This window comes from Pseudomonas sp. GW821-FHT09C10 (genome assembly GCF_059418085.1).
Window position 1 is genome coordinate 1 of sequence record NZ_JBWKPE010000005.1, and the last position, 56697, is coordinate 56697.

Here is a 56697-nt window from a genome sequence, read left to right on the forward strand (position 1 = left end):
GGGTGATGACGGGATCGAACCGCCGACCCTCTGCTTGTAAGGCAGATGCTCTCCCAGCTGAGCTAATCACCCTTCGTCTCGGTGTGGCGCGCATTCTACGGAGCGACCTTATGTCTGGCAAGCACTTTCTTAAATCTTTTTTTTGAGGCCTTCCAATGGCTTAGGCAGGGTTGGCCTGGGGCGCTATCAAGAGAATAATGCCCCCCTTTGTATAAAGGAGAGACTCACCCCATGTGGTTCAAGAACCTGCTTATCTATCGCCTGACCCAAGATCTGCCTGTTGATGCCGAGGCGTTGGAAGCGGCCATGGCCACCAAACTGGCGCGACCTTGTGCGAGCCAGGAGTTGACCACCTACGGTTTCGTCGCGCCTTTCGGTAAAGGCGAGGACGCTCCCCTGGTTCACGTCAGCGGTGACTTCCTGCTGATCGCCGCCCGCAAGGAAGAACGCATCCTGCCGGGTAGCGTGGTGCGTGACGCACTGAAAGAGAAAGTCGAAGAGATCGAAGCCGAGCAAATGCGCAAGGTCTATAAAAAGGAACGCGACCAGATCAAGGATGAAATCATCCAGGCCTTTCTGCCCCGCGCCTTTATTCGTCGTTCGTCGACCTTTGCCGCCATCGCGCCGAAACAGGGCCTGATCCTGGTGAACTCGGCCAGCCCGAAACGCGCCGAAGACCTGCTCTCCACCCTGCGGGAAGTGATCGGCACCCTGCCGGTTCGCCCACTCACCGTGAAGACCGCGCCCACCGCCATCATGACCGACTGGGTCACCACCCAGAAACCGGCCGCTGACTTCTTCGTCCTCGATGAGTGCGAACTGCGCGACACCCACGAAGACGGCGGCATTGTGCGTTGCAAGCGCCAGGACCTGACCGGCGAAGAAATCCAGTTGCACCTGACCACCGGCAAGGTCGTGACCCAGCTGTCCCTGGCCTGGCAGGACAAGCTGTCCTTCATGCTCGACGACAAGATGACCGTCAAGCGCCTGAAGTTCGAAGACCTGCTGCAAGACCAGGCGGAACAGGACGGTGGTGAAGAGGCCCTGGGTCAACTGGACGCCAGCTTCACGCTGATGATGCTGACCTTCGGTGACTTCCTGCCGGCGTTGATCGAAGCCCTTGGCGGCGAAGAAACCCCGCAAGGCATCTAAGCCGTGTGAAGATCAAATTGTGGGAGGGGCCCCTCCCACAGTTGATCGCAGTTGCACTTCAAGCATCTAACAACAAGGACACCCCATGCGCGCACTCGCCGCCTTGAGCCGCTTCGTCGGCAATACCTTCGCCTACTGGGTGTTGATCTTCGCCGTCGTGGCTTTCCTCGAACCCAGCTGGTTCCTCGGCCTGAAAAGCGCCATCGTCCCGCTGCTGGGCCTGGTGATGTTCGGCATGGGGCTGACCCTCAAACTTGAAGACTTCGCCGAAGTCGCTCGCCACCCGTGGCGCGTGGCCCTGGGTGTAGTCGCGCACTTCGTGATCATGCCGGGGGTGGCGTGGCTGCTGTGCCAGGCCTTTCACCTGCCGCCGGAAATTGCCGTCGGCGTGATCCTGGTCGGTTGCTGCCCAAGCGGCACTTCCTCCAACGTGATGACCTGGCTGGCCCGTGGCGACCTGGCACTGTCGGTGGCCATCGCTGCCGTCACCACCCTCCTCGCCCCACTGCTCACCCCGGCGCTGATCTGGCTGCTGGCCTCGGCCTGGTTGCCGGTGTCGTTCATAGAGTTGTTCTGGTCGATCCTGCAAGTGGTGCTGCTGCCGATCGTGCTCGGCGTGGTCGCGCAACGCCTGCTCGGCGAGCGGGTCCGCCATGCGGTGGATGTGCTGCCCCTGGTGTCGGTGGTCAGCATTGTGATTATCGTTGCTGCAGTAGTGGCGGCCAGCCAGGCGAAAATAGCCGAATCGGGCCTGCTGATCATGGCTGTGGTGATGCTGCACAACAGCTTCGGTTACCTGCTGGGCTACTTCACCGGCCGTGTGTTCAAACTACCATTGGCCCAACGCAAGTCGTTGGCACTGGAAGTGGGCATGCAGAACTCAGGGCTGGGCGCCGCCTTGGCCAGTGCGCACTTTTCGCCGTTGGCGGCAGTGCCCAGTGCGTTGTTCAGTGTCTGGCACAATATTTCCGGGGCATTGCTGTCGACGTATTTCCGCCGCATGAGCGAGAAGGAAGACCGCCGCGTACTGGAGAACACGCCGCAAACTTGATCGCATGATCAATTTTCGGCACTCTACCGAGCTTCGCGGGGACGACCTCGCGACGCTGTCGAGGCGCACAATCCGGGGACGACCCCGCCTATGGAAGCGAGGTCATCATGTCCTGGATCATTCTGTTTTTTGCCGGTTTGTTCGAAGTCGGCTGGGCCGTCGGCCTGAAGTACACCGACGGTTTCAGCAAGCCACTGCCCACTGCCCTGACGATTGCCGCCATGGCCACCAGCCTCGGCCTGCTGGGGCTGGCCATGAAGGAACTGCCCCTGGGCACCGCCTACGCCATCTGGACCGGCGTGGGCGCGGTGGGCACCGTGATTGCCGGGATTGTCCTGTTCGGGGAGTCCATGGCGCTGTTCCGGTTGGCCAGTGTGGCGTTGATTATCTGCGGGCTTGTTGGGCTTAAGATCAGCGCTTAGGCCGCTACCGCCATCGGGGGCAAGCCCCCGATGAGTCCGGTACATCCAGCACAGAACTACCTGACACTCCCCCGCAAAACACCCACCACCGCCTGCAACTGCGCAGGCGTCGCCGCCTCCACGGCAATTGGCTCACCCGCCACCAACACCACCCGCGACCAGATTCGATGAAAGAAGCCCTTATTCGGATCGCGGCTGAAGAAACTCCCCCACAGCCCCTGCAACGCCATCGGAATCACCGGCACCGGTGTCTCTTCCAGGATGCGCGTCACCCCACCACGAAACTCATTCATCTCGCCATCCGCTGTCAATTTGCCTTCCGGGAAGATACACACCAACTCCCCGTCCTTCAGGTACTGGGCAATGCGCGTGAAGGCCTTTTCGTAGATCTGGATGTCTTCGTTACGCCCGGCAATCGGAATCGCCCCGGCGGTGCGGAAGATAAAGTTCAGCACCGGCAAACGGTAGATCTTGTAGTACATGACAAAGCGAATCGGACGACGCACCGCGCCACCGATCAACAACGCATCGACAAACGACACGTGATTGCACACCAGCAACGCCGCGCCTTCATCCGGGATAGCGTCAAGGTTGCGATGCTCCACGCGGTACATGGAGTGGCTGAGCAGCCAGATCATGAAGCGCATGGTGAACTCGGGGACGATCTTGAAGATGTAGGCGTTGACCGCGATGTTGAGCAGCGACACCACCAGGAACAACTCCGGGATCGACAGCTTGGCCACGCTCAGCAGCAGGATCGACACGATCGCCGATACCACCATGAACAGCGCATTGAGAATGTTGTTGGCGGCGATCACCCGCGCCCGCTCGTTCTCGGCGGTACGCGACTGGATCAGCGCGTACAGCGGCACGATATAGAAGCCGCCGAACACCCCCAGGCCAAGGATATCGAACAACACCCACCAGGCCTGGCCGTAGCTGAGCACCGCGAGCCAATCGTTGGCCTGGACGTTCTGCGGGAAACCGCCGGAATGCCACCAGAGCAGCAGGCCGAACACCGTCAGGCCGAATGAGCCAAACGGCACCAGGCCGATTTCCACCTTACGCCCGGAGAGTTTTTCGCAGAGCATCGAGCCCAGGGCTATGCCCACCGAGAACACCGTGAGGATCAGGGTGACCACGGTTTCATCGCCGTACAACCATTCCTTGGCGTAGGCCGGGATCTGCGTCAGGTAGATCGCGCCGACAAACCAGAACCACGAGTTACCGACAATCGAGCGCGACACCGCCGGCGTCTGCCCCAGGCCCATGCGCAGCGTGGCCCAGGACTGGGTGAAGATATTCCAATCCAGGCGCAGTTGCGGCGTGGATGCCGCCGCCCGTGGAATGCTGCGGCTGGCCAGGTAACCCAGCACCGCCACGCCGACAATCGCCACCGCCACGATCGGCGCGTAATGGGTGGACGACATCATGATCCCGGCGCCAATGGTGCCGGCCAGGATGGCCAGGAACGTCCCCATCTCCACCAGGCCGTTGCCACCTACCAGCTCATCTTCGTGCAGGGCCTGGGGCATGATCGAGTACTTCACCGGACCGAACAGCGCCGAGTGGGTACCCATGGCAAACAACGCCAGCAGCATCAATTCCAAATGGTTGAACAGGAAGCCTGTGGCACCGACGGCCATGATCACGATCTCGCCGATCTTGATCGCACGGATCAACGCATCCTTGTTGAATTTTTCGCCAAACTGCCCGGCCAGCGCCGAAAACAGGAAGAACGGCAGGATAAACAGCAAGGCGCACAGGTTGACCCAAATGCTGCGGTCACCGTCGATGGTGAGCTTGTAGAGAATCGCCAGGATCAGCGATTGCTTGAAGATGTTGTCGTTGAAAGCGCCCAGCAACTGGGTGATGAAAAACGGCAGGAAGCGCCGTGTGCGCAGCAAGGTGAATTGTGAGGGGTGGCTCATCGTCCGTGTTCCTGCGTGGCCTAATAGTTATCAGGCCACGACTTTACCTAACTCCGCTTACTTATTCCCTAGTCCTGCAATGCACGGCGAAACAAAAAGCTCGCCTTTATAGGCGCCCTGCACAGTGCGCTTGGCCACGATCAGCCACATCAGCGCCAACGCCGCCACCAGCAGGCTACCGAAGGCGCTGAAGAAGCCCAGGTGCAGCAGGTTCGCCAGCTTCAGCGTGGCCAGGGCGTACACCCCCAACGGGAAGGTAAAGCCCCACCAACCGAGGTTGAACGGGATACCGCCGCGCAGGTAACGCAGGGTGATCAATACTGCGATCAGCATCCACCACAAGCCGAAGCCCCACAGGGTGATGCCTGCGACCAGGCCGAGCCCATTGGCTATTTCACCCACGCCGGGCAAGCCATTGGCGGCAAAGATCGCCGGAGCATCGCCGCCCAGCAACAACATGCCCAGGGCACCGGTACCGATCGGGCCCAGCGCCAGCCAGCTCGACGCCGCCATGTTGGCGTGGGGCAGTTTGTGCAGGGCCATGCGCAACATCAGGATGGTCAGGATGCTGAACGCCACCGGCAGGGAAAACGCCCACAGCACATAGCTGGTCACCAGCATCACCAGTTGCGCATGAGCGTCCGCCAGGTGCGGCGCGAGCAAGCCGCCGCTGGCTGCAGCGACTTCGGCCGCCACCACCGGCAGCAGCCAGACGGCAGTCATCTGGTCGATGCTGTGTTCCTGGCGGGTGAACATCATGAAGGGAATCAGCACACCGCAGGCCAGGGCCATCGCCACATCCAGCCACCACAGGGCTTCGGCCAGCGCGATCACATCGGCGCCCCAACGCGGCAGGCCAAACAGCAGCAAGCCATTGAGAATGGTCGCCAGGCCCATGGGGATGGTGCCGAAGAACATCGAGACCGTGGAGTGCCCGAAAATCCGCCGTGCCTCGTGGAAAAACATCACCCAGCGCGCCGTATACAAGGCACTGAACAGAATGAACAGGCCAATGGTGAACCACCACAGTGCTTCGGCAATGGCCTGCACGCCTGGCAGGTTGACCGGCCATTGCGCCAGGGCCAGCGCCAGCACGCCGGTGCCCATGGTCGCGGCGAACCAGTTGGGGGTGAATTGGCGAATCACTTCCCGAGGCCGGGTCAGGTGACTGAAGGGTTTGTAGCTGATGGTCGTCGAGCAGGTCATGATGGCAATCCTCTTCCTCGCATGAGGTTGAGGCCATGGTAGAACCTGATCGAATATCTATATAACGGGTAATATCTCTAACTGTTATCTACTTTGCAGATATGCAGGCCGCCTTGGATTTTGCCGAATCCTGCAGCAGCAAGGCGACCAACGCCCCGAGGGCCAGCAGAATGAGGACTGCTCCGTAACCGTCGGTGGTGGCGATCAGGCCAAAGCGGCGAATCAGGTTGCCCGCCAGCAGCGAAGGCAAGCAAAACGCCAAGTAACTCAGCACATAGAATGCAGACATCAAGCCTGCCCGTTCATGGGGCAAGGCCAGTGGCACCACACTGCGCAATGCGCCGAGAAAGCCGGCGCCAAAGCCGCTGCCGGCGATCAATGTGGCGATAAAAAACAGCGGCAGGCTGGCGCTGTGCACCGCCGTAAGGATCAGCGCCACCCCCACCGCCAACAGCGTCGCGCCCAGGCGCAACACCTTGCTGGCCGGGCGATTGCGCAGGGTGAAGATCATCAGCGCACCGCTCAACGTCAGCACCGCCACCAGGCCGCCACCGATAAGGTTCGACGTAGAGCCCGTCGCCGCCCGTACCAGCGACGGCGCCAGGGACAAGTAAAAGCCCCCCATCGCCCACACCGCCACATCCACCGGCAATGACAGCCACAACGCGCGACGCGCCTGGGGCGGCACATGCAGCGTGGGGCGCAGCGAGGCCAGTGCACCGGGAATGCGTTCAACGGTTTCCGGCAGGCGCCACACATACAACGCCTGCATCAGCATCAGCGCCAGCAGCGTCCAGTAGATCAACTGCGTCGGCAGTGGCGCGAACTCCGCCAGCACGCTGCTGCCCATCGCACCGCACGCCATGCCGAGCAGCGGCGCCACGCTGTTGACCAGCGGGCCCTGCTGGCGATCGGTGTCGAGCAAGGCCGCGCCCAGCACCGCCGTGGCCATGCCGGTGGCAAACCCCTGTACGGTACGCGCGGCGATCAGCCAGGCCACACTGTCTTCATTGATAAACAGCAGCATCGCCAGCATATTCAGGACCAATGCCGTAAAAATCACGGGCCTGCGTCCCAGGTGGTCCGACAGCGAGCCCACGGTCAACAGCGCCGCCAACAGGCTCAAGGCGTACACGCCAAAGATCAGCGTGAGCGTGCCCGCCGAAAAATGCAGGCCCTCCTGATACAGGTGATACAACGGTGTCGGCGCACTGGAAGCGGCGAGAAACGTCAGCAACGTGACCGCGAGGAACACCAGGCTGGAACGATAAGAAGTGAGGCTGGACATGGGCATGCTCCGCTAAAGCTAATATTTTGCTTTTGCGGAGTGTGCTACCCGTCGGCGCTTAAAGCAAATTCTTTGTGTTAAGGTCACACGCATGGCGATAAAAGAAGGCCTCCGCCCGGGGGGCCGCAGTGCCCGGGTACAGGAATCGGTCCACTCGGCCGTGCGTGAATTGCTCGAAACCCACGAGCGCTCCAGTGTCACGGTGCCGATGATTGCCGCGCGCGCAGGCGTCACGCCGTCGACTATCTACCGGCGCTGGGGCGACCTCTCGGTGCTGCTCGCGGATGTGGCCCTGGCGCGCATGCGCCCCGACAGCGAGCCCGCCAACACCGGCAGCCTGCGTGGCGACTTGCGGGCGTGGGCCGAGCAATACCTGGATGAGATGAGTTCGGAGCCGGGCCGCAACATGATGCGCGACCTGCAATGCAGGGGGACGCCGGGCTACTGCGTAAGCATCTTGAGTGGGCAGCTTCAGGCGATTGTCGACCGTTATCCGCACCAGTCGCCACCGAGCGTGGACCACTTGATCAATCTGCTGGCAGCGCCGACGGTGTTTCGTATTCTGTTCTCAAACGCGCCGCTGACGGTTGAAGAACTGCACGCGCTGATCGAGCTGGCTCTGCAGACCTGAAGACCTGACACAAAACCAAATGTGGGAGGGGCAAGCCCCTTCCCACATTTTTTGACCGCGTTTTATCAGGTCCGCATCCCGCGCCCGCTCACCAGCAGCTTTGCGCAACCGATATACAACACCACAGTCGCCACCAGCATGAAGGTGATCGCCACGCTGATCTTGATATCCGACACGCCCAGGATGCCGTAGCGGAAGGCGTTGACCATGTGCAGCACCGGGTTGGCCAGCGACACGGTCTGCCAGAACGGCGGCAGCAAGGTGATGGAGTAGAACACCCCGCCCAGGTAGGTCAGCGGCGTCAGCACAAAGGTCGGGATGATCGAGATGTCATCGAAGTTGCGTGCGAACACGGCGTTGATAAACCCCAGCAGCGAGAAGATCGTCGCCGTCAGCACCACCACCAGAATGGTGACGCCGAGGTGATGCACCTGCAGGTGGGTGAAGAACAGTGACAGCAGCGTCACGATCACGCCCACCATCAAGCCGCGCAGTACGCCACCCAAGGTGTAGCCGATCAGGATGGTGTGGGGCGAAACCGGCGAGACCATCAGCTCTTCGATGGAGCGCTGGAACTTGCTGCCGAAGAAACTGGAGACCACGTTGCCATAGGAGTTGGTGATCACCGACATCATGATCAGGCCCGGCACGATGTACTCCATATAGGTGAAACCACCCATGTCGCCGATCTGCCGACCGATCAGGTTACCGAAGATCACAAAGTACAACACCATGGTGATCGCCGGCGGCAGCAGGGTCTGCGGCCAGATCCGGGTAAAGCGCTTCACTTCGCGGTAGACGATGGTCTGCAGTGCGACGAGGTTGGGTTGCAGCTCAGAACTCATACCGCCACCTTCGTCAGATTTTTCTCCACCAGGGACACGAACAACTCCTCAAGGCGATTGGTTTTATTACGCAGGCTCAGCACGTCGATGTTCTGCGCCGCCAACTGGGTGAACAACGCGGTGATGCCCATGGCTTTATCCACCTGGACTTCCAGGGTATGGCTGTCCAGCAGGCGGCTGGGGTAACCGAGCAGTTGCGGCGGTGCCGACAGGTTGTTCTTCAGGTCGAGCAGGAAGGTTTCCACATGCAGTTGGCCCAGCAGGTTACGCATGCTGGTGTTCTCGACGATGGTGCCGTGGTCGATGATGCCGATGTTGCGGCACAGCTGCTCAGCCTCTTCCAGGTAATGGGTGGTGAGGATGATGGTGATGCCCTTCTCGTTCAGCTCGGTGAGGAAGGTCCACATCGAGCGACGCAGTTCGATATCCACGCCGGCGGTGGGCTCATCGAGGATCAACAGGCGCGGTTCATGCACCAGCGCACGGGCGATCATCAGGCGACGCTTCATGCCACCGGACAGCGAACGGGACGGCACGTCGCGCTTGTCCCACAAGCCCAACTGGGTCAGGTATTGCTCGGCGCGCTCCTTGGCAACTTTCGCCGGGATGCCGTAGTAGCCAGCCTGGGTCACGACAATGTCGAAAGTCTTTTCGAACTGATTGAAGTTGAATTCCTGGGGCACCACGCCGATGGAGCGCTTGAGCGCCGCCGGGGATTTGTCCAGGTCGTGGCCGAAGATATTCACCGTGCCGCTGGTCTTGTTGACCAACGTGGAGAGGATACCGATGGTGGTGGATTTGCCGGCGCCGTTGGGGCCGAGCAAGGCGAAGAAGTCACCTTCGGCAACGTCCAGATCGATACCACTCAGGGCCTGGAAACCGTTGCCGTAGGTTTTGGTTAGCTGCCGGATGGACAGAGCGGAACTCATATCGGAATACGCACCAAAGAAGGGAATAGAAAGAGTAGATGAGGGCGCAGCGCACGTAGTTCAACGGCGGCGCATGACAGGCATGGTGCTTGCCCGCGCCGCACAAGTACAGTCACCTGTATTAATAGTCAGTATTAAGTCAACGCGGTCATGACCGCCTTGCGGTAGGCCGGGCGCTGTTGCAGGCGCTGGTACCAGGCCTCCAGATGGGGCATCGCCGGGCGTTCGATGGGCATCTCGAACCAGGCGTAGATAAAGCAGCCGAGGGGAATATCACCCATGCCGAAGGTCTCGCCCGACAGGTAAGGCTGCTCGGCCAATGCGTTGTCAACGGTGCTCAGTGCATCGATACAGGCCTGACGCCCGGCGTTGATGCTGTCCCAGTTCTGCTTCTGCGCCGGGGTACGCACGATGCCCCAGAACACGGCCTTGAACGGCTCGGCGAGGGTCGAGGTGGTCCAGTCCATCCATTTCTCGGCGCTGGCACGCGCCTGCAGGTCGCTCGGGTATAACCCCGACGCATGTTTGGCGCAGAGGTAGCGCACGATGGTGTTGGATTCCCACAGCACAAAGTCGCCATCCTCGATCATCGGCACCCGGCCATTCGGGTTCAATGCCCGGTATTGCGGCGTGTCCACCACGCCAAAAGCCCCGCCCGCATCAATTGCCTCATAGTCCAGGCCGAGTTCCTCGGCGCACCACAGTGCTTTCCTGACGTTTGATGAATTTTTACGACCCCAGATCTTCAGCATGACCGCGCCTTTTTGTTGATGAACATGGCTGGATGAACGCAGCAGCATACGCCGGTTCACCCGCGGCTCAAATCGCTCTGCATGTCGCCCAGCAAGGTCGGCATCTGTTCGGCAAACAGGTGCGGGTAACATTTCTCCAGATGGGCGAAGAAGAAATCCTCGGGCACATCGGGAAACTGCCCATGGTCCACCACGTACTCCATCGAGCGCTGCCCCTGGCGGTTGAATGCATGGAACACGCTGTCGTTGATCCCGTCGAAATCCAGCGGTGGTACGTCGAACACCTCACACAGTTGGCGGTTGAACGCCGGCGTCGCCTTGACCCAGCGGCCGTCCAGATAAAACTCGGTGTAGCCATGCATGGCGAACACATCGCTTTTGAGCAACGCGATCAGGCGCGGTGTCGACAGATGATTGCGCACATCCGCAAGACCGATGCGCGCCGGGATGCCGCAGTGGCGAGCGCAGGCGGCGAGCAAGGTGGCCTTGGGCACGCAATAGCTTTCGCCGGCGGCCAGGGCAAAGCTGGCGCTGAGGCTGCCGGGGTCGCGGCTGAAGGTGTAGGGGTTGTAGCGAATCGCCTCACGCACGGCGTAATAGAGACTGACCGCCTGGTCACGTAAATTCGCGCTGGCGCCGCGGTGTTTTTCGGCGAACTCCACCACCGCAGGGTGGTCACTATCGATGAAGCGGCTGGGACTCAGGTACGTATCCATGAGCTTGATCTCCGAAGGAAGCCTGGAGTTTAACGACAGGCCCGCCACGGAGATAACGACGATTCGGCCAAATGTCGGCGCCTGATGCCAGGTGTTCCCAGTACAACTTGTAACACCCTGATCACCCGCTTGTTCGGATGCCGACTAAGCTCCCTGGTGGTTTCGCCCCTGGTTTCACGGAGGATTGAATATGCTGTTGTTGTGGATACTGGTTCTGGTGGTCGGCATTGCCTACCTGGCACATCGCCGCGTCGCCCCCCTGCCCGCCCTGGGCGTGGTCGCCGTTTACCTGCTGGCGATGGGCGCCTGGAGCCATGCACCGGGTTGGCTGCTGCTGATTTTCTGGGTATTGATCGCTGTGGTGGCCGCGCCCTTGCTGCTGCCGGACCTGCGCCGTCAATACTTCACCAAGCCGCTGTTCAGCTGGTTCCAGAAAGTCTTGCCGCCGATGTCCGAGACCGAGCGCGACGCCATCGACGCCGGCACCGTGTGGTGGGACGGCGAACTGTTCAGCGGTCGCCCCGACTGGGACAAATTGCTGGCCTACCCCAAGGTCCAACTGACCGAGGAAGAACAGGCCTTTATCGACGGCCCCACCGAAGAACTCTGCGCCATGGTCAGCGACTGGGAAATCGGCCAGGCCATGGACCTGCCGCCGGCCGCGTGGGAGCACATCAAGACCCACGGTTTCTTCGCCCTGATCATTCCCAAGGAATATGGCGGCAAGGGCTTCTCCGCTTATGCCCACTCCCAGGTCGCGATGAAACTCGCCACCCGCAGCGGCGACCTGGCCTCCACCGTGATGGTGCCCAACTCCCTCGGCCCGGCCGAATTGCTGTTGCATTACGGCACCGACGAACAACGCAACCACTACCTGCCGCGCCTGGCGCGTGGCGATGACATCCCCTGCTTCGCCCTCACCGGCCCGCTAGCCGGTTCCGATGCCGGCGCCATGCCTGACACGGGCGTGATCTGCAAAGGCGAATGGGAAGGCAAGGAAACCCTCGGCCTGCGCCTGAACTGGGAAAAACGCTACATCACCCTTGGCCCGGTCGCGACCCTGCTGGGCCTGGCCTTCAAGGCCCATGACCCGGACCACCTGCTGGGTGAAGAAGAAGACCTGGGTATCAGCCTGGCGCTGATCCCTACCGACACCCCCGGTGTGGAAATCGGCCGTCGCCACCTGCCCCTCGGCGCCGCGTTCATGAACGGCCCCAACTCCGGCAAGGACGTGTTCATCCCCTTGGAATACCTCATCGGCGGCCAGGAAATGCTCGGCAAAGGCTGGATGATGCTGATGAACTGCCTGTCCGTCGGCCGTTCGATCTCCCTGCCCGCCGTGGGCACCGGCGCTGCCAAGTTCACCAGCCTGGTCACCGGCCAGTACGCTCAGGTGCGCGAGCAGTTCAACGTACCGCTGTCAGCCTTCGAAGGTATCCAGGAAGCCCTGGCGCGCATCGGCGGCAACGCCTGGCTGATGGACAGCGCACGCATGCTCACCGCCAATGCCGTGGACCTTGGGGAAAAACCCTCGGTGCTGTCGGCGATCCTCAAGTACCACCTGACCGAACGCGGCCGTGAGTGCATCAGCCACGCCATGGACGTACACGGCGGCAAGGGCATCATCATGGGCCCGAACAACTACCTGGGCCGCAGCTGGCAGGGCGCGCCGATCTTCATCACCGTGGAAGGCGCGAATATCCTCTCGCGCAACTTGATGATCTTCGGCCAGGGTGCCATCCGCTGCCACCCGTTCGTGCTCAAGGAAATGGCGTTGGCCGGTCGTGAGGACCACGATCAGGCGCTGAAGGAGTTCGACGGGCTGCTGATGCAACACATTGGCTTTGCCGTGAGCAATGCCGCCAGCACCCTGGTGCTGAACCTCGGCGTGGGGCACTTCGAGAAAGCCCCGGGCAACCGTTTGAGCCAGGGTTATTTCCGCGCATTGAACCGCCAGGCTGCCGCGTTCGCGCTGCTGGCGGACCTGAGCATGATGCTGCTGGGCGGCGAGTTGAAACGCCGCGAACGCCTGTCGGCACGCCTCGGTGACGTGCTGAGCCATATGTACCTGGCGTCGGCGGCACTCAAGCGTTACCACGACCTGGATTCGCCGGATCACCTGGAACCGCTGTTCGCCTGGGCCATGGAAGAAAGCCTCGGCGAGTCCGAGCGTGCGTTGGATGAGCTGCTGAGCAACTTCCCGAATAAAGTGCTGGGCTGCCTGCTGCGGGTGATTGTGTTCCCGTTCGGGCGTCGCCATACCGGTCCGTCCGATGCGCTGGATGCCGAAGTGGCCGCGGTGATTGGCCGCGCCAAAGGCGACCCGACCCTGGAAGAATTGCTGGCCGGCTGCTACCGCCCGCAATCGGCAGACGATCCGGTGGGCGCGCTGCAACACGCCTACGACCTGCTGGGTGCCAGCCACCCGCTGCAGAAAAAACTGCATGCCGCGCTCAAAAGCGGCCAGGTCAAACCGACTGCCGGCGAGCATGCCATCGATGCCGCGCTGCATGCCGGTGTGCTGCAACCGGCGGAAGCGCAGAGCTTGCGCGACGCCGAAGCGGCACGGCGCAAGGTGATCGACGTGGATGATTTCAGCAAAGAAGAGCTGGTACACGCCGAAGGTAAAGTCCGCTGAGTCCGGCGGTCATATAAAAACGGGCGCGAGAGGCATATACTCTCGCGCCCGTTTTTGCTTTAGAGGACTTATCTCGTGTCCAACGTCGTTGCCGATCATCTCGTCTTGCTCGACCACCTGCGCAGCATCCTGGTTGCCGTCGGCGAAGCCGAACAGGTACCCGAGGAAAGCCACACCCTGTTCCTGGAGCGCTTCGACGAACTGCGCGCCCTGCTGCCGATCGACCCGATCGAAAGCCAGTACCTGGGCCAGGACCTGATGAGTCAGGTCATCCTGCGCTACCCGCAGATCGCCCACCTGGTCCCGCGCGACCTGCTGTGGTTCTTCGGCGGCGATTGCCTGCACTTCATGCCCGACGAAGAACTGGACCTGTACCAGGCCCTGGAAGAGCGTCGCTTTGAAGCCGAACAGAACGACGAACCGTTCGACTGGAACCAGGAAAAGCAGCTGCTGGCCATGCCGCAGGACCAAAGCAAACACTGATTGTTCAAGACACTGCACAACTGAATGCGGGAGCGAGCAAGCCCTCCTCCCACATTTTCGACCGCGCCTATCGCCGGCGCAATGTCGGCTCCCTCGCCATGCATTCCACCAGATAATCGATAAACACCCGCAGCTTCGGCGGCAGGTTGCGCGTGGGCGAATGCAACAACCATGCCTCGCCATGGTAGGACGCAATAAAGTCCCACCCGGGCAACACCTGTACCAAGCGCCCCTCCTCCAACGCATGACGCGCGGTGAAATACGGCAAGCTGCCAATTCCCACATGCTGCAACACCGCATCCAGCCGAACGCCGGTGTGGTTCGCCGCATAACGTCCACGCACGCCGACCGTCACCGCCTTGCCGCCCTGGCGGAATTTCCAGCGCGAGTCACCCGGTGTTTCCCCCAGGTAGATACAACTGTGCTCCAGCAAATCATGGGGATGGCTCGGCGTGCCATGCTCGGCCAGGTACTGCGGTGTCGCGCACAGCAAGTGCTCGATGGGCAATAGCTGTCGCCCGACCAGCCCCGGTGGCGGACTGTCGGTGATGCGAATGCTCAGGTCGACATTGTCGTCGATCAGGTCCACATGCCGGTCTTCAAGGATCAGTTGCACATCTACCTTGGGATAGCGCCGCAGAAACTCCGGCATATGCGGATGCACCACAAACCGCCCGACCGCCTTCGGCACACTGACCCGCACCAGGCCCTCGGCCTCGTGGGTGAACTGGCCGCTGATTTCCATCACTGAGCGCGCCGCGCTGACCATCTCCTGGCAGCGCTTGAAGACCTCCTCACCGGCTTCACTCAGGCGCAATTTGCGCGTGGTGCGTTGCAACAAGCGGGTTGCCAGGGCCTTCTCCAGGCGCGAGATGCTACGGCTCACTGCCGACGGCGAAACGCTCAACTGCCGCGCCGCTTCGGAGAAGCTGCCGGTCTCCACTACCTTGACGAAAATCGCCATTTCGCCCAGCAGCGGCAAAGGAAGATTGATGCTCATGACGCACAGGTCCATTGATATTTGAGCGGATTATCACCTATCCAAGCACTATTTATACTGCCCACAGAACCCTGATGCGGATGTAGAAAATGACCGAGCGCCTGTTTTTCACCCATGACCACCTGACCGCCGAGCTTGAAGTACTCAGCTGCACCCCCTGCGAGGGCCAGTTTGCGGTCGTTTTGCAGTCGACGATTTTCCATCCCCAAGGCGGCGGCCAGCCGTTCGATACCGGCTGGCTGGGCGACAGCCAGGTGCTGCGAGTGACCCAGGAAACCGATCGCGTGGTGCACTATGTCAACCAACCGGTGGAACCGGGCCCCATCACCGCGCGAGTCGACGAACCACGCCGCGCCCTGCACACCCGCCTGCACTCCGCCGGGCATTTGATCGGCAACGCCGGCGAAACCCTGGGTTGGATGCCGATCAAGGCGCACCACTGGCCAGGTGAAGGCAAGATCACTTTTATCCGTGGCGAAACCGCGCAAGCCATGGACGCCGAGATCATTCAACGGCAGATCAACCAATGGATCGCCGCCGACTATCCGCGCCATATGGCCCTGGACGACGGCACCCGCGAAGTGGGCTTCGGTGATCTGCCCACCTACGCTTGCGGCGGTACCCATGTGCAAACGCTGGGCGAGTTGGGTCAGGTAACGATCCTGGCGCTTTCGGAGAAAAAGGGCGCGTTGTCGGTGCGTTACAGCCTGGACTAAAGCACGGGGTCGAGGGTGATATCGAGTTTTTAGATAAGCCTCCCAGTGGCCTCCCGGGCACGCCTTGGCAGTGGTAGTGTGTCGAAATATTTCTGACATGTTGATCAGGAATCCCCTATTTCCCTTTGCAAAGGAATGCCCCTGACCATGCACTTTCGACTCAAGCAATTGGCGGCTGCCACCCTGTTCGCGGCCGGCCTTTCGGTGATGACCGCACCTGCCTTTGCCAACATCACCCCAGAGCAAAGCACGGCGATTCTGAAGAGCTTCAGCGAAACGTCGGTCACGGACTTCCGTGGTTTCCTCGGCACCCTGGCCAAAGGCGACCTGGGCAAGGCCGACGACGTAGGCCCGGCGATCGGTGCCTTCCTCGATAACAAAACCCTGACCGCCGACCAGCAGAACGAGATCCATCGCCTGCTGGGTATTTATACCCGAGTGAAATACGGCAAGGCCGCCCTCGACACCCTGCGCGAACTGGTGGAAATCCCGACCTTCAACGTGGACGGCGTGCCGCAGTACAAAAATCCGGAATTCATCCGGATTGCCGACAAGATTCAGGCCCTGGCCAAGACCTTCAACCTGAACTTCCGTAACGTCGACAACCGCGTGTACGAGATCTCCCTGGAAGGCAGCGGCGACGAAGTGGTGGGCATCCACGCTCACGCCGACGTGGTGCCGGTGACGCCGGAGAACTGGGTGCTGAAAGACGGCACCAGGCTCGACCCGTTCAAGGTCACGCTGATCGGCGACCGCATGTATGGCCGTGGCACCGAGGATGACAAAAACGGCATCGTGGTGGCGATGTACGCTATGAAGGTGATCAAGGAAGAGAAGTTGCCGCTGGCGCGCAATTTCAAGCTGCTGGTGGACACCACCGAAGAAACTTCCGGCGACGCGATCCCCTATTACTTCGAACGCAACCCGACGCCGCAGTACAACCTGGCGCTGGATGGCGGCTACCCGGTGGTGATTGCCGAAAAAGGTTATGGCACTGTCATGGCCACCTTCCCGCGCCGCAAAGGGGAAGGCCAAGGCGCGGAAATCATCGCGATGACCGGCGGCATGGCCACCAACCAGATTCCCTCGGCCTCGGTTGCCACGTTGATCAGCGACACCCCTGCCGAACTGGCCGCCAGCCTGCAAAAAGCCGGTGCGGAGTATGCCAAACGCAACGGCGGTGACTTCGAAGTGACAGCCAAGGTGGTTGGCAAAGAGGTCAAGCTGACAGTGACCGGGGTTTCCGCGCACTCCTCCGAGCCGGAATCCGGTATCAACCCGGTGTCGCGCATGCTGGAGCTGATCCACAGCGTCGACGGCACGATCGCCCTCAAGCACAACCACATCACCGACGCGGCCCGTTATGCCTCGGACAACTGGGGCCTGGATTATCTGGGCGGCAAATTGGGCGTAGGTTTCTCCGATGATTTCATGGGGCCGCTGACCACCTCGCTGACCTTTGTCGGCCTGGATGACAAAGCCTTCAAGCTGGCGGTGAACCTGCGTGTACCAAAGGGCAAATCGCCGGAGAAACTGAAAGCCGAGATTTCCGACAAGTTGAGCGCCTGGGACAAGCAAACCAAGGTCAATGTGGACTTCACTTACTCGGTCGCCGAACCGATGTACCGCAACCCGGAAGGTGAGTGGGTGAAGGCCTTGTTGGCCGTGGCCAGCGAAAACCTGGGCATGGAGCACAAATTCGGCACCTCGGCCGGCGCGACGTCCGTGCATGAACTGCCCAATGGCGTGCAATTCGGCCTGGCGCGGCCGGAAGTGAAGTACACCGGGCACACCGACAATGAGTTCAAGACGGTCGACCAGTTCTTGCTGGATCTGCAGATCGTCACCGAAATGATCGGGCGTATCGGGCAGCTGCCGAAGCTATGACAGAGGTTCAAGCCCGCCACGGCTAAGCAACAGATAGCGCATGCAAAAACGCCGATCAGCATTGATCGGCGCTTGCACGGATAGGCAAAGCACTCAACCTGCCACGCCCAGGAATGGCAACGCCAGGTACAACTTGATCACCACCGCATTGGTGATATCGATGAAAAACGCCCCCACCATTGGCACCACCAGAAACGCAATCTGCGACGGGCCGAAGCGTTGAGTCACTGCTTGCATATTGGCAATGGCCGTTGGTGTAGCGCCGAGCCCGAAACCGCAATGCCCGGCCGCCAACACTGCCGCATCATAGTTGCTGCCCATGACCCGGAACGTGACGAAAATCGCGAACAGCGCCATCAACAACGCCTGCGCGGCCAACAGGATCACGATGGGCAGTGCCAGTGCCGCCAGGTCCCAGAGCTTGAGCGACATCAGGGCAATGGCCAGGAACAACGACAAACTGACGTTGCCCAGCACCGACACTTCACGCTCGAATACCTGATGCCAACCCAGCGCCGACAACCCGTTACGCAGCACTACGCCGATAAACAGCACGCACACGAAGGTGGGCAATTCGAACGCCGTGCCTTGAAGAAAACCATTGAGCAAAGTGCCGACCTGCAGGCTGATCGCGAGAAGTGCCAGGGTCTCGATAAACGAGAATGAAGTGATCAAGCGCTCCTGGTTGGGCTGCTCGAAGCCCTTCGGCAAGCGCGGTTGCGGATGCTCCAGGCCGGGCGTCCGGACACGCTTGATGAGCAAACGCGCGACCGGTCCGCCAATCAAGCCGCCGAGGACCAAACCGAAGGTCGCCGAAGCGATGGCCAGCTCAGAGGCGGAGGCAACAGCATATTTTTCGCTGAACACCGAGCCCCACGCAGCCCCGGTGCCGTGACCGCCCGACAATGTCACAGAGCCAGCAAGCAAGCCCATCAGAGGGTCAAGCCCCAACGCCGTGGCCAACGCAATACCCATGGCGTTCTGCACCACCAACAGTGCAGTGACGACCAACAGGAAAATACCCAGGATGCGTCCGCCTTTCTTCAGGTTGGCGAAGTCCGCATTCAGTCCAATGGTGGCAAAAAATGCCAGCATCAGCGGGGTTTGCAGCGAAGGGTCGAACCGCACCTCGATATCAGCCAGCCCGCGCAACGCCAGCAGCAGCACGGCAACCACCAGACCGCCGGCCACCGGTTCAGGAATATTGTAGGTGCGCAAAAAGCTGATTCGCGCGACCAGCCCACGTCCCAGTAAAAGAACCAGTGACGCGGCGACCAGCGTGGAATAGAAATCGAGTTCAAGCATTCAGGCATCTCTCTGGAGTAGGCCGGGAAATCGGGCACGCCAGAGTAAAGATCACCAAGCCAATACGCACCCATCCCACTCTAACTACAGATAAGTCCTACAAAACACCCAGCACCCTACATCGGGTGTGCCCCATAGAAAAACAGCACAAACAAAAACGCCGATCATCACTGATCGGCGTTTTTGTTGAATATGGAGCGGGAAACGAGACTCGAACTCGCGACCCCGACCTTGGCAAGGTCGTGCTCTACCAACTGAGCTATTCCCGCAAATGGCGTCCCCTAGGGGACTCGAACCCCTGTTACCGCCGTGAAAGGGCGGTGTCCTAGGCCACTAGACGAAGGGGACACGCTACTGAAACACATGGTGTGTATTTCAGTGCCCAGAGGCCTCGTCCGAAGACTTGGTCCTGGTTTCACTCAGTGCCGCCCGAAAGCCACACTGCTTGTAAATTGGAGCGGGAAACGAGACTCGAACTCGCGACCCCGACCTTGGCAAGGTCGTGCTCTACCAACTGAGCTATTCCCGCATATGGCGTCCCCTAGGGGACTCGAACCCCTGTTACCGCCGTGAAAGGGCGGTGTCCTAGGCCACTAGACGAAGGGGACACACGTACAACATTCACTCCCTACCGCGTTTCGCTGTGTGCTTTACGCTGTAAGTGGCGCGCATTCTATGGATGGATTGAAAGGTCGTCAACCCCCAAGGATAAATTTATTTAAATCAATGACTTCGCCCGTGTTTACCGGCCCGCGCAGGGCATTCTGCCCGTCTAGGCCTTGACGCCTATATTCTGGCGTCCGACAAGGCGCTATAGTTCGTTCCAGCAAGTGATGGCAATGTGCATCTACGCAGGGAGCGGCTACTTATATAGAAGAACTACCTGGGTAACTGGTCGATCAGTCCTATCCGCCGACAAGCCCAGTCACTACACTCCACTGTAAACCCTATCAAAGAGGTCACACCGGTGACACCACTCATGATCACCCTGCTGGTAATAGCCGGGATCGTAATACTGATCGCCATTGGCTACATGAACCACGTGGTGGAAAACAACAAGCTGGAAAAGAAGCGCACCGAGATCGAGCTTAATGATCGCCTGCGCCGTTGCGGTGAGATCACCGAGACCTTCCCTGGCCAACTGATGACCCCGGCGCTCAAGCTGTTACTGGCCCGCCTGGAGCTCAACGTCAATCAACGCCTGTTGAACCTCAACAAGACCAGTGCACCGCTCAAGGCCCGTATCACCGAGCTGAACACGCTGGTGGCCCAGGGCGAGTCCATCCCGGTGAACAACCCGCCGGCGCCGATCCAGACCGAAGCCAAGGCCAAGGACGTGCGCTTCCTGCTGGAAGCCCTGCATGGCCAGGTCACCCGCGCCGCTCAGGACGGGTTCCTGCCGACCAACGAAGCCAAGCACTGGATCAAGGAAATCCGCCATATCCTGGTGCTGTTGCACATCGAGTTCTTCAACAACCTCGGCCAGCACGCCTTGCAGCAGGGCCAACCGGGCCAGGCGCGCCTGGCCTTCGAGCGTGGCGTGCAGTACCTGCGTAAACAGCCGGAGCCGGTGCTCTACAGTGCACAGCTGCAATTGCTGGAAGGTCAACTGGCCCGCGCCAACTCGACCGTGCTGGCTAACAGCAAACAGGCGGCGGAGGAAGTCAACGAATTGACCGAAGGCATGAAAGAAGTCGACGCCGATGCCGAGTGGAAAAAGAAAGTCATCTACGACTGATCTGCCCGCTCCCCTGGGGTGAGCGGGCTGCCCGCTCGCCCCAACATGCCATCAATTTGCATCTATCGCCCCGTCCCCGACTAGCGTAAAAAAGTGCCCCTCACTCCGTGAAGTCAGAGGCCCGCTATGCCTATCGCCGTCATTGATGGACAACCGCTGCATTACGTCGACCAGGGCACCGGCCCTGTCGTCCTGCTCGGCTCAAGCTACCTGTGGGACCGCGACATGTGGGCCCCGCAGATCGAAGCCCTGTCGCAACAGTACCGGGTCATCGTGCCCGAACTGTGGGGCCACGGCGAATCGGGCCAGCTCCCCGCCTCCACCCACTCCCTAGACGACCTTGCGCGCCAGGTCCTGGCCCTGCTTGACCATTTGGAGATCGCACAGATCAACCTGGCAGGCCTGTCGGTGGGCGGCATGTGGGGCGCACGCCTGGCGTTGCAGGCCCCCGAGCGGATCAACAGCCTGGTGCTGATGGACACCTACCTCGGTGCCGAGCCAGAGGCCACGCGCCAGTATTACTTCTCGTTGTTCAAGATGATTGAAGACGCCGGCGCCATTCCTGAGCCGTTGCTGGATGTGATTGCGCCGATCTTCTTTCGCCCGGACATCGACCGCGAATCGGCGCTCTACCAGGACTTTCGCAAGTCACTGCAGGACTTTCCCCGGGAACGCCTGCTGCACAGCATCGTCCCCCTGGGTCGATTGATCTTCAGCCGCGAAGATGTGCTGGAACAACTACCGCAGCTGGACGCCGATACCACCTTGGTGATGTGTGGCGAACAGGACAAGCCTCGGCCACCCGTCGAATCCGAGGAAATGGCCGCACTGATTGGCTGCGCCCTGATCCTGATTCCACACGCCGGGCATATCTCCAGCCGGGAGAACCCGGATTTCGTCAACGAAGCGCTGCTGACCTTCCTCGCCAACCACGCCTGATCGCCCTCCCTTTTGATCGCCGCCTCGGGGCGGCGCTCAAAGGCGGAAGTGCCCCACCATCCCCTTGAGCTCCGCCCCCAACTGCGCCAGCTGGATGCTCGACGCCGCATTGCCCTGCATGCTCAACGCCGATTGATCGGCACTCGCACGAATACTGGTGACGCTACGGTTGATCTCTTCGGCCACCGAGCTCTGCTCCTCAGCCGCAGCGGCAATCTGCTGGTTCATCTGCTGGATCAACGACACCGCTACCGCAATGCTGCCCAGGGCACTTTCGGTTTCCAACGCATCACTGACCGCCAGCTTGACCAGTTCGCCACTTTGCTGGATTTGCTGCACCGATGATTGCGCCGCGCTGCGCAAGGTACTCACCAGCCGCTCGATTTCTTCGGTCGACTGCTGGGTGCGCTTGGCCAGTGCCCGGACTTCATCGGCCACCACCGCAAACCCCCGGCCCTGTTCGCCTGCGCGGGCGGCTTCGATGGCTGCGTTCAGGGCCAGCAGGTTGGTCTGTTCGGCGACGCTTTTGATCACGCTCAGCACGGTGCCGATATTCTGGATTTCAGCACTGAGGCTCTCGATACTGGTGCTCGCACGGGTACTGGACGTGGCCAGCAACTCGATGCGCTGCAAACTCTGGCGCACCACCTGCTGGCCGCTGTCGACCTTTTCGTCCGCCGTCTGCGCGGCTTGCGCAGCCTGTTCGGCGTTGCGCGCCACATCGTGCACGGTGGCGGTCATCTGGTTCATCGCGGTAGCGACCTGCTCGGTTTCTTCCTTCTGGCTGCTGACCTCTACGTTGGTCTGTTCGGTCACGCTGGACAGCGACTGCGCCGAGCTGGCCAATTGTTCGATACCGGCCTGCAGGCCGCTGACCATCTGGCTAAGGCCGCCGCCCATCTGTTGCATCGCCTGCATCAACTGGCCGATTTCATCACGACGGCTGACCTCCATGCGCCCGCTCAGATCCCCGGCGGCAATCTGTCGGGCTACCGCGATCACACTGCGCAGCGGCGCGACAATCAAGCGGGTAATCACCCAGGCCGCAATCAACCCCACCAGCAAGGCCAGGGCCGACGAGCCAATGATCAACATCGCGCTTTTCTTCAGTTGCGCCTGCATCGACAGGTCTTCAGCGTCATAGGCCTGGTTGACCCGGCTGACGACCTGGTCAGCTCGATCGTGCAGTTGTTTGTAGACGACTTTTTCCTGGGCCAGCAGGCCGGTGTATTCCCCCAGCTTTTCGCTGAAGGCGGCGATATGCCCGGAAACTTCGTTGAGCACCGTCTGATAACCAGGGTCCTTGACCGACGTTTTCAATTGCTCGACCTGAGCCAGGGCCTGGTCGGCCTGCTCGATCTTGCCTTGCTCGGCGTCATCAGCATCCGCCTTGCGACTCTGGTCCAGGCGCACATGGGCTTCGTTCATGGCCTGCAACATCAAGCGGGAAACCTGACTGATCTGGCCTGCCTGCTCGATAAACTCGGCGCCCTCCTTGCCTTGGCTTTCCTTGAGGCCATAGGCGCCGTCGTCCGCCAGCCCGGCCTGCAATACATCCAGGTTATTCGCTACGCTGGACACCGACCAACTGGCCATTTCCAGCGCCAGGTCCTTGGTCTGCGTCAGCTCGACAAACTCATCGAACGCCTTCCGGTAGGCTGCCAGAGCCTGCTCGACCTCGGCCATCACCGGCACATTCGCCGCAGACTGGGCCTTGAGGCCGGCCGCCTGGGCCGCCAGGGCATCGAGACTTTCATGCAGGGCGTCGACGGCCTTGGGGTCGGCGTGCAGTGCGTAGTCCTGCTCGATCAGGCGCACCTTGAGCAAGCCGCTGTTAAGCGACGACATGGCCTTGAGGCCTTCAAAACGCTGGCCAACGGTTTGCAGGGACCACACGCCGATAGCCGCGACCAACGCCGTCAGAAGCAGCACCAGGGTGAAGCCCAAGCCCAGTTTTTTCGCCATACCCAGGTTGGCGAAACGTCGTTGCACGCCTGAAATCATTGCACTTGAATCCTCTTGCAATGGCGGACGCCATCAAGTCCGATGGACAAGCAACGAGATTCGCAACCAAAAGGCACTGAGCACAAGGCACTGGCGCCACAATAATGGCAAAAAGCTACACGCTCGTCGTTTTCAGAATGGTCGAGGTCGATCTGGCGGGCCCCATCGCACGAAACAACGCCAAGGCACGTTGATCGGTAGCATAGGCGACATTGAGGCGTAGCCACTCACTGTGACTGCCGCTTGGACTGAACAACCCCCCGGGCGACAACAACACCCCCAACTGCCGGGCGCACGCCTGCAACCGCGAAGGCTGCGCCGCCCCCGGACGTGCCCACAGGAACATACCGCCGGTGGGTACGGCGAACACCTCCCACTCTTCGTCCTCCAGCACTTGCAGGGTCACGGCCATTTCACTGCTCAACCGCTTGCGCAGGCGCTGCACCCACTTGCGATACGTACCGTTGGCCAGCAACGTGGCGACCACCGCTTCAGCAAACCGGGAGGTGCCGAAACCGCTCAAGGTCTTGAGGCTGGCCAATTGCGTGATGATTGCGCTGCTGGCGCAGAGGTAGCCCACACGCAAGGCGCTACTCAGGGTCTTGGAAAAACTCGCGACGTAGATCACCCGATCATCATGGGGCAATGCCGAAAGCCGCGTGCAACTGGCCTGTTGCAGGTCGCCGTAGACATCTTCCTCGATGATCAGGAAGTTCTTGCGGTGTGCCAGTTCCAGCAAGCGCTCGGCCACCACCCGGCACAGGCTGGTGCCCGTGGGATTGTGATAGAGGCTGTGGATGAACAGGCACTTGGGATGGTGGTGCTGCAGCAGCGCTTCAAGTGCCGGTAGGTCGGGGCCGCCTCGGGTACGCGGTACTTCCAGCAGTTTCACGCCCTGGAACGCCAGCTGCCGATAGAGGTTGGCATACCCGGGGGTTTCGACCACCACGCTGTCGCCGGCCTTGAGCAGCGTACGTATCAGCAGGTCCTGGGCATGGCTGGCACCTGCGGTGGTCAGGATGCGCTCCAGGCTGGTGGCGATGTGAATCTGGGTCAGGCGCTTGAGCAGTTGCTCGCGCAGCGCGGGCAACCCCAGAGGGGTGCTGTAGTTGAACAGGCCGGCCGTGTCGGTGCGGGTGACTTCACGAATCGCGTAACTGATGTCATCGCTTTCGCGCCAGGCATCGGGCAACCAGCCACAGCCCAGCTTCAACTCGCCCAACGGATTGTCGGCAAAGGTGCCCCACTCGCGCTCCGCCCCCTCATACCAGTTGCCTTCGTGGCAGGCAGCCGGCTGGGCCACCACAAATCCCGAGCCCTGCCGGGGCGCCAGCACTCCTTGGGCGACCATCCGTTCGAATGCTTCGATCACACTGGATTGGCTGAGCAGGTTATCCAGGGCCAACTGGCGGACGGATGGCAAGCGTGTTCCGGGACTCACGCCGTCCTTGCGAATCCATTGCACCACTGCACTGACGATTTGCTGCACTACTGGTACAAGGGCCTGTCGATCGATCCCTAAATCCATGAGCCACTCACTTCAACTGTCTGTTATCAACCCGGAGAGTTAAGCACAGAAGCCGCAGGTTGCCGGCCGCATAAATTTATTAAAGTATTGATTTTATTGACTTATTTACCTACTGACACATATTCGATCACAGCGTTTTGCCAGCTTTGGAAAAGCCCCACGCGCCCCCAGACGTTTTCGACCAAGGGGCCGGCGCCAGGTCCTAGATAGCCGTCGCGCCACCGTCCACGGCCAAGGCGTGCCCGGTGGTGAACGCCGCTCCGTCGCTGCACAGGTACAGCACTGCGCTGGCAATTTCCTCCACCTTGCCGATACGCCCGACCGGGTGCATGGCGGCGGCGAATTCGGCCTTGCGGGGGTCGGCTTCATAGGCGCGCCGGAACATATCGGTATCGATCACCGCCGGGCAGACGGCATTGACGCGGATTTTCTTCTTCGCATACTCGATCGCCGCCGATTTGGTCAGGCCGATCACCGCATGTTTGGAGGCTGCATAGATACTCATCTTCGGCGCCGCGCCCAACCCCGCCACCGACGCAGTGTTGACGATGGCCCCGCCGCCCTGGGCCAGCAGCAGCGGCAACTGGTGCTTCATGCACAACCACACACCCTTGACGTTGACGCCCATGATCGCGTCGAACTCATCCAGGCTGCCGTCCGCCAGCTTGCCCTTCTCGATCTCGATGCCGGCGTTATTGAACGCATAGTCCAGACGACCATAGGCGCCGATGGTCTGTGCCATCAACTGCTGCACATCCGCCTCCTGGGTGACGTTGCAGCGCACGAACAGCGCCTCGCCTCCGGCCTGGTGGATCAGCGCGACCGTGCCCTCGCCGCCGGCTACGTCGAGATCGGCGACCACGACCTTCAAGCCTTCGGCGGCGAACGCCAGCGCAGTGGCGCGACCAATACCGGCGGCGGCGCCAGTCACCAGGGCGACCTGGCCGGAAAACGTCATGCTCATGGAGGATGTCCTATTGGGATTAATGGCAGTGGCACGAGTCTAGCCAACGCCGAGACGCACACGTCAGCACTATCAGAAGGCCGGTTAGTGCCGTATGAGTCATGGTGATAAGGCAACCCGGCTCACTATCAATGGCACCTATCGATGAGCATTCGCACCCTCGGCTGACCTTGCCCCCGGGCCATTCAAGGTCTATCAATCATGCTTCACTTCTAAAGAGTCCTTGCCATGACCGCCCAGACCAACCGCCAATTCCTGCTCGCCAAACGCCCGGTCGGCGCGGCCACGCGGGAAACCTTCACTTACCAGGTCGTGCCGGTGGGCACGCCCGAGGACGGGCAGGTGCTGGTGCGCAACGAATACCTGTCCCTCGACCCGGCCATGCGTGGCTGGATGAATGAAGGCAAGTCCTACATTCCGCCCGTAGGCCTCGGCGAGGTCATGCGCGCGCTGGGTGTGGGCAAGGTGATTGCCTCGAACAACCCGAAATTCGCCGTCGGGGACTACGTAAATGGCGCCCTGGGCGTGCAGGATTACTTCCTGGGCGAGCCGCGCGGCTTCTACAAGGTCGACCCCAATCTGGCGCCCCTGCCCCGCTACCTGTCTGCGCTTGGCATGACCGGCATGACCGCCTACTTCGCGCTGCTGGACACCGGCGCGCCCAAGGCCGGTGAAACCGTGGTGATCTCCGGCGCGGCCGGTGCCGTGGGCAGCATTGCCGGGCAGATCGCAAAGCTCAAAGGCTGCCGCGTGGTCGGCATTGCCGGCGGTGCCGACAAGTGCACGTTCCTGGTGGATGAGCTGGGCTTCGACGCCGCCATCGACTACAAGAACGAAGACGTGCCCGCCGCCCTGAAGCGCGAGTGCCCCAAAGGCGTGGATGTGTATTTCGATAACGTCGGCGGCGACATTCTTGACGCGGTGCTCAGCCGGCTGGCGTTGAAAGCCCGCGTGGTGATTTGCGGAGCCATCAGCCAGTACAACAACAAGGAAGCGGTGAAAGGCCCGGCCAACTACCTCTCACTGCTGGTCAACCGCGCACGGATGGAAGGCTTTGTGGTGATGGATCACGCGGCGAACTTTGCCGCCGCCGGGCAGGAAATGGCCGGCTGGATGGCCCAGGGCAAGCTCAAGAGCAAGGAGGATATTGTCGAGGGGCTGGAGACGTTCCCGGAGACGCTGATGAAGCTGTTCAACGGCGAAAACTTTGGCAAATTGGTGCTCAAAGTCAGCTGATACACACGCTCTGCGCGTTCCCACGCTCTGTGAACGTGGGAACGCGCATCGATCAGGCGATCTCGGCGACTACCGCCGCCAACGCCTTGGCCGGATCCGCCGCCTGGCTGATCGGACGGCCGATCACCAGGTAGTCGGAACCCGCGTCCAGTGCCTGGCGCGGGGTCAGGATGCGGCGCTGGTCATCCTGGGCACTGCCCGCCGGACGAATCCCCGGGGTCACCAATTGCAACGACGGATGGGCGGTCTTCAAGGCCTGGGCTTCCAGCGCCGAGCACACCAGGCCATCAAGGCCGGCTTTCTGCGCCAGGGCGGCCAGGCGCAGTACCTGCTCCTGAGGCTCGATGTCCAGGCCGATGCCCGCCAGGTCCTCGCGCTCCATGCTGGTCAGCACGGTCACGCCGATCAGCAACGGCTTGGGGCCGCTGCGCTGTTCCAGCACTTCGCGGCAGGCGGTCATCATGCGCAGACCGCCGGAGCAGTGCACATTCACCATCCACACGCCCATCTCGGCCGCAGCCTTGACCGCCATGGCGGTGGTGTTGGGGATGTCGTGGAATTTCAGGTCGAGGAACACCTCGAAGCCTTTGTCACGCAGGGTGCCGACGATTTCCGCGGCGCAGCTGGTGAACAGTTCCTTGCCGACCTTGACCCGGCAAAGCCTGGGGTCCAACTGATCAGCCAGCTTCAGTGCGGCGTCACGGGTGGGGTAATCCAGGGCGACGATGATAGGAGTCTGGCAGACGGACATTGGAATGGGCTCTCAGGCAAGTCGAAATCGGCGCGGATTGTAGCGCAAGCAGCGCCGTTGCGGGATCCGATGATCGGTAAATACTGACCAAGCGCCATCAGCCGGGCATTCCAGGTAATTATTTCAAAGCCGATACATTCATGACATGCCCACAACACGCCCTGCCGCTAGCCTCGCCCGCACGACCCACCGACCAGCACTACCAGCCATGGGGCTGGGCGCCTATGCTGAGCGCAACAACCAGGCAGATGATCGCACTATGCATACCCCTTCCGTCCCTGTGAATGACGAGCCCAAAGGCGCGGTGGTCGCCGATGACAAGCGCTGGAACACCCGTGCGCTGATCGTCGACGACGATGTGCCGATCCGCGAATTGCTGATCGACTACCTGGCACGCTTCAATATCCTCGCCACCGGCGTGACCGACGGCGCCGCCATGCGCCTGGCCATGCAAGCCGAAACCTATGATGTGGTGGTACTCGACCTGATGCTGCCGGGGGAAGACGGCCTGACCCTGTGCCGCTGGCTGCGCGCCGAATCGGATATCCCGATCCTGATGCTCACGGCCCGCTGCGAGCCCACCGACCGCATCATCGGCCTGGAACTGGGGGCCGACGACTACATGTCCAAGCCCTTCGAACCCCGTGAACTGGTAGCTCGCATCCAGACCATCCTGCGCCGCGTGCGCGATGACCGCACCGAACAGCGCGCGAATATCCGCTTCGACAACTGGCGCCTCAACAGCGTGTTGCGCCAATTGGTGGCCGACGATGGCCTGGTGGTGCCGCTGTCCAACGCGGAATTCCGCCTGTTGTGGGTGTTTATCGAACGCCCGCGCCGGGTGCTGAGCCGGGAGCAGCTGCTTGATGCCGCCCGTGGCCGCTCGATAGAAGCTTTTGATCGCAGTATCGACTTGCTGGTGTCACGCCTGCGGCAAAAACTCGGGGATGACCCCAAGGCACCGCAGTTGATCAAGACCGTGCGCGGCGAAGGCTACCTGTTCGACGCCCGGGATATTGGCTGATGCGCGCGCCCTTCAACACGCTGTTCGGTCGGCTGTTCGGCGTGTTGCTGGTGGCGATTGTGCTGGCCCATGGGCTGGCGTTCTTCTGGTTTCACCACTACGGCCAACCGCCGCCGCCCCCTCCTGAGCGATTTATCGAGCAGCCGGACGGGACCCTGGCGCCGATGCGCGACAAGCACCCACGTCCCTGGTTTGGCGGCCCGGTGGTGCCCCTGACCTTTCAATTCGTCTCGTTGATTATCGCGGCCTGGTACGGTGCCAAACTGCTGAGCCGGCCGATACAGCGCCTGAGTGAAGCGGCGGAACGCTTGAGCCTGGACCTCGACAGCCCCCCCCTCGATGAATCCGGCCCGTGGGAAGCGCGGCAGGCCGCCTCGACCTTCAACCTGATGCAAAGGCGCATTCGCGAGCAGGTCAGCCAACGCGCGCGCATGCTCGGCGCCGTCTCCCATGACCTGCGCACCCCGCTGTCACGTCTCAAGCTGCGCCTGGAGCAGATCGAGGACACCCGGCTGCAGGGCCAGATGCGCCAGGACCTGAACGACATGATCGGCATGCTCGACGCCACCCTGAGCTACCTGCACGAACAGCGCACCAGTGAAACCCGGCATTGGCTGGATGTGCAGGCGCTGGTGGAGTCCATGAGTGAAAACGCCCAGGACCAAGGCTCCGATGTGCAATGTGCGGGCAGTTGCCTACCCTTGCAGGTGCAACCGATGGCCCTGCGCTCATGCCTCAACAACCTGATCGACAACGCCTTGCGTTATGCCGGTACCGCCCGCGTGGAGCTGGAGGACAGCCGCGAAGCGCTGGTCATCCGTGTGATCGACCACGGGCCGGGGATCGCGGTCGATAAGCGTGAGGCAGTGTTCGAGCCGTTCTATCGGCTGGAAGGCTCGCGTAACCGCAATTCCGGCGGCGTTGGCCTGGGCATGACCATCTCTAAGGAAGCGGCAGAACGCCTGGGCGGCCGCCTGAGCCTGGAAGAGACCCCAGGCGGCGGCTTGACCGCCGTGATGTGGTTGCCCAGAGCTTAAAGGGGCTTGTCTTCACGTCGAACCTGGGCCTGGGTTGCGCTCCAATCCATCAGCAGGCTGTAGGCCACGGCCAGCAGGGTCGGGCCGATAAACAGGCCGATAAAGCCAAAGGCAATCAAGCCGCCGAAGACCCCGAGCAACACGATCACCAGCGGCAGGTTGCCGCCACGGCTGATCAGGTACGGCTTGAGCACGTTGTCCACGCCACTGATGATGAACGTCCCCCACACGCCAAGGAACACCGCATAGGTGTAGTCGCCTTTCCACGCCAGCCAGGCCGTGGCCGGGATCCATACCAGCGGCGGGCCCATCGGGATCAGGCTGAGCAGGAACGTCACGATCCCCAGCACCAACGCACCCGGCACGCCGGCGATCAGGAAGCCGATCAGTGCCAGCAGGGCCTGGGCGGCGGCAGTGCCGATCACACCGTTGACCACACGCTGCACCGTACCGGCCACCAGTTCGATGTAGTAACCGGCACGGTCACCGATCAGGCGTTCCAGCAAACGATGCACGAACATCGCCAGACGTGGGCCATCACGATAGAAAAAGAACACGAACACCAGGCTCAGGGTCAGTTCGAGGATGCCACCGCCGATCTGCGCACTGCGCGCCAACAGCCAATTGCCCACCTGCCCCAGGTACGGCTTGAGGCTGACCATCAGCGCCGCGCCCTGCTCGTCGATGCTGTTCCACATGCCGACCAGGCGTTCCCCCACAAAGGGAATCGCCGCCAACCAGGTTGGCGCCTCGGGCAGCCCATCGACCTGAATATCCTTGATCAACGCCACGGCATCGCGTACATGGTCCGCGAGATTGAACCCCAGCCATACCAGCGGCACCGCCACCAGCAACATCCAGCCCAGGGTCAGGATGCTGGCGGCCAGGGACTCACGGCCGCCCAGCGCGCGGGTCAGCAGCACCATCAGCGGCCAACTGGCAAACGCCAGCACCGCCCCCCAGAACAGCGCCGACCAGAACGGCGCCATCACCCAGAAGCTGGCACCAAACAGCACCAGCAGCAGGATTTGCACCAGCAGGCGATCGTTATTGAGCATGGGGTATCTCTAGAAAAGGCTGTAGGAAGAAAGCTTAGGCGAACGGCACGGGTCCGTTCGCCCTGTTACGGTCAGCGTATCAGATGCAGGTGCAGGCCTTTGGTTTCAGTGGTGCCGGTTTCCAGGCGCGCGGCGCGCACGCCTTTGTCGACCAGGGCCTGGCGCCAGGCTTCGGCTTTCGGGCCGGTCAGACTGACGCGCAAGGTCGTATCGAGGTTCAAGCCCCGGGAAATCAGGGTCAGCCAGGTGTCGTCCGGGTCGCCGCCAAGCGCGGGAAAATCCAGCTCACCGGTGCTTTTGAGCTCGCGCAACAAGGTGGCCGAGGTGGGCAGCAGGTCGCCCAGCGGTGCGCCGGCATCCAACTGCTCCACATGCAGGTAGGCACGACGGTTGCCTCGGGTGATGCCGTACATGGCCACCAGGGAGTTTTCCTGAGGGGCGGCCAGGCGCAGCAGCAGGTATTCCTGCTGGCCGTCGGCACCTACCAGCTTGGCATTACCGAACACTTCGTTGGCCCACAGGCTGCTTTCACCGCAGTCGCGGGCCTGGCACCAGAACAACAACTGCGCGCCGTTGGCCTGCAACGCTTCGCGCGTCGACGTGAACGCAGCACTGGAGGTGTGTTCGGCAGGCAGTTCGTAGGTAATCGCTGTGGCTCGCCCACGGGCAGTGGCCTGGCCCTCGTAACGCAACTGGCCACTGATCTTGCGGATCGCCCCCATGGGGTAGATGCGTTCCTTTTCTTCAGCGGGACGGTAATCGACGATCTGTGCGTCGACCTGACGGGCCACGGCAGGCAGGTCCTGACTTCCCGGCACATCGGCGGCGAACACCAAGGGGCTGAAACAGCACAGTCCAAGGGCACGTATACATCCTTTACGCAGGCTCATCGGATCGGTGAGCCCTGGCCATCGGAGGTCGCAGCGGTGTTGAGTTGGTTCATGGTTGACTCCCTTTCAATCCGCCCAGCCTCGGCAGTTGACCGCCCCAAGTCAAGGCGCGGAGAAGAACCGATTGAAACAGTCTGCAACAAGGACCGCACCGGGCTCATCATTCAGGTGTAAATGATGGCCACCCGGCAACGTGGTTACCGTAAAGGGTAGCTGGGAAAGCAATTCGGGATGTTTCGCCAACATGCCATCGGCGGCGACCACCAACTGCGCAGGGCAACCCACGCGCCGCACGAAAGCCATGGCCTGCTCATCGGTCAGGCGCATCGGCGAAGCCAGGGTCAGGCGACTGTCCGAGCGCCAGGTATAACCGCCCGGCACCGGCATCAAACCGCGCTGGGCCAGCAGTTCTGCGGCTTCACGGCTCACGGCGACCAAACCTTTCATGCGCGCCTCAACCGCCCGGTCGAGGGTGGTGTAGACCGGCTTACGCTTATCCTGCAAGTTCAATTGCGCCTGCAAGGCCATGCCCAGGCGCTCGGCCGCGTTCTCACCGCTGGCCGTGGGCGGGATCACGCCGTCAATCAAACCCAGGTGCGTCACCCGTTCCGGCAAGGCACCGGCCAGCACCAGGGACACGATGGCGCCGAGGGAGTGGCCGAGTAATGCAAAACGTTTCCAGCCCAGTTGCTCGGCAACGTGCAGCACGTCGTGGACGTAATCCCACAAGGCATAACCGGCACCTGTAGGACGATGCGCCGAATGCCCATGGCCGGCCATGTCCAGCGCCACGATACGCAAACCCGCAAGCTTCGGCGCCAGGCGTGCAAAGCTGTTGGCATTGTCCAGCCAGCCATGCAGGGCGATCACCGGCAAACCGTCCTCGGGGCCAAACAGATGGGCCGCCAACTCAATGTGCGGCAGGCTCAGGCGAACCTCTTCGACGGGTGTGCTCATGCGCAGCTGCGCTCCCGGGCTTCCCAGCGCGCGAACAGGGTCTTGATCAAGGTCGCGGTGTCCTGGGGGCGTTCGAGGGGAAACATATGGCCGCCGGGCATGGTGAGCATTTCGCCCATGGGCAGACGGTCGACACCGCTGGCGTGGTGACGCATCACCACACGGCTCTGGCGACCGCGCACCACCGCCAGCGGCACTTTCAATTGGCGCACCTGGCCGGGACTGGTGTGGGGCACGCCCCGGTAGATGCTGATTTCGGTGGCCGGGTCGAAACGCAGGCGCAGGCGATCACCCGCCTGGTACAGGCCGTGTTGCAGGTAGGCGTCGAAGCATTCCGGGTCGAAGCCTCGGAACAGGGTCTTGCCGGCGAAGTAGCTGCGCGCGGCGTCCAGGTCGCTGAATTCTTCACGACGGCCCAAGGTACGGCCGGCCGGCGTGAGTCGATCGATAAAACCGAAACGCTTGGCGGCGCGGATCACCCAGCGGTCGGCGCGGGTCAATACGGGCGAGTCGAGCATCACCACCCCGCGATACAGCTGCGGGCAGCGCAGGGCCGCGTGCAAATGCAGCACGCCACCCAGGGAATGGCCCACGCCCCAGACGGGCTCCGGCTGCTGCTCCAGATGATGGATCAACTCGTCCACCAGGTTCTGCCAGTTATCGTCCACTGGGAACCTGGGGTCGTGACCGTGTTGCGGCAAGTGAGCCACCGCATATTCCGGGGCCAGGGCGGCAAACAGCTTGCCGTAGGTGGCCGAGGGAAAGCCATTGGCGTGGGCAAAAAACACGTGCTGCGACATAGCGGACCCATCTGCAAAAACCAAGATTGATTGTCACCAGCCCCAAGCCCCACAGCAATGACTGTAACTGCCAGGAATGATGACACTCACGCCACACCTATCGCGCCGGCGGGGTTTCGCCCAAAGGCACCACGGCCATGGTCAGCCGTGAGACACAGTTGCACTTGCCGTCATCGTTGGTCAGGCGGATGTCCCAGACCTGGGTGGTGCGGCCGATATGGATCGCCTTGGCCACCGCCGTCACCCGCCCGCTGCGCACACCGCGCAGGTGATTGGCGTTGACCTCCAGGCCCACGCAATAGAACTTGCTCGGGTCGATGCACAAATAGGCCGCCACGGAGCCGACGCTCTCGGCCAGAACCACCGACGCACCGCCATGCAGCAGGCCGTAAGGCTGGTGAGTGCGGTGGTCGACCACCATGCTGGCGGTGAGGGATTCGTCGTCGAAGCTTTCAAAACGGATGTCCAGCAGTTCACCGATGGTGTTTTTCTGGCCGGCATTGAGTTGTTCGATATTCGGTTGGGTGCGCCACAAGCTCATGGGATTGTCCTTATTGGTTTTATTACGGACCTAATCCTGCCACACAACTGCCTCGCTGCGCTCGGGCCAACGAAAAGCGACGGACATGGGACCCGCGCCTTTGTGGCCCGACGATAGCCTACGGATTCTTCACGCTGACCAGGCTCATCAACCCCGCCAGCGGGAAGTCGCCCTCAAGCTCCGCCAGGCTGGCGGTGGACATCGGCTGCGGCTGGCGCTGATGACCATGCTGCAAAAAGCTGATCAAACCGCCGACCAGCGGCTGATGACTGACCAGCAGCACATTGTCATCGCTGTCGAGCTTGCTCAGGACCTCCAGCGGATTACCCTCCGGCGTGAGCCAAGGCACCGTGCGGATATCCGGTTCGAAACCCAACGCGTCCCGCACCAACTGCGCAGTCTGCTGCGCCCGCACATACGGGCTGGCAATGATCGCGCTGAGCGGCTGGCCGATCAGGTGCCCCGCACTGCGCAATACCTCGGCGCGGCCATGTTCGGTGAGATTGCGCTCGGCATCCGTGCGGGCATGCCCCTCGGCCTCACCGTGACGCAAGACCCACACTTTCATAGCTTCGGCTCCTCATCCCGCACCGGGTGCGGCGCCGGCGGCACGCTGTGGGCGGCTTCGCCCTCGGGAGCGCGCGGGGTTGGCCAGTCGGCGAACGGCCAGGGCTTCTGCTCGGTGTGGAAGCTGCCAAAGCGGCCGATCTGGGCAAGAAACTGGCTGAGGCTGTCGCCGAAGTTCATCAGGCCCAGGTTCGGCGCGCTGTAGACCAGGCGGTAGATCAACTGCACCACCACCAATGCGCCGAGCAGGAACTGCGCCACCTGCCACACCAGGGCAAACACCAGCATCCACAGGATGCGCAGGACAATGGACTCGTACTTGGGAGCAGCTTTTGGATCGTTCATGGCGCGTTCCTCAGTTGAAACCACTGGTGGAAATAAAGTCGACGTCGGTTTTGGGCTCGGCCCGCATCAGCAACTCGATGACCTGGTTCAAGGTGCGCCCTTCAAACAGGATCGCGTGCAGCCCGGCGACCAGCGGCATGTACACGCCGACTTCCTGGGCCTTGGCCTTGAGCACCTTGAGGGTGTTGACCCCTTCGGCCACTTCGCCCAGGCGCGTCACCGCGTCTTCCAGGCTCAGGCCCTGGCCCAGGGCGAAACCCACCTGGTAGTTGCGGCTTTTCGGCGACGAGCAGGTGACGATCAAGTCACCCACACCGGCCAGGCCCAGGAAGGTCATGGGGTTGGCGCCCTGGTTCACCGCGAAACGGGTCATTTCCGCCAGGGCGCGGGTAATCAGCATGCTCTTGGTGTTTTCGCCCATGCCCAGCGCCACCGCCATGCCGGCAATGATCGCATAGACGTTTTTCAGCGCCCCGCCCAGTTCCACGCCAAAGCGGTCGCCACTGGCGTATACGCGGAAGGTCCGGCCATGCAGCACCGCCTGGACGCGCTCGCACAATGCCTCATCCTCGCTGGCGATCACCGTGGCGGTCAGCGCGTGCTCGGCGACTTCCCGCGCCAGGTTCGGCCCGGACAGCACGCCAATGCGCGCCTGGGGGGCGATCTCGGCGAGGATTTCGCTCATCAGCTTGAAGGTCTGCGCCTCGATGCCCTTGGTCAGGCTGACCAGCAGCTTGCCCGCCAGGCGCTCGGCATGGGGCGCCAGCACCGCGCGCAAGGCGCTGGAAGGCAGCGCAACAAAGCACAGGTCGCAGTCCGTCAGGGTGGCCAACAGGTCGGTGACCGGCTCGACCGCCGGATGAATCTTGATGCCTTTAAGGTAACGCGGGTTTTCGCGGTGTACGCGAATGGCCTCGGCCTGCTCGGGATCGCGCATCCACTGGCGCACCGCATGACCGTTCTCGGCCAGCAGGTTAGCCACGGCGGTACCAAAACTTCCGCCTCCCAGGACCGCAATAGGGCGCTGTTCAGTCATATGCAATCCGTTAATCCATACCAGTGGCGATGGCGGCATTATACGGGGCGACCCGCTTGCGGCCAGCCCCCGTATCAAATCGTGGGCCTGTCGAAAACTGCCATGTCCGTGTGACGGAATTGCAAGGGCGACGACTGGCAAATAGCCTCACCTCGGTTAACATGGGCGGCTATCCGTCATTATCAAGGCCATGTCGTGTATTTGGGCCCTCCTTCCCGTTCATCTCTACTGCTTATGCTGTTGTGCAGTGCACCTGCGCTGGCTGACGACCTGTTCCTCGACAGCCAGCCGCTGCCGCAGGTATTGACCGCCACGCGCCTCAAGCAATCGGCCGCCGCCGTGCCGGGCAGTATGACCGTGATCGACAGCGAGTTGATCAAGGCCAGCGGCGCAAGGGATATCAGCGAGCTGCTGCGCCTGGTGCCGGGGATGATGGTCGGCTACACCACCGGCAACCAGGCGGCGGTGAATTACCACGGCACCAGTGCCAGCGATGCGCGCCGCATGCAGGTGTTGATCGACGGGCGTTCGGTGTACCGCGCCGGCCTGGCCACGGTGGACTGGAGCGACATCCCGGTAGCAATGGAAGACATCGAGCGCATCGAGGTCTTCCGCGGCCCCAACACCGTCAGCTACGGGGCGAATGCCTTGATGGCGGTGGTCAATATCCTCACGCGCTCACCGGCCAACAGCCATGGCTCACGGGTGAAGGTGATTCGCGGTGAGCGCGGCATCAATGACTTTTATGCCAGCCAGGGCGTGGGCTGGGAAACCGGCGATCTGCGCCTGTCGCTGTCCGGGCAACAGGACGATGGCTTTGACAGCGATGCCGCTGGCGCCGACCGCCGGGACGGCCGTCGCCTCAACCGCTTCAGCCTGGCAGTGAGCCAGACCTTGAACGCGCAACAGAGTATCGACTGGCAACTGAATGCCAAGGAAGGCACCAACCAGCGCCCTTACACCTACACCCCGGTATTCGCCGGGATTACCGAAGGCGGCGACAATTCCGATGTCACGGCCAAGGACTACGCCGGCTCCCTGCGCTGGAACTTTGATTTCAACCCCGATCACAGCCTATATATCCAAGGCTCGGCCCAGCAGTGGGACCGCCGGCAAATCTGGAAGGCCTGTGACGCCAAGGTCTCGTTCAGCCCCGAGCTGACCCAGTTGTGGCAGCTCAACCCCAACTATGCCGAACGGCTGGCCCGGCATATGGACACCTACAGCCAGGGCACCGCGCCACCGGGCAGCGCCGCCGAACAAGCCTTGGCCAACCAGGTATTGGACCAGTGGCGCAACGGCGCCAACCAGAGCGTCTGCGGCGACATCGACCAGAGCACCCGCGAAAGCCGCTACGACGTGGAAATCCAGGATACCCTCAGCCTGTCCGACAGCCTGCGTCTGGTCAGTGGCATGAACTACCGCTACGACCGCGCCGACTCCGATACCTACTTCAACGGCACCCTGGACGACACCACCTGGCGTCTGTTCGGCCAGTTGGAATGGCGCGCCAGTGAACATTGGCTGCTGCAAGGCGGCGCCATGTTCGAAGACACGCACCTGAGCGGCCATTCGCTGACGCCCAGGGTGGCGGTCAACTATTTGATCAACCCGCGCCACGGCTTGCGCGCGGTGTACTCGGAAGCCATCCGTTCGCCGGACATGTTCGAGAACAATGTCAACTGGAGCTACCGCGTCACCAACCTCAGCTCACCGACCTATGGGCAGAGTTCCGGACAGTACTTCGTGAAGACGCGGGGCCCGGGCAACCTCGACAAAGAACTGATGCGCTCGCGGGAACTGGGCTACAACGGCTTCTTTGCCGACATCGGGCTGAACATGGACGTGAAGGTGTTCTACGACGAAATCACCGACATGATCAGCTCGCCGCTGCGTAATAACCAGTACATTGCCAGCAACGCCAACAGCTCACGCTTCACCGGCGCCGAGTCCCAGTTCGACTGGCGCGTGAGCAACGCCGACCGCCTGCGGCTGACTTACGCGTATGTCGACGCTACCACCAGCAACCCACTGGACAAAGCACAGACCGCGCGTAACAGTGGCTCGGCCGGCTGGTTGCGCGAATGGGGCCAAGGTTGGTCCAGCGCGCTGTTCTACTATGGCGACGACGCACTCAACCAATATCGTTTCGAACGGGTCGACCTGCGGGTGGCCAAGCGCATTGCCCTGGGCAAAGCCAACGTGGAGCTGGCCGGCATGTTGCAACAACGCCTCGATAACCAGCCCACCACTTGGGCCGATAACACTTACGACCATCGCCACGTACTCTACTTCAGCGCGGAGTTAGAGTTCTGACATGGGCGACTCGTCACGGATGACCTTCTTCTTTATCTATAGGCTGCGGCGACTTGCTGGGCTGCTGGCCGGCCTGTTGCTGTGCGCACCGGCATGGAGCGCCGAAATCCTGCTGACCGCCGCCGAAGACAGCGCCGGGGTGCAGGCCTTTACCCAGGCGCTGGCCCGACAACGCCCCGAAGACCGCGTCACCTTCACGTCACTTGAGGCTTTGCCGGCACCCAGCCAACTGCCCGCCGGCACGCGCCTGATCCTGCTCGACCTGCCCGGCCTCGACTGGCGCCTGCGGGATACCCAAGGGCCGCCGACGCTGGTACTGCGCATCAGTCGGCTCCAAGCCCATCAGCGCCCGGAGGCCTCACGGCACGCGCGAGTCAGCCTGTTGTGGAGCGACCCGCCGCTGGAGCGGCAGCTGCGCCTGATCACCAGCGTCCTGCCCCAGGCACGGCGCATCGGCGTGCTCTACGGCACCGACAGTGAATTCCTGCTGCCCGAATTGCGCCAGCATGCGGCGGCCCTGGAGCTGGAGATCGTACCGCAGCGTTGGGACAACACTAACGACAGTCGCCCGCTGCAAACCCTGTTCAGGAACAGCGACGTGCTGCTCGGCCTCGATGACCCGCAGCTGTACAACCCGAAGACCGCGAAAAACCTGCTGCTGAGCAGCTACGCCCAGCAATTGCCGCTGTTCGGGCCCAATGCAGGGTTTGTGCGCGCCGGCAGCCTCGCCAGCACCTACAGCGACCAGGACGATTGGCTGGCGGTACTCGATCGTTTGCTCGACCAGCCGCCGGCCGCTTGGCCACGCGCGCTGTACCCCGACCACTTCAAAGTCGTGGGCAACGCGCAGGTCGCACGCTCACTGGGCATCGAACAGGTGGACGAAGCCAGCGTCGCCGCCCGAATGGCCGAAGGAGAAAAACGCCCATGACCTTGCGTCGTCGTTGGGACATCAATACCCGCACCCAGCTCATCACCCTGGGCCCGGCGCTGTTGCTGACGTTGCTGTTGATCAGCTTCTTCACCTTCGTGCGTATCCAGGACCTGCGCCAGGAACTGGACCACACCGGCCAATTGATCGCCAACCAACTGGCACCGGCCACCGAATATGGGGTGATCTCGGGCAACAACGATGTGCTCGACAGCCTGCTGCGCGCCACGCTGGCCACGCCCCATGTACGTTTCCTGGAGATTCAGGACAGCAGCGAAAATATCCTCGTGTACGTCGAGCAACCCTCGGAGAAACACGACCGCGCGCTGTCGGTAAAAGTGTTCCAGGCGCCGATTCGCCTGCAGCATATCCAGCTGGGCAACGACTTTTTCCAGGACAACCTCAACGAACCCAAGGCCCCCCGCGCGGACTACCTGGGCCGGGTGATCGTCGGCATGTCCAATGACGCCTTCAGCCAGCGTCAGCAGGAGATCCTGTTCAAAGCCGGTATCCTCGCGCTGTTCGCCCTGCTGTTTACGTTCCTGCTCGCCCGGCGCCTGGCGGCGAGCCTGTCGCAACCGATCAGCGCCATGGGCCATGCGGTCAAGGCCATCCAGCAGGGCGACTACAAGACGCCGCTGCCGATTGTGGATGATTCGGAGCTGGGCGACCTGTCGCGGCATATCAACAACCTCGCCGAAGGCCTCAACCAGGCCAGCCGCGAACAACAGCAGGCCATGGCCCAGTTGATCCAGACCCGCGAAGAGGCGGAACGGGCCAACAACGCCAAGTCAGACTTCCTGGCGATGATGAGCCACGAACTGCGCACGCCGATGAACGGTGTACTGGGCATGCTGCAACTGCTGGAAACCACCGACATGACCGAGGAACAGACCGAGTACGCGGCGCTGGCCTCCGAATCCACCGAGCATTTGCTCAAGGTGATCAACGACATTCTCGACTTCTCGCGCATTGAACGCGCGGCCCTGGAGCTGGAACATATCCCCTTCAACCTGGCCGACCTGATCAACAGTTGCGCCCAGGCCTTCCAGCACAGCGCCCAGCAGCGCGGGCTGGCGCTCAAGCTGCCGATCCCGCCCGGCATGGACGCACTGCGGGTACAGGGTGATCCGACGCGGATCCGCCAGATCCTGGTGAACCTGATCGGCAATGCCTTGAAGTTCACCGAACACGGCACCGTCAGCGTGGAGCCCCACTGGCAGGTGCTCGACCATGAGTTGGTGTGGTTCACCTGCACCGTGCGAGACAGCGGCATCGGGATTTCCGCCGAGCGCCTGGAATTGATGTTCGATGCGTTCCAGCAAGCCGACAGTTCCATTTCAAGACGTTACGGCGGTACCGGTCTCGGGCTGCCCATCGCCCGTACCCTGGCCGAACGCATGGGCGGCACGCTGCGCGCGCAGAGCGAAGAAGGCCGTGGCTCGGTGTTTACCCTGGAGATCCCCCTGGCCATCGACCCGCACAGCCAGCCGTCGATCGCCCTGGATGCCGAGGGCAAGCACAGCGCCGGCGAGGGTCGCCATGTGTTGCTGGTGGAAGACAACCCGGTCAACCGCACCGTGGTCGAAGCCATGCTGCGCAGCCTGGGCTTTGAAGTCAGCCTGGCCACCGATGGCGCCGAGGCGATCCGCAGTGCCGAGAGCCTGATTTTCACCGCAATCCTGATGGATTGTCGCTTGCCCTTGATCGACGGCTATGAGGCTACCCGGCAGATTCGCCAGCTGCCCGGCTGCGCCGACCTGCCGATCATCGCCCTGACGGCCAACGCCTTGCAGGGCGACCGGGAAGCGTGCCTTGCGGCCGGAATGAACGATTACCTGGCCAAGCCGTTCAAACGCACGGATTTGCAGCAAATCCTACAGCGCTGGGTGCAATAGCGGCGCGCCATCAGCCAACTCCGACTGGCGTGAAAGACGAAAGTGCGGCAGTCTTAGGCACCCGAACGGGCCCCTGAACGGGCTCGGTTTAAAATTTCAGTGAACAAGTGTACATTCAGTACCTTGCCGCTGTGACTTTCACTACAACGCAATAGTCTATGTGTAGGCTGCCGACATGAGGCATGAACGCTTCATTCGGTTCGGGAAGATTTGCCCTACCCTGCCGCATGGGATTATTGAGGAGCTCGCATGACCAAACAAAACGCCTTTACTCGGGAAGACCTGCTGCGCTGCAGTCGCGGTGAGCTGTTCGGCCCAGGTAACGCGCAACTGCCCGCCCCGAACATGCTGATGGTGGATCGCATCACCCATATCAGCGAAGAGGGTGGCAAGTACGGCAAAGGTGAATTGGTCGCCGAGCTGGATATCACCCCGGACCTGTGGTTTTTCGCCTGTCACTTCGAAGGTGACCCTGTCATGCCGGGCTGCCTGGGCCTCGACGCCATGTGGCAACTGGTCGGCTTCTATCTGGGCTGGCAAGGCCTGCCAGGCCGTGGCCGCGCCCTGGGTTCGGGCGAAGTGAAGTTCTTCGGCCAGGTCCTGCCGACCGCCAAGAAAGTCACCTACAACATTCAAATCAAGCGCGTCCTCAAGGGCAAGCTGAACCTGGCCATCGCCGACGGTTCGGTGACTGTCGACGGTCGCGAGATCTATACTGCCGAAGGCCTTCGGGTCGGCGTATTTACTTCCACTGACAACTTTTAAGGGTTATCCGCATGCGCCGCGTCGTTATCACTGGTCTGGGCATTGTTTCTTGCCTGGGCAATGACAAAGAGACCGTCACCGCTAACCTGCGTGCAAGTCGCCCTGGCATCCGCTTCAACCCGGAATATGCCGAAATGGGTCTGCGTAGCCAGGTTTCCGGCTCCATCGACCTGCCCCTCGAAGAACTGATCGATCGCAAGATCTATCGCTTCGTGGGCCACGCTGCCGCCTACGCCTACCTGGCCATGAAAGACGCAATCGCCGACTCCGGCCTGAGCGAAGACCAGGTATCGAACGTACGCACCGGCCTGATCGCCGGCTCCGGCGGCGCATCGACCCTCAACCAGATGGAAGCGCTGGACATCCTGCGCGAAAAAGGCGTGAAGCGCGTTGGCCCGTACCGTGTCACACGGACCATGGGCAGCACCGTTTCGGCCTGCCTGGCCACGCCGTTCCAGATCAAGGGCGTGAACTACTCGATCTCCTCCGCATGCGCTACCAGTGCACACTGCATCGGCACCGCCGTCGAGCAGATCCAACTGGGCAAGCAGGACATCGTGTTTGCCGGCGGCGGTGAAGAAGAACATTGGAGCCAGTCGTTCCTGTTCGACGCCATGGGCGCCCTGTCCACCCAGTACAACGAAACCCCGGAAAAGGCCTCCCGCGCCTACGATGCCAAGCGTGACGGTTTCGTCATCGCCGGCGGTGGCGGCATGGTGGTGGTCGAGGAACTGGAACACGCCCTGGCCCGTGGCGCCAAGATCTACGCGGAAATCGTCGGCTACGGCGCCACTTCCGATGGCTACGACATGGTTGCGCCAAGCGGTGAAGGCGCCATCCGTTGCATGCAGATGGCCATGTCCACCGTGGACACCCCGATCGACTACCTGAACACCCACGGCACCTCGACTCCGGTCGGCGACGCCAAGGAAATGGAAGGTGTACGCGCGGTATTCGGCGACAAGGCCCCGGCCATCAGCTCCACCAAGAGCCTGTCGGGTCACTCCCTGGGCGCCGCCGGCGTTCACGAAGCGATCTACTGCCTGCTGATGATGGAAGGCAACTTCATGGCCGGTTCGGCCAACATCGACGAGATCGACCCGGTCGTCGCCGATATGCCGATCCTGACCAAGACGGTTGAAAACGTCAAAGTCGACACCGTGATGAGCAACAGCTTCGGCTTCGGTGGCACTAACGCCACCCTGGTGCTGAAACGCTGGCAGGGTAAGTAAGCCCCGCAGATTGATCACATGAAAAAGCCCCGACTGGATCGGGGCTTTTTTATGGGCGACCGGATTTGAGACCGCATTTGCGTGAGACGAAAACGCAATATCAACGCGCACCCTCATCGCCGCGAGGTTTAGGCAGGATGGCCAGGAAGTTGTCCCTCACCACTTTGTGGGCAACATCCTCAGGCAATGCATCAAGGAATACATCAAAGCGGTGCATTTCCTTACCCAGCTTGTTGAAACGCCCGACGACATCCGAACCCAGCATAAAGCGCTCCGGGAAGCGTTCCACCAGCGTTACCCACTCCGGCCGAGGCTTGCCCCCATCATCCAGCAAGTACGGCGTGAGCATGCTCCAGGACAGGTCGATATACAGGTTGGGGTAAGCCTCGAGCATACGGCTCAAGGTGGGCAGCAAAAAGTCCATTTGCACCTGGTGGCGGTGAATTTCCTTGCTGGTGCCGGCGTGAGCCCAGATAAAGCGAGTGTGCGGGTGGTTGCGCAGCGGCTCTTCGATTTCGGCCAAATACAGCGGGTTACGCTCGCGCTTGGAGGTGATGTTGGAGTGCAGCATCACCGGCAAGTCGTTTTCCGCCGCCAGGTGATAGATACGCGTCATGGCCTCATTGTTGGCGCGCGGGGTATCCCCCGATGTGAGGGCGGTAAGGTCGTCGTGACGGGTAAACACTTCACCGATGCCTTGCCACAGCCCTGGGTTGAGGTCGAGCATGCGCTGGATATGGGCATCCGAATTCTTGTCATTGGGGTTGAAGCCGGACAGAAACGGATGAAAGTGCTGGCGCTGTTCAGGCGTCAGTTTATTTACCGCTGCGGCGACAATCACGTCGGTGGCGCTGTACCAATAGGCATCTGCGTCATCACCGGCGTAGTAGCGCGGGCGCTTGGGTTCGTCTTCGTGCCATTTCTTTGCGACGGGAATGCCGGAAATCATGACATGCTCGATGCGATTTTCTGCCATTGCCTTGAGCAATGTGTCCATCCCCGCCGTTTCCTGGAAGAAATCCACGTAATGCAGGTGGGCATCGCTGTAGGCATAGTCGCGAGCCTGTGTCGCAAGGCTATTGGCGGCGAGCAACAGGGCGAGACTCAAGCGGGTCCAGGGCACGGTATAACCTCGATAAGGGCGAATACCGGTAGACCTTGCGTGCCATACCGGGGTTCAGCCGGCAAAAAATGTGGAACACCCCCGTGCCAGCATGCTCTATAACTGCATGACCTTCCTTCTGCCACCCCGTGAGGTTTGCCATGCCTGTTACCGTCAATACGCTGAACGCCGACAACTTCCGCCACAGCGTCAATATCAATAATCACGAGCTGTTTACCGATCTGCCCAAGAGCCTGGGTGGTGACGACTCGGCGCCCTCCCCCCACGATTACTTCGACGCCGCGCTGGCATCGTGCAAGGCGCTGACCGTCAAACTCTACGCCCAGAAAAAAGACATCCCCCTGACCGGCGTCACCGTGGAAGTCACCCACGACGCCAGCGAAGAGCAAAAGGGCAAATACAGGCTCAACGTCAAGCTGACGCTCAAGGGCGTACTCACCGACGAACAGCGCGACGAGCTGCACCGCGTGGCGGATCGCTGCCCGGTACACAAGCTGATGACCACCGCCGAGGTCACCATCGAAACCCGCCTCTCTGAAGGCGCGTTCAGCCAATAGCGGCAACCTCCCGTCGAGCGGGTTATGCTCATTACCCTACAACCCGCTCAGACTGGGACGCACCATGACCACCCTCACCGTGATCCGCCCACGCCCCGAAGATGTCGAAGGCCAGCCGATCCTGCGCCCGCTGCCCTCGCGGGAATGTCGCAGCGTCGGGCCCTTTGTGTTTTTCGACCATATGCTGCCGACCCGCTATGCACCGGGCAGCGGCATGAACATCCGCCAGCACCCCCATATCGGCCTGTCCACCCTCACCTATCTGTTCGAAGGCGCACTGCAGCACAAGGACAGCCTGGGGTCGGATCAGGTGGTAGAGGCCGGCGATGTCAGCTGGATGACCGCAGGCGGTGCAATCGCCCATGTCGAGCGCACACCCGAGGCACTCAAGGCCCGTGGTTTCAGCATGCATGGCCTGCAAGTGTGGTTGGCATCGCCCAAGGACCACGAAGAGGGGCCGGGGCACTACAGCCATCACCCCGCAGCGAGCCTGCCGGTGAGTGACAACCTGGGCGTGCGGATTCGCCTGATCGCCGGCAGTGGCTTCTGCCTCAAGTCACCGGTGCCGGTGCTGTCGCCTACGTTGTATGCAGATGTATACATGCAAACGGCCACGACCCTGCTGATTCCTGACGAGCACGAGGAACGCGCGGTGTATGTGCTGGAGGGTGAAGCCCAGTTGGAGGGTGAACAACTTGAGGTGCACAGCCTGGTGGTATTGCCGGCCGGGCAGGCAATGACCCTGTTCGCCGAGAGTGATTGCCAGTTGGTGGTGTTGGGCGGAGCACCGCTGGATGGACCACGGCGGATCAATTGGAATTTTGTCGCGAGCGATCCGCTGAAGATCGAGCAGGCCAGGCAGCGCTGGGCGGCGGGGGATTGGCCGACGGTGCCGGGTGAAACCGAAAGAATTGAGTTGCCGGTGAGATAGCTATCGGGGGCAAGCCCCCGATGACGCTGGAACAGGCGCTGAAGATTCAGCCCTTGAACACTTCATCCAGCAAGTTATGCATCGACCGGAACGCCCGTGCAGCGGTCTTGGCGTCATACATCATCTTGCCCGGCACATTGGCGTGCGGGTCGGTGAAGGAATGCACCGCACCGCCGTAGCTCAGCAATTGCCAGTCCACGCCGGCCGCGTTCATTTCATCTTCGAACGCCGGCAGTTGCTCTTTCGGCACCAACGGGTCGGAAGCACCGTGCAGCACCAGCACTGAACCCTTGATGTTTTTCGCATCTGCCGGGTTCGGCGTGTCGAGGGTGCCGTGGAACGATACGGCAGCCTTCAATGGCGCACCGGTCCGTGCCAGCTCCAGGGAGCAGCAACCGCCGAAGCAGAAACCAAAGGTGGCCAGCTTAGAGGTGTCCACTGCCGCTTCGGTCTGGCCCTGCAGCTGCTCAAGGGCAGCCTGCATGCGTTTGTTCAGCAACGGGCGATCATTCTTCAACGGCATCATTGCGGCGCCGGCTTCATCGCCATTCGACGGGCGCACGGTTTGCCCGTAGAGGTCGGCGATCAGCACCACGTAGCCCTTGGCGGCAACGCTCTTGGCGATCTCTTCGGCCCCCGCACTCACCCCCATCCAGTTCGGCGCCATCAGCAGGCCGGGCAGCGGGTTCTTTTGGCTGGCATCGAACGCCAGGCGGCTTTCATAAGACTGGCCATCAATCTGATAGACCACGGAACGCACGGTGACTTGGCTCATCATTTTCTCCAGTTAGGGTGCACTAGAACGAAAAAACCCGCCGAAGCGGGTTTTTCTACAACGGTATCAAACCGACAGTTCAACCAACAGCTTGTTCAGTCGGCGCACGTAGGCGGCCGGGTCCTTGAGGCTGTCGCCAGCGGCCAGGGCCGCCTGGTCGAAGAGGATGTGGGACAGGTCGCCAAAGCGCTCTTCGCTCTGCTCGCCGTCGAGTTTCTCGATCAGCGGGTGAGCCGGGTTGAATTCGAAGATCGGCTTGGAGTCCGGGACCTTCTGGCCGCTGGCTTCGAGGATCTGGCGCATCTGCATGCCCAGGTCCTGCTCGCCGATGGCCAGGATCGCCGGGGAATCGGTCAGACGGTGGGAAACCCGCACTTCGCTGACGGCATCGCCCAGGGACGCCTTGATCCGTTCAACCAGGCCTTCTTTGGCCTTGGCAACTTCCTCGGCTTCTTTCTTCTCTTCCTCGGAGTCCAGGTTACCCAGGTCCAGGTCGCCACGGGCCACGTCGACAAAGGATTTGCCGTCGAACTCGTTGAGGTAGCTCATCAGCCACTCATCGATACGGTCGGTCAGCAGCAGCACTTCGATGCCTTTCTTGCGGAAGACTTCCAGGTGCGGGCTGTTCTTGACCTGTGCGTAGGTTTCGCCGGTCAGGTAGTAAATCTTGTCCTGGCCTTCCTTGGCACGTGCCAGGTACTCGGCCAGGGACACCACCTGCTCGCCCTCTTCACCCTGGGTGGAAGCAAAGCGCAGCAGACCGGCGATTTTTTCCTTGTTGGCAAAATCTTCCGCCGGGCCTTCTTTCATGACCTGGCCGAAGTTTTTCCAGAAACCCTTGTATTGCTCTGGCTCGTTCTTCGCCAGTTTTTCCAGCATGTCGAGCACGCGCTTGGTCAGCGCCGACTTCATGGAATCGATGATCGGGTCTTTTTGCAGGATTTCCCGCGACACGTTCAGCGACAGGTCATTGGAGTCGACCACGCCCTTGATAAAGCGCAGGTACAGCGGCAGGAACGACTCCGCCTGGTCCATCACGAACACGCGCTGCACGTACAGCTTCAGGCCTTTCGGCGCTTCACGCTGGTACAGGTCGAACGGCGCACGGGCCGGCACGTAGAGCAGCGAGCTGTATTCCAGCTTGCCTTCGACCTTGTTATGGCTCCAGCTCAGCGGGTTTTCGTAGTCGTGACCGATGTGCTTGTAGAACTCCTGGTATTCCTCGTCCTTGATCTCGGTACGCGGACGGGTCCACAGGGCACTGGCGCGGTTGACGGTTTCCCATTCCTGGGCAGGCTTCTCTTCACCTTCGGCAGCTGCTTGTTCTTTCGGCAGCTCGATCGGCAAGGCGATATGGTCGGAGTACTTCTTGATGATATTGCGCAGGCGCCAGCCGTCGGCGAACTCGCCTTCACCGGATTTGAGGTGCAGGACGATGCGGGTACCACGGTCAGCCTTGTCGATGGTGGCGATTTCAAATTCGCCCTCGCCCTTGGAAGCCCAGTGCACGCCTTCGCTGGCGTCAAGGCCGGCACGACGGCTGAACACTTCAACCTTGTCGGCCACGATGAAGGCCGAGTAGAAGCCCACACCGAACTGGCCGATCAGGTGCGAATCTTTCTTCTGGTCGCCGGACAGGTTTTTCATGAAGTCGGCGGTACCGGATTTAGCGATGGTCCCCAGGTGGGTGATCGCATCTTCACGGCTCATGCCGATACCGTTGTCTTCGAGGGTGACGGTATTGGCGTCTTTGTCGAAGCTCACACGGATTTTCAGTTCCGCGCCACCTTCCAGCAGCTCAGGCTTGGACAGGGCTTCGAAACGTAATTTGTCGACAGCGTCGGAGGCGTTCGAGATCAATTCGCGAAGGAAGATTTCCTTGTTGGAATACAGCGAATGGATCATGAGGTGCAGCAGTTGCTTCACCTCGGTCTGGAAGCCCAGGGTTTCCTTTTGAGTTTCCACACTCATGGTCATCAAACTCCAATTGGATGGCAGTGGCCGCGCCCTGAAGGGTTGGCGGCGGGTTGTCATCAAAGTTGGGGGCTAAGAGCAGGATTTCAAGGGCGGACCACGTCCTCGATCTTGAAATGCGCACGGGCGGTGGCGATGGGCTCGGCGGCGGTGGTTTGCCAGGCGGTGATCGCCACATTCGCCACCCGTCGGCCCTGGCGCCACACCTGGCATTTGGCGTAAGTGTCGCGAAACTGGCCGGCGCGCAGGTAATCGAGGGAGAAATCGATGATTTTCGGGAGGCCCGGCGCTCCGGTAAATACCAGCAGGTGCAACGCCGCTGCCAGTTCCATGAAGCCGGCAATCACCCCGCCGTGAAGCGCAGGCAATATGGGGTTACCAATATTGTCCTTGTGGGCCGGCAGGCGAAACAGCAATTCATCCCCCAGCCGGGTGCATTCGATCCCGATCAGTTTGGCGTAGGGGATCAGGTCCAGCAGCGCCTCGTAGCTGCCGCGCTGATGAGCCAGTTCCAGGCGGGTCTTGAATCGATGGGTCATGCCTGCTCTCCTTTGATGGCGCGCCCCAACCCTTGGGTGCCCTTGAGACGCTTGCCCATGCGCATGAAGGTGCCCACCACATGGGCGATGGGTTGTTGCGGGTCGTCCTGGTAGGCAAAACCACGGGTGAAGATCACGTCGGTGGTCACCCGGTAGCACTGGGCGAAACCATATACCGGCTTATGCGGCTCGGCGGGATGCATATAGTCGACACGCAGGTCCAGGGTCGGGCACACCTCGAACTCCGGCAGGACACACAGGGTGGCCATGCCGCAGGCGGTATCCATCAAGGATGTCAACGCGCCACCGTGGATCACGCAGGTCTGGGGATCACCCACCAACTGCGGCGCGTAAGGCATGACCAACGTGATGCCCTCCTCGCTGGCATGATGAACGCTGATACCCAGCACCTGACAATGGCGCAAGGCTGAGACAAAGCGCGTCGCGCGCTCTAACAAGGGATTTTCGGTCATTCGTTGCAGACTCTTATTAGTGTTGATGGGCGAAATAGACGGTGCGGGCGAAAGTTCCTTTGAGGTCGTTGTTTATATATCTGTGGAATAAAAGGAACTAATGCTGAACGGCCATGCTCGAAAGGCCAGTAGATATCTTCACTAAGGAGAAACACCCCATGCGTAAGACTTTAGCTATTTCCATGATGTTGGCCGCTGCCCTCGGTCTCGCTGCTTGCGACAAGAAATCCGAAGACAAAGCCCAAGATGCCGCAGCGCATTCTGAGCAAGCTCAAAAAGACATGGCGAAAGCTCAGGATAAAGTGAACGACGCTGCGAAAGAAAACGCCGATGCTGCCAAAGCTCAGGCTGAATCGAACGAAGCCGCCGCAAAAGAAGCAGCACCAGCCACTCCTGCCACTGGTTCCTGATACCGCGGCATGAAATAGCTTCGCTGCAAAAAAAGAAAGCCCGCTTATATAGCGGGCTTTACTTTGCCTGTTGTTTTTAACTCAGCGCGTCACGCATTAAATCTCCTCTTTGGCCGGCTCAGGCATCGGTGTATCCGTCTGCGTATACACCATCACTTGCAGTACGTCGGAATGAAACTCCCGGCGATACAACACGAACACCACCCCGGCACTCATCAACATGAACAACCAGGGGCTGACGAACCACGCCAGCATGGTCATGCCGAAGTAATAAGAACGCAGGCCAAAGTTGAACTGGTTGGCAGCCATGGAGATCACCCGCGCCGCACGCAGGGCAAACGCCTTGCGCTCCTGCTCCGACACATGCCGCTCACCGATCATCGGTGCCGATCCGACCAGCACCGCGGCGAAGTTGTACTGGCGCATGCACCAACTGAAGGTGAAGAAGGCATAGACAAAGACCAGCGCCAGGCAGAGCAGCTTGATCTCCGACATGCCCTGGGAGGCCTGCTGCACCATGGGTATGTCCGCCAGCAATGACACCGCCCGCTCGGAGGCCCCCAACACCGTGAGAATGCCGGCGAGGATGATCAAGGTGCTGGAGGCGAAGAATGAGGCATTACGCTCCAGGTTGCCGATCACGCTGGCGTCGGCAATCCGGTTGTCACGCAGTAGCATACGGCGCATCCAGTCTTCGCGGTACAAATGCAGCACGCTGGCCAGGCATGCAGTGTCCCGCGCCTTCCAGGTGGCATAACGGGTGTAGCCGCCCCAGCACAGGATGAACCAGAGGGCGGCAAGCAGGTGGATCTGATTGGCTTCGACGAACGACATGCGGGTCCTTGCAGAAAGAAGATTGAGAAACTTTTTGCGTCTGTTCGACGTTAGCGCAGAGAAAAAGACACTGCCCGCCGCTCAAAAAAAATGCCCCGTATCGATTGATACGAGGCATTTCCGTACTGCATGAAACCCGCTTGTTATGCGATGGCTTCGCTGCGCTTACCCAGCATGCGATCAATGACGACCGCCACAACCAGCGTCATCACCGACGGCACCAGCCACGCCAGGCCTTGCTCGCTCAGCGGAAGGTTCGCCAGCTGCGAAGGCATCCAGCCTGCCAGGCCTGCGCCCTTGAGCGCGTCAATGCAACCAAAGATGAACGACACCAGCATCACCGGACCAACGATACGGCCCTGCTCCTGCCAGAAATCTTTGCAGAAGCTCAACGCCACCAGCACGATGCACGGCGGATAGATCGCAGTGAGTACCGGGATCGAGAACGCAATCAGCTTGGTCAGGCCCAGGTTCGACACGAACAGCGAGAACAGCGCCAGGATCACTACCAGGGTCTTGTAGGACAGCGGCAGGATTTTGCTGAAGTACTCGGCACATGCGCAGGTCAGGCCGACGGCAGTGACCAGGCATGCCAGGGAGATCAGTACAGCCAGGAAGCCACTGCCCAGGGAGCCGAAGGTGTGCTGAACATAAGCGTGCAGCACTGCGGCACCATTGGCAGCGCCGGCAGCGACTTCATGGCTGCCCGACCCGAGGCGGAACAGGCTGACATACACCAGCGCCAGACCGACGCCGGCAATCAACCCGGCAATGATCGCGTAGCGGGTGATCAGCTTGGGCGATTCGACACCACGGGAACGGATCGCGTTGACGATCACGATGCCAAACACCAGCGCACCCAGGGTGTCCATGGTCAGGTAACCATTGATAAAGCCCTGGGAGAACGGTGCCGCAACGTATTCCGGAGTGGCGACACCCACCTCACCAGCCGGCAGGGCAAACGCGGCAATGCCGAGGATGGCCAGCGCGATGATCTTCAGCGGCGCCAGGAAACGCCCCACGGTATCCAGCAGTCGGCCCGGGTACAGGGAGACAAAGAACACCACCAGGAAATACACCGAGCTGTAGAGAAACAACGCCAGCGGGCTTTCGCCGGTCAGCGGCGCCAGGCCCACTTCAAACGACACGGTCGCGGTACGCGGGGTGGCGAACAGCGGCCCTACCGCCAGATACGCCGCCGCCGCGAGCAGGCCACCGGCGATCTTGCCGATCGGGCTGCTCAGCGCGTCCATGCCGCCACCGACCTTGGCCAGGGCGATCACGGTGACCACCGGCAGGCCAACGGCGGTGATCAGGAAGCCCAGCGCCGCCATCCAGACATGAGGCCCGGACTGCAAACCAACGATAGGCGGGAAGATGATGTTGCCGGCGCCCACGAACAGGGCGAAGGTCATGAAGCCCAACGCCAGGATGTCCTGGCTTTTCAACACTTTCATTTGAGGAAATACCACACTACTGAATCGGAATTTAGAGAGGGATTCCCTATGGATGAGGGAAATGCTGCCGGCCCTTATGGGCACCGGCCGGTCTAGCGCGCAGCTTCCTTTTGGGAGGCGGACGCATAAAGAGGCGGCTAGGGTACAGAATTAGGCTGACAAACGCACTGTTGCGGGGCGCACTGTCCGATAAGCGACATCTTGATGTCGCGTTTTCATACTTAATTTGGCAATACAAACAAAATTGTGGGAGGGGCTTGCCCCTCCCACATTTGAATCGTCAACAATCTGCAGAATGCACAAAGGCCACCCGAAGGTGGCCTTTGCTGGTAAAGCGTCAGCTAAGCGCGAGGCTTACTTGACAGCCCAACCGGTCAGCTCGGCCAAGGCCTTGCCGATGTCTGCCAGCGAACGCACGGTTTTAACGCCTGCGTCTTGCAGTGCAGCGAATTTCTCGTCTGCAGTGCCTTTGCCGCCAGAGATGATTGCGCCAGCATGGCCCATGCGCTTGCCCGCAGGGGCAGTCACACCAGCGATGTAGGAAACAACCGGCTTGGTCACGTGTGCCTTGATGTAGGCAGCCGCTTCTTCTTCAGCCGAACCGCCGATCTCACCGATCATCACGATCGCTTCGGTCTTCGGGTCTTCCTGGAACAGCTTCAGGATATCGATGAAGTTGGAGCCTGGGATCGGGTCACCGCCGATGCCGACGCAAGTCGACTGACCGAAACCGGCGTCAGTAGTTTGCTTCACAGCTTCGTAGGTCAGGGTGCCGGAACGGGAAACGATACCGACTTTACCTGGCAAGTGAATGTGACCTGGCATGATGCCGATCTTGCATTCGCCTGGAGTGATCACGCCTGGGCAGTTAGGGCCGATCAGGACTACGCCCAGCTCGTCGCACTTAACTTTAGCGTCCAGCATGTCCAGGGTAGGAATGCCTTCGGTGATGCACACGATCAGCTTGATGCCGCCGAATGCCGCTTCCAGGATCGAGTCCTTGCAGAAAGGAGCTGGAACGTAGATCACGCTGGCGGTGGCGCCAGTGGCAGCTACAGCGTCTTTCACGGTGTTGAACACTGGCAGGCCCAGGTGCTCGGTGCCGCCTTTGCCCGGTGTTACGCCGCCAACCATCTTGGTGCCGTATTCGATAGCTTGCTGGGTGTGGAAACTACCTTGCGAACCGGTAATACCCTGGCAGATAACTTTGGTGTCTTTATTGATCAGGACGCTCATTATTTGCCCTCCGCAGCTTTGACAACTTGTTGAGCAGCGTCGGTCAGGCTGGTAGCCGCGATGATGTTCAAACCGCTTTCTGCCAGTACTTTAGCGCCCAGTTCAGCGTTGTTGCCTTCAAGGCGAACAACAACCGGGATTTTAACGCCGACTTCTTTCACTGCACCGATGATGCCTTCGGCAATCATGTCGCAACGAACGATGCCGCCGAAGATATTGACCAGTACTGCAGCGACGTTGGAGTCGGACAGGATGATCTTGAAGGCTTCGGTTACGCGTTCTTTGGTAGCACCACCGCCTACGTCGAGGAAGTTGGCTGGTTTGCCGCCATGCAGGTTGACGATGTCCATGGTACCCATGGCCAGGCCGGCACCGTTGACCATGCAACCGATGTTACCTTCCAGGGCTACGTAGTTCAGTTCGAACTTGGCAGCGTGCGCTTCGCGCGGATCGTCCTGGGACGGATCGTGGAAAGTCTTCAGCTTAGGCTGACGGTACATGGCGTTGGCGTCGATGTTGATCTTGGCGTCGAGGCAGTGCAGATCGCCGTCAGCCTTGATCACCAGCGGGTTCACTTCCAGCAGGGCCAGATCGTGATCCTGGAACAGTTTGGCCAGACCTACGAAGATCTTGGCGAACTGCGCAACTTGCTTGCCTTCCAGGCCCAGCTGGAAAGCCAGCTCGCGACCCTGGAATGGCTGGGCGCCAACCAGTGGATCGATAGTGGCTTTCAGAATTTTTTCTGGGGTTTCGTGAGCGATCTTCTCGATGTCCACGCCACCTTCGGTGGAAGCCATGAACACGATGCGACGGCTCGAACGGTCAACGACAGCGCCCAGGTACAGCTCTTTAGCGATATCAGTGCACGATTCAACCAGGATCTTGGTGACTGGCTGGCCATTGGCATCAGTCTGGTAAGTCACCAGACGCTTGCCCAGCCACTGCTGTGCGAAGGCCTTGGCGTCTTCTTTGCTGCGAACCAGCTTAACGCCGCCCGCTTTACCGCGACCACCAGCGTGGACCTGGGCTTTGACAACCCACTCGGTGCCGCCGATTTTGTCGCAAGCTTCTGCTGCTGCTTCCGGGGTGTCTACTGCGTAGCCCTTGGAAACTGGCAGGCCGTATTCAGCGAACAGCTGCTTACCCTGATACTCGTGAAGATTCATGCTTTTTACCGTCTTCGTTAGGTACTGCGCATTCGGCGCTGCGCTCATTATGAGTGCCGCGCCACCTGTGACTGCTGCTTGCGCAACTTGCGGGGCTCAAGGCCCGTAAAGCTGCGCAAGACTGCGTCCAGCGGATATTCCGCGGTGAGTCTTGCGCGCAAGGCTCACGACGGGCAACTCCGCCGTGGTTTCTTATTATCTCGCTTAGCGCTTCTTCTTGTTGGCGATGTGGATGGCATGGCCATTCACTGCCAACGCGGCTTCGTGCAGCGCTTCGGACAGGGTCGGATGGGAGAAGACCATCATGCCGATGTCCTCGGCACTGGTGCCGAATTCCATACCGATCGCGCCCTGCTGAACCAGTTCTGCTGCCCCTGGGCCAATCACGTGGACGCCCAATACGCGGTCAGTCTTGGCATCAGCGATGACTTTGACAAAACCACCGGTGTCGTTGGCTGCCATGGCACGGCCAGAAGCGGCGAACGGGAAGGTGCCGACGTTAACTTCAACGCCTTCAGCTTTCAACTGCTGTTCGTTCTTGCCGACCCATGCAATTTCCGGGTGGGTGTAGATAACCGATGGGATCAGGTCGTAGTTCATCTGGGTCTTGTGACCCTTGATGCGCTCGACGACCATGATGCCTTCTTCGGAAGCCTTGTGCGCGAGCATCATGCCGCGAACCACGTCGCCAATGGCGTAGACGCCCGGAACGGTGGTAGCGCAGTGATCGTCAACGTGGATGAAGCCACGCTCGTCGATGTTCACGCCGCTGTCGGAAGCCAGCAGGTCGGTGGTCACCGGACGGCGGCCCACGGCGACGATCAGCTTGTCGAACGTGATGGTCTGTTCGCCATCCTTGTCGGTGTAGGTCACGACGACTTCTTCGCCGTTGACCTTAGAGCCGGTCACGCGAGCGCCCAGCTTGATGTCCAGACCTTGTTTGGTCAGGGTTTTCAGCGCTTCCTTCGACACTGCGGTATCAGCAGCCAGCAGGAACGTGTCCAGGGCTTCCAGCACGGTCACTTCGGAACCGAGGCGGGACCAGACCGAACCCAGTTCCAGGCCGATCACGCCGGCGCCGATCACGCCCAGGCGCTTAGGCACAGCCTGGAATTCCAGGGCGCCGGTCGAATCAACGATCACGTTCTGGTCAACCGGAGCCGGTGGAATATCGATTGGACGCGAACCTGGGGCCAGGATCACGTTCTCGGCTTCGATGACTTCTACCGAGCCGTCCGGCTTGGTGATTTCAACTTTCTTGCCGGCCAGCAGCTTGCCGTGGCCTTGCAGGGAAGTCACGCCGTTGGCCTTGAACAAGGTCGCAACGCCGGAAGTCAGGCCTTTGACGATGTTGGCTTTACGGCCGACCATTGCTGGCACGTCCATGGTCACGCCGGCATGGTTGATGCCGTGGATCGCGAAGCCGTCCTGGGCTTCGTGGAATTTCCAGGAGCTGTCCAGCAGCGCCTTGGACGGAATGCAACCGACGTTCAGGCAAGTACCGCCCAGTGCCAGTTTGCCTTCCTTGTCGGTGTATTTTTCGATGCAAGCAGTCGAGAGGCCCAGTTGTGCGGCCTTGATGGCGGCAACGTAGCCGCCAGGACCCGCACCAATCACTACAACGTCAAATTTCTGCGACATGAAAATAGTTCCTCTATTTAGCAGCAAGCTTTCAAGCCGCAAGCCCCAAGCCCAACTGCCTTATCCGGCAAT

At 61.0% G+C, this 56697-nt stretch carries 52 protein-coding genes, 5 tRNA genes and 1 pseudogene; 21 read left to right on the forward strand and 37 right to left on the reverse strand.

From position 1 onward, the window contains the following. Positions 1-72 (reverse strand) — tRNA-Val (locus tag AC07OT_RS11425). A 159-nt stretch (positions 73-231) separates the two neighbouring features. Here AC07OT_RS11425 and rdgC point away from each other — a divergent pair. The 3 genes from rdgC to sugE all read left to right on the forward strand — a co-directional run bounded on the left by rdgC (position 232) and on the right by sugE (position 2625). Then, positions 232-1152, forward strand: coding sequence for a recombination-associated protein RdgC (gene rdgC / locus AC07OT_RS11430; RefSeq protein WP_065939896.1), 921 nt, complete (start codon positions 232-234; stop codon positions 1150-1152). An 85-nt stretch (positions 1153-1237) separates the two neighbouring features. After that, the gene (locus AC07OT_RS11435; protein WP_495108100.1) at positions 1238-2203 is read left to right on the forward strand and encodes a bile acid:sodium symporter family protein; all 966 of its coding nucleotides are present in this window, start codon (positions 1238-1240) and stop codon (positions 2201-2203) included. A 107-nt stretch (positions 2204-2310) separates the two neighbouring features. Then, on the forward strand, positions 2311-2625 hold the full coding sequence (gene sugE / locus AC07OT_RS11440; RefSeq protein WP_495108101.1) for a quaternary ammonium compound efflux SMR transporter SugE: 315 nt from the start codon (positions 2311-2313) through the stop codon (positions 2623-2625). 56 nt (positions 2626-2681) lie between these two features. On the opposite strand, the gene AC07OT_RS11445 is transcribed toward sugE, so the two are convergent. The 3 genes from AC07OT_RS11445 to AC07OT_RS11455 all read right to left on the reverse strand — a co-directional run bounded on the left by AC07OT_RS11445 (position 2682) and on the right by AC07OT_RS11455 (position 7050). Then, positions 2682-4556, reverse strand: a complete 1875-nt coding sequence (locus AC07OT_RS11445) for an MFS transporter (RefSeq protein WP_495108102.1) — start codon at positions 4554-4556, stop codon at positions 2682-2684. Between the two features lie 57 nt (positions 4557-4613). Next, positions 4614-5762, reverse strand: coding sequence for a TDT family transporter (locus tag AC07OT_RS11450; RefSeq protein WP_495108103.1), 1149 nt, complete (start codon positions 5760-5762; stop codon positions 4614-4616). Positions 5763-5850: 88 nt separating this feature from the next. After that, complete coding sequence (locus AC07OT_RS11455; protein WP_495108104.1) at positions 5851-7050, reverse strand: MFS transporter; 1200 nt, start codon at positions 7048-7050, stop codon at positions 5851-5853. A gap of 91 nt (positions 7051-7141) precedes the next feature. Here AC07OT_RS11455 and AC07OT_RS11460 point away from each other — a divergent pair, with 91 nt between their 5' ends. Next, positions 7142-7681, forward strand: a complete 540-nt coding sequence (locus AC07OT_RS11460; protein ID WP_495108105.1) for a TetR/AcrR family transcriptional regulator — start codon at positions 7142-7144, stop codon at positions 7679-7681. A 65-nt stretch (positions 7682-7746) separates the two neighbouring features. On the opposite strand, the gene AC07OT_RS11465 is transcribed toward AC07OT_RS11460, so the two are convergent. The 4 genes from AC07OT_RS11465 to AC07OT_RS11480 all read right to left on the reverse strand — a co-directional run bounded on the left by AC07OT_RS11465 (position 7747) and on the right by AC07OT_RS11480 (position 10923). Then, positions 7747-8526 carry an ABC transporter permease gene (locus tag AC07OT_RS11465; RefSeq protein WP_012723134.1) on the reverse strand — a complete coding sequence of 260 codons (780 nt, stop codon included), beginning with the start codon at positions 8524-8526 and terminating at the stop codon, positions 7747-7749. Beyond that, positions 8523-9455, reverse strand: a complete 933-nt coding sequence (locus AC07OT_RS11470; protein WP_495108106.1) for an ABC transporter ATP-binding protein — start codon at positions 9453-9455, stop codon at positions 8523-8525. Before AC07OT_RS11470 ends, AC07OT_RS11465 begins: the two co-directional genes overlap by 4 nt. Before the next feature lie 134 nt (positions 9456-9589). Beyond that, entirely contained in the window at positions 9590-10207 is a 618-nt protein-coding gene (locus tag AC07OT_RS11475) for a glutathione S-transferase family protein (protein ID WP_495108107.1), read from the reverse strand. A gap of 56 nt (positions 10208-10263) precedes the next feature. Continuing rightward, the gene (locus tag AC07OT_RS11480; RefSeq protein WP_495108108.1) at positions 10264-10923 is read right to left on the reverse strand and encodes a transglutaminase-like domain-containing protein; all 660 of its coding nucleotides are present in this window, start codon (positions 10921-10923) and stop codon (positions 10264-10266) included. Positions 10924-11113: 190 nt separating this feature from the next. Between AC07OT_RS11480 and AC07OT_RS11485 the strand changes: the two genes are divergently transcribed. Together AC07OT_RS11485 and AC07OT_RS11490 are read left to right on the forward strand one after the other, a co-directional pair. Further along, entirely contained in the window at positions 11114-13561 is a 2448-nt protein-coding gene (locus AC07OT_RS11485; protein WP_495108109.1) for an acyl-CoA dehydrogenase, read from the forward strand. 75 nt (positions 13562-13636) lie between these two features. After that, positions 13637-14044, forward strand: a complete 408-nt coding sequence (locus tag AC07OT_RS11490) for a PA2817 family protein (RefSeq protein WP_010567536.1) — start codon at positions 13637-13639, stop codon at positions 14042-14044. A gap of 67 nt (positions 14045-14111) precedes the next feature. Here the strand turns inward: AC07OT_RS11490 and AC07OT_RS11495 are convergent, their stop codons facing one another. Beyond that, positions 14112-15044 carry a LysR family transcriptional regulator gene (locus tag AC07OT_RS11495; RefSeq protein ID WP_495108110.1) on the reverse strand — a complete coding sequence of 311 codons (933 nt, stop codon included), beginning with the start codon at positions 15042-15044 and terminating at the stop codon, positions 14112-14114. Between the two features lie 89 nt (positions 15045-15133). On the opposite strand from AC07OT_RS11495, the gene AC07OT_RS11500 reads away from it, so the two are divergent. Next, positions 15134-15760, forward strand: a complete 627-nt coding sequence (locus AC07OT_RS11500) for an alanyl-tRNA editing protein (protein ID WP_495108111.1) — start codon at positions 15134-15136, stop codon at positions 15758-15760. A gap of 147 nt (positions 15761-15907) precedes the next feature. Then, the gene (locus AC07OT_RS11505; RefSeq protein ID WP_495108112.1) at positions 15908-17647 is read left to right on the forward strand and encodes a dipeptidase; all 1740 of its coding nucleotides are present in this window, start codon (positions 15908-15910) and stop codon (positions 17645-17647) included. A gap of 93 nt (positions 17648-17740) precedes the next feature. Here the strand turns inward: AC07OT_RS11505 and gltS are convergent, their stop codons facing one another. From gltS to AC07OT_RS11530, 5 genes are all read right to left on the reverse strand, one after another. Further along, a complete protein-coding gene (gltS, locus tag AC07OT_RS11510) occupies positions 17741-18952 on the reverse strand; it encodes a sodium/glutamate symporter (protein ID WP_141157173.1) in 1212 nt (403 codons plus the stop codon). A 193-nt stretch (positions 18953-19145) separates the two neighbouring features. Next, a tRNA-Gly gene (locus AC07OT_RS11515) sits at positions 19146-19221 on the reverse strand. A 3-nt stretch (positions 19222-19224) separates the two neighbouring features. Next, a tRNA-Glu gene (locus AC07OT_RS11520) sits at positions 19225-19300 on the reverse strand. 105 nt (positions 19301-19405) lie between these two features. Continuing rightward, positions 19406-19481 (reverse strand) — tRNA-Gly (locus tag AC07OT_RS11525). Between the two features lie 3 nt (positions 19482-19484). After that, positions 19485-19560, reverse strand: a tRNA-Glu gene (locus tag AC07OT_RS11530). Positions 19561-19919: 359 nt separating this feature from the next. Between AC07OT_RS11530 and AC07OT_RS11535 the strand changes: the two genes are divergently transcribed. Together AC07OT_RS11535 and AC07OT_RS11540 are read left to right on the forward strand one after the other, a co-directional pair. Then, positions 19920-20690, forward strand: coding sequence for a hypothetical protein (locus tag AC07OT_RS11535; protein WP_027607090.1), 771 nt, complete (start codon positions 19920-19922; stop codon positions 20688-20690). Between the two features lie 126 nt (positions 20691-20816). Then, positions 20817-21629, forward strand: coding sequence for an alpha/beta fold hydrolase (locus AC07OT_RS11540; RefSeq protein WP_495108113.1), 813 nt, complete (start codon positions 20817-20819; stop codon positions 21627-21629). A 36-nt stretch (positions 21630-21665) separates the two neighbouring features. Here the strand turns inward: AC07OT_RS11540 and AC07OT_RS11545 are convergent, their stop codons facing one another. The 4 genes and pseudogenes from AC07OT_RS11545 to AC07OT_RS11560 form a co-directional block, all read right to left on the reverse strand. Beyond that, positions 21666-22583, reverse strand: coding sequence for a methyl-accepting chemotaxis protein (locus AC07OT_RS11545; protein ID WP_495108273.1), 918 nt, complete (start codon positions 22581-22583; stop codon positions 21666-21668). Then, positions 22575-23633, reverse strand: a pseudogene (locus tag AC07OT_RS11550) (HAMP domain-containing protein); the annotation flags it as partial. The pseudogene AC07OT_RS11550 and the gene AC07OT_RS11545, both read right to left, overlap by 9 nt. A gap of 115 nt (positions 23634-23748) precedes the next feature. Beyond that, entirely contained in the window at positions 23749-25161 is a 1413-nt protein-coding gene (locus AC07OT_RS11555) for an aminotransferase-like domain-containing protein (protein ID WP_495108114.1), read from the reverse strand. Positions 25162-25363: 202 nt separating this feature from the next. Then, complete coding sequence (locus AC07OT_RS11560) at positions 25364-26125, reverse strand: SDR family oxidoreductase (RefSeq protein ID WP_495108115.1); 762 nt, start codon at positions 26123-26125, stop codon at positions 25364-25366. 228 nt (positions 26126-26353) lie between these two features. Between AC07OT_RS11560 and AC07OT_RS11565 the strand changes: the two genes are divergently transcribed. Continuing rightward, entirely contained in the window at positions 26354-27361 is a 1008-nt protein-coding gene (locus tag AC07OT_RS11565) for an NADP-dependent oxidoreductase (protein ID WP_495108116.1), read from the forward strand. A gap of 52 nt (positions 27362-27413) precedes the next feature. Here AC07OT_RS11565 and pyrF read toward each other — a convergent pair whose 3' ends face one another. Further along, complete coding sequence (gene pyrF, locus AC07OT_RS11570; protein ID WP_065924510.1) at positions 27414-28112, reverse strand: orotidine-5'-phosphate decarboxylase; 699 nt, start codon at positions 28110-28112, stop codon at positions 27414-27416. Positions 28113-28371: 259 nt separating this feature from the next. Here pyrF and AC07OT_RS11575 point away from each other — a divergent pair, with 259 nt between their 5' ends. Both AC07OT_RS11575 and AC07OT_RS11580 read left to right on the forward strand, forming a co-directional pair. Beyond that, positions 28372-29136, forward strand: a complete 765-nt coding sequence (locus AC07OT_RS11575; RefSeq protein ID WP_065939996.1) for a response regulator — start codon at positions 28372-28374, stop codon at positions 29134-29136. Continuing rightward, complete coding sequence (locus tag AC07OT_RS11580) at positions 29136-30173, forward strand: sensor histidine kinase (RefSeq protein ID WP_495108117.1); 1038 nt, start codon at positions 29136-29138, stop codon at positions 30171-30173. The genes AC07OT_RS11575 and AC07OT_RS11580 overlap by 1 nt, the downstream gene beginning before the upstream one ends. Here the strand turns inward: AC07OT_RS11580 and AC07OT_RS11585 are convergent. From AC07OT_RS11585 to AC07OT_RS11620, 8 genes are all read right to left on the reverse strand, one after another. Beyond that, positions 30170-31231: an AI-2E family transporter gene (locus AC07OT_RS11585; protein ID WP_495108118.1), complete on the reverse strand. Its 1062-nt coding sequence runs from the start codon at positions 31229-31231 to the stop codon at positions 30170-30172. The genes AC07OT_RS11580 and AC07OT_RS11585 overlap by 4 nt on opposite strands. Positions 31232-31302: 71 nt before the next feature. Continuing rightward, a complete protein-coding gene (locus tag AC07OT_RS11590) occupies positions 31303-32121 on the reverse strand; it encodes a DUF4892 domain-containing protein (RefSeq protein ID WP_141157167.1) in 819 nt (272 codons plus the stop codon). A 102-nt stretch (positions 32122-32223) separates the two neighbouring features. Further along, positions 32224-33078, reverse strand: a complete 855-nt coding sequence (locus tag AC07OT_RS11595) for an alpha/beta hydrolase (RefSeq protein WP_027607079.1) — start codon at positions 33076-33078, stop codon at positions 32224-32226. Beyond that, the gene (locus AC07OT_RS11600; protein ID WP_092490330.1) at positions 33075-33878 is read right to left on the reverse strand and encodes an alpha/beta fold hydrolase; all 804 of its coding nucleotides are present in this window, start codon (positions 33876-33878) and stop codon (positions 33075-33077) included. Before AC07OT_RS11600 ends, AC07OT_RS11595 begins: the two co-directional genes overlap by 4 nt. A gap of 97 nt (positions 33879-33975) precedes the next feature. Continuing rightward, on the reverse strand, positions 33976-34419 hold the full coding sequence (locus AC07OT_RS11605) for a hotdog fold thioesterase (RefSeq protein WP_339452389.1): 444 nt from the start codon (positions 34417-34419) through the stop codon (positions 33976-33978). Between the two features lie 118 nt (positions 34420-34537). Continuing rightward, positions 34538-34987 carry a phosphohistidine phosphatase SixA gene (gene sixA, locus AC07OT_RS11610; protein ID WP_495108119.1) on the reverse strand — a complete coding sequence of 150 codons (450 nt, stop codon included), beginning with the start codon at positions 34985-34987 and terminating at the stop codon, positions 34538-34540. Beyond that, the gene (locus tag AC07OT_RS11615; protein ID WP_065939916.1) at positions 34984-35331 is read right to left on the reverse strand and encodes a DUF4389 domain-containing protein; all 348 of its coding nucleotides are present in this window, start codon (positions 35329-35331) and stop codon (positions 34984-34986) included. The genes sixA and AC07OT_RS11615 overlap by 4 nt, the downstream gene beginning before the upstream one ends. Before the next feature lie 10 nt (positions 35332-35341). After that, positions 35342-36367, reverse strand: a complete 1026-nt coding sequence (locus AC07OT_RS11620) for an NAD(P)H-dependent glycerol-3-phosphate dehydrogenase (protein WP_495108120.1) — start codon at positions 36365-36367, stop codon at positions 35342-35344. A 195-nt stretch (positions 36368-36562) separates the two neighbouring features. On the opposite strand from AC07OT_RS11620, the gene AC07OT_RS11625 reads away from it, so the two are divergent. From AC07OT_RS11625 to fabB, 5 genes are all read left to right on the forward strand, one after another. Continuing rightward, a complete protein-coding gene (locus tag AC07OT_RS11625) occupies positions 36563-38683 on the forward strand; it encodes a TonB-dependent receptor plug domain-containing protein (protein ID WP_371914540.1) in 2121 nt (706 codons plus the stop codon). A gap of 1 nt (position 38684) precedes the next feature. Continuing rightward, positions 38685-39614, forward strand: coding sequence for an ABC transporter substrate-binding protein (locus AC07OT_RS11630; protein WP_495103217.1), 930 nt, complete (start codon positions 38685-38687; stop codon positions 39612-39614). Then, complete coding sequence (locus AC07OT_RS11635) at positions 39611-41512, forward strand: ATP-binding protein (protein WP_495108121.1); 1902 nt, start codon at positions 39611-39613, stop codon at positions 41510-41512. Before AC07OT_RS11630 ends, AC07OT_RS11635 begins: the two co-directional genes overlap by 4 nt. 249 nt (positions 41513-41761) lie before the next feature. Further along, positions 41762-42277, forward strand: coding sequence for a 3-hydroxyacyl-[acyl-carrier-protein] dehydratase FabA (fabA, locus tag AC07OT_RS11640; RefSeq protein WP_003210552.1), 516 nt, complete (start codon positions 41762-41764; stop codon positions 42275-42277). 11 nt (positions 42278-42288) lie between these two features. Further along, positions 42289-43509 (forward strand): beta-ketoacyl-ACP synthase I, encoded by a 1221-nt coding sequence (gene fabB / locus AC07OT_RS11645; protein WP_027607070.1) that lies wholly within the window; start codon positions 42289-42291, stop codon positions 43507-43509. A 100-nt stretch (positions 43510-43609) separates the two neighbouring features. On the opposite strand, the gene AC07OT_RS11650 is transcribed toward fabB, so the two are convergent. Further along, positions 43610-44632 (reverse strand): amidohydrolase family protein, encoded by a 1023-nt coding sequence (locus AC07OT_RS11650; protein ID WP_495108122.1) that lies wholly within the window; start codon positions 44630-44632, stop codon positions 43610-43612. 140 nt (positions 44633-44772) lie between these two features. Between AC07OT_RS11650 and AC07OT_RS11655 the strand changes: the two genes are divergently transcribed. Continuing rightward, the gene (locus tag AC07OT_RS11655) at positions 44773-45189 is read left to right on the forward strand and encodes an OsmC family protein (RefSeq protein WP_065924497.1); all 417 of its coding nucleotides are present in this window, start codon (positions 44773-44775) and stop codon (positions 45187-45189) included. A 64-nt stretch (positions 45190-45253) separates the two neighbouring features. After that, on the forward strand, positions 45254-46120 hold the full coding sequence (locus tag AC07OT_RS11660) for a pirin family protein (RefSeq protein WP_495108123.1): 867 nt from the start codon (positions 45254-45256) through the stop codon (positions 46118-46120). A gap of 46 nt (positions 46121-46166) precedes the next feature. On the opposite strand, the gene AC07OT_RS11665 is transcribed toward AC07OT_RS11660, so the two are convergent. The 4 genes from AC07OT_RS11665 to AC07OT_RS11680 form a co-directional block, all read right to left on the reverse strand. Continuing rightward, entirely contained in the window at positions 46167-46895 is a 729-nt protein-coding gene (locus AC07OT_RS11665) for a dienelactone hydrolase family protein (RefSeq protein WP_027607066.1), read from the reverse strand. A 66-nt stretch (positions 46896-46961) separates the two neighbouring features. Beyond that, on the reverse strand, positions 46962-48866 hold the full coding sequence (htpG, locus tag AC07OT_RS11670; protein WP_495108124.1) for a molecular chaperone HtpG: 1905 nt from the start codon (positions 48864-48866) through the stop codon (positions 46962-46964). An 89-nt stretch (positions 48867-48955) separates the two neighbouring features. After that, the gene (locus tag AC07OT_RS11675) at positions 48956-49408 is read right to left on the reverse strand and encodes a PaaI family thioesterase (protein WP_495108125.1); all 453 of its coding nucleotides are present in this window, start codon (positions 49406-49408) and stop codon (positions 48956-48958) included. Next, entirely contained in the window at positions 49405-49881 is a 477-nt protein-coding gene (locus tag AC07OT_RS11680; protein ID WP_495108126.1) for a PaaI family thioesterase, read from the reverse strand. Before AC07OT_RS11680 ends, AC07OT_RS11675 begins: the two co-directional genes overlap by 4 nt. A 158-nt stretch (positions 49882-50039) precedes the next feature. Between AC07OT_RS11680 and AC07OT_RS11685 the strand changes: the two genes are divergently transcribed. Continuing rightward, positions 50040-50291, forward strand: coding sequence for a hypothetical protein (locus tag AC07OT_RS11685; protein ID WP_010211724.1), 252 nt, complete (start codon positions 50040-50042; stop codon positions 50289-50291). Positions 50292-50387: 96 nt separating this feature from the next. Here AC07OT_RS11685 and AC07OT_RS11690 read toward each other — a convergent pair whose 3' ends face one another. From AC07OT_RS11690 to lpdA, 5 genes are all read right to left on the reverse strand, one after another. After that, positions 50388-51125 (reverse strand): DUF599 domain-containing protein, encoded by a 738-nt coding sequence (locus AC07OT_RS11690; RefSeq protein WP_027607062.1) that lies wholly within the window; start codon positions 51123-51125, stop codon positions 50388-50390. 143 nt (positions 51126-51268) lie between these two features. Further along, entirely contained in the window at positions 51269-52582 is a 1314-nt protein-coding gene (brnQ, locus tag AC07OT_RS11695; RefSeq protein ID WP_065924491.1) for a branched-chain amino acid transport system II carrier protein, read from the reverse strand. Between the two features lie 354 nt (positions 52583-52936). Next, a complete protein-coding gene (sucD, locus tag AC07OT_RS11700) occupies positions 52937-53818 on the reverse strand; it encodes a succinate--CoA ligase subunit alpha (protein ID WP_003172813.1) in 882 nt (293 codons plus the stop codon). Next, a complete protein-coding gene (gene sucC, locus AC07OT_RS11705) occupies positions 53818-54984 on the reverse strand; it encodes an ADP-forming succinate--CoA ligase subunit beta (protein WP_003233235.1) in 1167 nt (388 codons plus the stop codon). Before sucC ends, sucD begins: the two co-directional genes overlap by 1 nt. 204 nt (positions 54985-55188) lie before the next feature. Next, on the reverse strand, positions 55189-56625 hold the full coding sequence (gene lpdA / locus AC07OT_RS11710) for a dihydrolipoyl dehydrogenase (protein WP_027607060.1): 1437 nt from the start codon (positions 56623-56625) through the stop codon (positions 55189-55191). Positions 56626-56697: the final 72 nt, after the last annotated feature.

Excerpts from the sequence above, each read along its gene's own strand:
- AC07OT_RS11460 (WP_495108105.1), top strand. The coding sequence starts at position 7,142 with ATGGCGATAAAAGAAGGCCTCCGCCCGGGGGGCCGCAGTGCCCGGGTA.
- AC07OT_RS11485 (WP_495108109.1), top strand. The coding sequence starts at position 11,114 with ATGCTGTTGTTGTGGATACTGGTTCTGGTGGTCGGCATTGCCTACCTG.
- htpG (WP_495108124.1), bottom strand. The coding sequence starts at position 48,866 with ATGAGTGTGGAAACTCAAAAGGAAACCCTGGGCTTCCAGACCGAGGTG.
- AC07OT_RS11565 (WP_495108116.1), top strand. The coding sequence starts at position 26,354 with ATGACCGCCCAGACCAACCGCCAATTCCTGCTCGCCAAACGCCCGGTC.
- brnQ (WP_065924491.1), bottom strand. The coding sequence starts at position 52,582 with ATGAAAGTGTTGAAAAGCCAGGACATCCTGGCGTTGGGCTTCATGACC.
- AC07OT_RS11655 (WP_065924497.1), top strand. The coding sequence starts at position 44,773 with ATGCCTGTTACCGTCAATACGCTGAACGCCGACAACTTCCGCCACAGC.
- AC07OT_RS11540 (WP_495108113.1), top strand. The coding sequence starts at position 20,817 with ATGCCTATCGCCGTCATTGATGGACAACCGCTGCATTACGTCGACCAG.
- AC07OT_RS11470 (WP_495108106.1), bottom strand. The coding sequence starts at position 9,455 with ATGAGTTCCGCTCTGTCCATCCGGCAGCTAACCAAAACCTACGGCAAC.
- rdgC (WP_065939896.1), top strand. The coding sequence starts at position 232 with ATGTGGTTCAAGAACCTGCTTATCTATCGCCTGACCCAAGATCTGCCT.
- AC07OT_RS11615 (WP_065939916.1), bottom strand. The coding sequence starts at position 35,331 with ATGAACGATCCAAAAGCTGCTCCCAAGTACGAGTCCATTGTCCTGCGC.
- AC07OT_RS11630 (WP_495103217.1), top strand. The coding sequence starts at position 38,685 with ATGGGCGACTCGTCACGGATGACCTTCTTCTTTATCTATAGGCTGCGG.
- pyrF (WP_065924510.1), bottom strand. The coding sequence starts at position 28,112 with ATGTCCGTCTGCCAGACTCCTATCATCGTCGCCCTGGATTACCCCACC.
- AC07OT_RS11455 (WP_495108104.1), bottom strand. The coding sequence starts at position 7,050 with ATGTCCAGCCTCACTTCTTATCGTTCCAGCCTGGTGTTCCTCGCGGTC.
- AC07OT_RS11575 (WP_065939996.1), top strand. The coding sequence starts at position 28,372 with ATGCATACCCCTTCCGTCCCTGTGAATGACGAGCCCAAAGGCGCGGTG.
- AC07OT_RS11445 (WP_495108102.1), bottom strand. The coding sequence starts at position 4,556 with ATGAGCCACCCCTCACAATTCACCTTGCTGCGCACACGGCGCTTCCTG.
- fabB (WP_027607070.1), top strand. The coding sequence starts at position 42,289 with ATGCGCCGCGTCGTTATCACTGGTCTGGGCATTGTTTCTTGCCTGGGC.
- AC07OT_RS11555 (WP_495108114.1), bottom strand. The coding sequence starts at position 25,161 with ATGGATTTAGGGATCGATCGACAGGCCCTTGTACCAGTAGTGCAGCAA.
- AC07OT_RS11595 (WP_027607079.1), bottom strand. The coding sequence starts at position 33,078 with ATGAGCACACCCGTCGAAGAGGTTCGCCTGAGCCTGCCGCACATTGAG.
- AC07OT_RS11560 (WP_495108115.1), bottom strand. The coding sequence starts at position 26,125 with ATGAGCATGACGTTTTCCGGCCAGGTCGCCCTGGTGACTGGCGCCGCC.
- AC07OT_RS11635 (WP_495108121.1), top strand. The coding sequence starts at position 39,611 with ATGACCTTGCGTCGTCGTTGGGACATCAATACCCGCACCCAGCTCATC.
- AC07OT_RS11500 (WP_495108111.1), top strand. The coding sequence starts at position 15,134 with ATGACCGAGCGCCTGTTTTTCACCCATGACCACCTGACCGCCGAGCTT.
- fabA (WP_003210552.1), top strand. The coding sequence starts at position 41,762 with ATGACCAAACAAAACGCCTTTACTCGGGAAGACCTGCTGCGCTGCAGT.
- AC07OT_RS11605 (WP_339452389.1), bottom strand. The coding sequence starts at position 34,419 with ATGAGCTTGTGGCGCACCCAACCGAATATCGAACAACTCAATGCCGGC.
- AC07OT_RS11665 (WP_027607066.1), bottom strand. The coding sequence starts at position 46,895 with ATGAGCCAAGTCACCGTGCGTTCCGTGGTCTATCAGATTGATGGCCAG.
- AC07OT_RS11660 (WP_495108123.1), top strand. The coding sequence starts at position 45,254 with ATGACCACCCTCACCGTGATCCGCCCACGCCCCGAAGATGTCGAAGGC.
- AC07OT_RS11585 (WP_495108118.1), bottom strand. The coding sequence starts at position 31,231 with ATGCTCAATAACGATCGCCTGCTGGTGCAAATCCTGCTGCTGGTGCTG.
- lpdA (WP_027607060.1), bottom strand. The coding sequence starts at position 56,625 with ATGTCGCAGAAATTTGACGTTGTAGTGATTGGTGCGGGTCCTGGCGGC.
- AC07OT_RS11690 (WP_027607062.1), bottom strand. The coding sequence starts at position 51,125 with ATGTCGTTCGTCGAAGCCAATCAGATCCACCTGCTTGCCGCCCTCTGG.
- AC07OT_RS11475 (WP_495108107.1), bottom strand. The coding sequence starts at position 10,207 with ATGCTGAAGATCTGGGGTCGTAAAAATTCATCAAACGTCAGGAAAGCA.
- sixA (WP_495108119.1), bottom strand. The coding sequence starts at position 34,987 with ATGAAAGTGTGGGTCTTGCGTCACGGTGAGGCCGAGGGGCATGCCCGC.
- AC07OT_RS11675 (WP_495108125.1), bottom strand. The coding sequence starts at position 49,408 with ATGACCCATCGATTCAAGACCCGCCTGGAACTGGCTCATCAGCGCGGC.
- AC07OT_RS11495 (WP_495108110.1), bottom strand. The coding sequence starts at position 15,044 with ATGAGCATCAATCTTCCTTTGCCGCTGCTGGGCGAAATGGCGATTTTC.
- AC07OT_RS11505 (WP_495108112.1), top strand. The coding sequence starts at position 15,908 with ATGCACTTTCGACTCAAGCAATTGGCGGCTGCCACCCTGTTCGCGGCC.
- sugE (WP_495108101.1), top strand. The coding sequence starts at position 2,311 with ATGTCCTGGATCATTCTGTTTTTTGCCGGTTTGTTCGAAGTCGGCTGG.
- AC07OT_RS11450 (WP_495108103.1), bottom strand. The coding sequence starts at position 5,762 with ATGACCTGCTCGACGACCATCAGCTACAAACCCTTCAGTCACCTGACC.
- AC07OT_RS11680 (WP_495108126.1), bottom strand. The coding sequence starts at position 49,881 with ATGACCGAAAATCCCTTGTTAGAGCGCGCGACGCGCTTTGTCTCAGCC.
- AC07OT_RS11620 (WP_495108120.1), bottom strand. The coding sequence starts at position 36,367 with ATGACTGAACAGCGCCCTATTGCGGTCCTGGGAGGCGGAAGTTTTGGT.
- AC07OT_RS11465 (WP_012723134.1), bottom strand. The coding sequence starts at position 8,526 with ATGAGTTCTGAGCTGCAACCCAACCTCGTCGCACTGCAGACCATCGTC.
- AC07OT_RS11435 (WP_495108100.1), top strand. The coding sequence starts at position 1,238 with ATGCGCGCACTCGCCGCCTTGAGCCGCTTCGTCGGCAATACCTTCGCC.
- sucD (WP_003172813.1), bottom strand. The coding sequence starts at position 53,818 with ATGAGCGTCCTGATCAATAAAGACACCAAAGTTATCTGCCAGGGTATT.
- AC07OT_RS11590 (WP_141157167.1), bottom strand. The coding sequence starts at position 32,121 with ATGAGCCTGCGTAAAGGATGTATACGTGCCCTTGGACTGTGCTGTTTC.
- AC07OT_RS11685 (WP_010211724.1), top strand. The coding sequence starts at position 50,040 with ATGCGTAAGACTTTAGCTATTTCCATGATGTTGGCCGCTGCCCTCGGT.
- AC07OT_RS11545 (WP_495108273.1), bottom strand. The coding sequence starts at position 22,583 with ATGGAGGTCAGCCGTCGTGATGAAATCGGCCAGTTGATGCAGGCGATG.
- sucC (WP_003233235.1), bottom strand. The coding sequence starts at position 54,984 with ATGAATCTTCACGAGTATCAGGGTAAGCAGCTGTTCGCTGAATACGGC.
- AC07OT_RS11600 (WP_092490330.1), bottom strand. The coding sequence starts at position 33,878 with ATGTCGCAGCACGTGTTTTTTGCCCACGCCAATGGCTTTCCCTCGGCC.
- AC07OT_RS11580 (WP_495108117.1), top strand. The coding sequence starts at position 29,136 with ATGCGCGCGCCCTTCAACACGCTGTTCGGTCGGCTGTTCGGCGTGTTG.
- gltS (WP_141157173.1), bottom strand. The coding sequence starts at position 18,952 with ATGCTTGAACTCGATTTCTATTCCACGCTGGTCGCCGCGTCACTGGTT.
- AC07OT_RS11480 (WP_495108108.1), bottom strand. The coding sequence starts at position 10,923 with ATGGATACGTACCTGAGTCCCAGCCGCTTCATCGATAGTGACCACCCT.